Origin of the sequence: Anabaena sp. AL09, assembly GCF_001672255.1 — a bacterium.
GTDB lineage: Bacteria > Cyanobacteriota > Cyanobacteriia > Cyanobacteriales > Nostocaceae > Dolichospermum > Dolichospermum lemmermannii.
Map to the genome: position 1 here is coordinate 32,476 of NZ_LJOQ01000006.1, position 57,671 is coordinate 90,146.

The following is a 57,671-nucleotide window of genomic DNA, read 5'->3' on the forward strand; positions in this document are numbered from 1 at the left end:
GTTCCTGTTACCAAATCCCAGATTTTGATAGTGTTGTCAGATGAACCAGAAATCACCGTTTTTCCATCGGGTGTGAGTGCGATCGCATTTACCCAGCCACTATGACCTTTTAAAGTGTGAATTAATCCACCGCCACCAGGAGGTGTGAGGCTACCTATTAAACTATATAAACCTATATTTTTATCTGTGGCGATTTGTGCTAATAAATTTTTAATTTCTGGTAGATCGAAATATGTTAGTCGTGCTGATAGCTGTCCCTTGAGTTGTTTTGGATCTTTAAATATTATGTGTGTTAAGCTAAACAAAGCCCTTTGGATTAATTTTAATGCTTTGACGGTTTCCGCATATTCTGAATTATTCCTGATTTCGGAATTATCTAATAAATCATAATCTTCAATCAGTTCTTGCACTCCAAATAAAGGATGATTAATTTTCGCTTCAATAAAGTAGTAGTTCGATAATAATTGACACAGTTCTGTATATTTGTTACCCTCTAATAATAACCGGGGATATTTACCTAAAAACAGTTCTTGTGCTTCCTCTGACTGTTCATTAAACCAAGTGCGAAAGTTACTCATAGTATTAATCCCTCAGCCATATTTTGAGCAACTTCCGCGCTGATTTCTGGTAAACTCACCCCCGCAGCTTCCACAATATCTTGACGTTGTAAAAAATCTCGGAAACTTTCATGATAAAAGCGATAACGGGGCGGTTGATAAGTTTTTTGTTCCTGTAAAAACTGTGTCCAACTTTTAATAACTTCCTGCACCGTGAGATCATCTTCCTGGGAATATTTCACAATCATCTCACGGGACACGGCACTTTTTAAAGCACACATCACATAAATAATTTTAATTTTATCCTTGGGTAAGGGTTTAGTTGTCATACCCATAATGCGCCAATGACTCTCATAATATCCCTGTAAACCTGCGGGTAATTGTTCTAGTTTTTCATCTTGATAAAATCCTTCTGCAATTGCTTCTAACACATAGCGTAAATACATGAAATTGTTTTCACTTTTAGCAGCGATAGTATCTACAAATTTTGGCTTACTTAAATCATTTTGTTGATTAATCCAATTTTCTAAACCTGCTTTATATTTTTCTAAACTGAGAAATTCTAAAATATAGGCTTTTACATCATCATTACTTTTATCCTGATATTCCCTCAAATCTAATTCTTGATATTTAGTATCGGGGGAAAAAGTTAATCTTTTATCTTCTGAATTATAAGGTCTTCTGGTGAGAATCAAGTAAACCTTTTCCGGTAAATACATCGGTAAATTTAATAGATTTCCGTTGTCTTCTTGATCAACTTCATCTAAAGCATCAATGACAATTACTAAATTTTCAGAATCAGATAATTTTTGACTAGCTTTAATTAATAAAGTTGATAAATCATCATTTTCTACATTCTGTAAATCAAATCTTTGGGTTAATTGTTGACGAATTAATTTCAGAAATACATCGGGACGATTTCTACCTTCAGCGCGAATATTAAAAAAGCAAATTGTTCCCGGATGATCTACTATATATTTGGCAGCGATCGCACTTTTACCCATTCCCGCATCACCAAGGATGGTAAAATATCCGCTTTTGTGATCTTTAATAAATTGGTTAATCGCATTAAATACAAATTGGCGACCGCAAAATATTTGTGTTTTATCTTCAATTAAGGTTTTAAATTCCGTGGGAATAGTGACAGGATACCAGTTATCAACAATATCTGAGGGTTGAAGATTTAAAATTTTAGCAATTTTTTCTACTGCGGATCTTTCAACACTTGCTCTTTCACCATTTTTAACATCTTTTGCTCCTCTCAGACGTTTAATAGTGTCTATATGCACTCCCGTTTGTTCTGCAACTTCCTCCCAACTTCTAAATTTTAAATCTTTGTATGCTTTTTCTAGTTTTTCTATTCCCTTATCACTAGCTTTTACAGTATCTCGTCCCCGATTCATAGATCAAACTCCCCAATAAGTTAAGTTTTTTTAATAGATTTAGATATTCATTAAATATAACAAACTTTAATTTTATTGTACAGGGCAGTTTAGTGAAATTATATGCCCTATCTGCCCTGAAATATGGGGCAGTAAAAATAATTTATCTGCTCTGGAAATTTGATTTTTATACCCATAGGATATGAACAAGATCGAAAAATCAGGAGCTAAAAACTATGAAATTCACATTATTCAATAAACCCCAAAACTCAAAACTAACCCTAGAACAACAAAAGCAAGCTTTCAATACGTACATTTGGCAAATTCAGTTAGGATATAAAGTTAAAATTGCCATCGGTACAGTATCAGCAGTTTTTACTTTTGGTAGTGTTGCTTTATTTTACACTAGTCAAATCGAACAAAGCCATCTTAACATCGGTATTGGTGTAATTTCTAGTGTGGTTGGTTTTAAATCTGCCAGTAATAGCAAGAATGAATTAAAAGAACTGTTAGAAAGCTGTGAAATCGTCAACGGTGGTAAATAAGGTTATTAGTTTGAGATCATAGCTGTAAGGGTTTAGCAATGCTAAACCCCTACCCAATTTTACAATTTTCTATTCTTTAGTCATCTTTAGATGACTTTTGCTATTAGACTGGGAATTAATTCCCAGTTGGGTTATCGGTTTTACTAATAATTATTAACCATTTTCCTAATTACGAATTACCCGATGTTTTTGCAAATCTGCTAGATTACAAACTTCTAACGCCCTAGCATGAGTAGCTTCTAAAACGACTGGAGGTGCTACACCATCTTCTAGGGCTTCTTGCCACCTTGCAGCGCATAAACACCAACAATCACCGGGTTTTAAACCAGGAAAGCTAAAATAAGGTGCAGGTGTACTCAAATCATTGCCTTGGGATTTAGTATATTGCAAAAATTCCTCTGTCACTTGAGCGCAAACCACGTGCATTCCCGTATCTTGTCCACCTGTGGTACAAAACCCGTCACGATAAAATCCAGTCATGGGAGACGTACAGCAAATTTCTAATTTTGTACCCAGTACGTTTTTAGCTTCTGTCATGATTAATTCCTCACAATTTTAATTTATTAGGGAAAACGAACCGCAGAGGCGCAGAGGACGCAGAGAAAAGAGGGTTTGAGAGATATTTTGTGTAATACCATTTCTTTGTAAAGTTGCATATAATTTACCCCCCGGCTTCGCCGTCCCCCCTTAGCAAGGGGGGACTACAGGGGGGTCTGATTATGTGCATCTTCATAGAAAATTGGTATAAGTCCTGATTTTCTAAGTTTGTGGGAGTTTATCAAATTCAATTTTACCATAGTTTAATTTAATAATTCTATCGGCTAAATGAAAATAATGATCATCATGACTAATTACTAAAATTGTTTTTCCCTGGGCTTTTAATTCTGGCAGTAATTGAGTATAGAATATATCTTTGAACAATGGATCTTGATCAGCAGCCCATTCATCAAATAGATAAATTTGCCGATTTTCTAAATATGCTGTTAGTAATGCGAGGCGTTTTCGTTGTCCTTGAGAAAGGGCTGTAGTGGAAAGTTGTCCATTTTCGATTTTGACTTTATGATCAAGTTGCAATTTCTCTAAATATTTTTGCGCTTGGATATCTAAGTTATTATTTTCTAATCCTAGTAGTTCTTCAAATAAATAAAAATCAGAAAAAACTACAGAGAAATGTTGACGATACCATTCACGGTTATTTTCTGTAATCAAATTTTCATCTAAAATAATTTCGCCATTTTCAGGAATGTATAATCCTGTAATTAATTTGGCTAAAGATGATTTACCGCTACCATTGCCACCAACAATAAAAACTAATTCTTGGGGATAAAGGGTAAGATTAATTGGACCAAGAATAAAACTACTATCTTCTTTATCTGTGTAATAAGTGTGAGTAATATTTTGAAGTTGTAAACTGTGCCAATTTGTGGGAGAATCGGGCGGTGCAGTGGCAACTTCGGCACGACTGGCTAAAGATAAACCCAAAGATTCGATCTTTTGTAAAGCAACACTGGCTTTACTAATTAATGGTAAATTATTGGAAATATTATCCATGGGCAACATTAAATAAGTAAATGTGAGAATATAACCTGATAAAGTTTCGGCATCAATGGCGAATAAATGCGGTAAAATAAAGAGGACAAAACCAATGGCAAAGAAAAATATTAATTTACCCCAACTGGTAGTTGTGGCAAACAAAGTTAAACCTTGGACATTATGATTTCTAAATCTGCTGGCTGTGGCTTCTAGACGATTGCTGAGGAAAAATTGTCGGCGTTGATAGTGGAGTTTAAGTTCTTTGATTCCGGCTGTAATAGTGCTAAAGTTATTAAATAAAGCATCTTGATCTTCACGGGCTAAAGCTAATAATTTTTCTCCTCTATCTAATAACCATTTACAACTAGCAATAGCGACTAGCATTAAAACCACAACCATGATAAATACTAACCAAGATAGCCAAGTTATATATAGTAAACATCCCAAAGCCATGGACATATCAATACATAAAAAGGGAATGACATAGACAGCATTGGCTACAGCTTGGACATCTTCTGTTAAAGTTGCTAATAAGCGGGGATTTCCTAATTGTTCTAAATGACTTAATTCCGAGGCTAATATTTGCCGACTTAACCGCATTCTTAATTGCAAAACCGCATTTTGAGATAAGCGAATTAACATGATTTGGGACATTACGCCGGTAATTAAGGCCACGGTGACTAAACCGACGAAACCCCAGGCTATAGTTGTCAGAGGTGCAGCATTGCTTTTACTCGCAGCACTACTAATGAGGGCAATTAATCCCGCGCTACTACCACCACTCAAAAAACCTGTAATAATGGCTATTGCTACCATTGTCCAAGAAGAACGCAAAAGAAAGTAAATTAGATTCATTATGTCAATTGTCAGTTGTCAGTTGTCAGTTGTCAGTTGTTTTACTCCCTGATTTCCTATTCCTGATGTTAATTTTTTGTTTATCAGCCGTTTTATTTTACACCTATGGGGTTTATACAGCGATAGCTTTTTTGCGTGACTCCCCTCCCATAAACCCGAAATTTCATCCCCCTGTCACTATCCTGAAACCGCTGTGTGGTTTTGATAAGGGGACTTACACCAACTTAGCTTCATTTTGTCAACAAAATTATCCCCAATATCAAATTATTTTTAGTGTCCGCAGTTCTACAGACCCTAGTATAGAAGTAGTTGAGAAACTAATTCAACAATTCCCAGAAATAGATATTAGTTTGGTGGTGAAAGATCATATTATCGGTGCAAATTTGAAAATTAGTAACTTAGCTAATGCTGTCACCGCTGCCAAACATGATATTTTAGTAATTGCTGATAGTGATATTCTCGTCGGTTCAGACTATTTGCAAACAGTTATTCAACCGCTAAAAGATGAAAAAGTTGGTGTTGTTACCTGTTTATATCGTTCCACAGCCCAAGGAATAGCTACTATTTTAGAAGCTATTTGTACAGCCACAGATTTTCAACCCGGTATTTTGGTTAGTAAACAATTAGAAGGGATAAAATTTGCTTTGGGTTCAACCATTGTCATTCGCAAAACCACATTAGCAAAAATTGGCGGTTTTGCTGCTGTAGCTGATTATTTAGCAGACGACTATCAACTCGGTTATTTACCAACTCAAGCCGGGGATAAAGTAGTTTTATCTAACTATATAGTAGAACACGGATTAGGACATAGTAGTTTATTAGATTCTATCAATCGCCAAATTCGTTGGGCGCGTTGTATTCGCGTTTCTCGTCCTGGGGGTTATGCAGGATTAATATTTACTTTTGGCACAGTTTCTAGTTTACTATTATTAATAACTAGTGGTGGTTCTATTCTCTCTTTGTTGGTTGTATCCATAACTTTACTCATGCGATTAATTATGGCTTGGGTAATAGGGGTAAAAGTTCTTAATGATGCAGTTACTAAAAAGTATTTTTGGTTAATTCCTGTTGCTGATATAGTTAGATTTATAATTTGGTGTTGTGGCTTTTTTGGTAATACTATTGAATGGCGAGGGACAAAATTTAAATTGGTGAAAGATGGTAAATTGGGAATGATAGAAAAAGAGAAGTCAGAAGTTCAGTAGGAGGAAGGAACAAGAAAGACGGAAATTTCTCCCCTGTACCCCTCCTAACTTTTTGACTACGGTTTCAACACATTAGCGGGAAACTGCCCTTGGACGTTACCAGCGGGTGCATAATGGCAGACGACATAGAAAGCTTTGTATTTAGTACCGTTCATGGTTTTAGTGCCTTGTGCTGCACCACAACCTAATTGGGTACTACTTTTCCACACAACCTGGGTAAAATGCCCAGTAGCCGAGGAAAACCCTGGACTATTATAGTTATATAATTTGACTTCATCGTACCATGACTTAACTGCTGTATCAGCTAGAGTATTTGCGGCTATTGAAGGACCAGTAGTGTAGTAAACATACAAGTTTTCTCCAGCATTGTTCCGTTGTCCAGAGGTGCTGTGTTGAAACAATCCATTGGTTGCTAGGTATTGCGCCCAGGCTTGAGCAGTGTTGTTAGCAGAACTACTAATAGTCATGTTAGGACTACGGTGAGTAGCTCGATAACTGTTATGTTTAGATAAAGAAGTGCTACGCAAAGTCGTTAGATCAATAGATGTTTGTGCTAAAACTGGTTCGCTACTCATGGGAATTATACTGGCAAATTGAGAGGGAGCTATTCCCATTAATATGAGAGTTAAAGCTGTACCTGTTGTTAAAGTGAGAGTTGAAAAGAATTTATTCATGTTTTTATCTGTCCTGTGACTAGAATGAATTTTTGACAAGTTAGGTTATCGGCAAGAAGTTTATGTCAACAAAATAAAACACATAAAACGCCTAACAATATGATACTTTTTTAAAGCCATATTTTTTAACAAAATGATTCAACCCCGTAAACAGTTTGCTCAACATTGGTTAAAAAGTGATAAAGCTCTCAACTCAATTGTCCAAGCGGCTAATTGCCAGGAAACTGATAAAGTTTTAGAAATTGGCCCCGGTACAGGAATTCTCACTCGGCGTTTATTACCGCTAGTAAAATCTTTACTGGCAGTGGAAATTGACCGGGATTTGTGCAAATTACTAGCTAAACAATTGGGGGAAAAAGAAAATTTCTTACTTCTGCAAGGCGATTTTCTGACTCTTGATTTACTATCCCAATTAACAGCATTTCCTAGTTTCCAAAAGCAAAATAAAGTTGTTGCTAATATTCCCTATAATATTACTGGGCCAATTATTGAAAAGTTACTGGGGACTATTTCTCATCCCAATCCAGAACCTTTTGATTCTATCGTTTTATTAGTACAAAAAGAAGTAGCAGAAAGATTATATGCTAAACCCGGTTCGAGAACTTTTGGGGCGTTATCGGTGCGGGTACAATATTTAGCAGATTGTGAGTTAATTTGTACAGTTCCCGCTGCGGCATTTGTGCCACCACCAAAGGTAGATTCCGCTGTGGTACGGTTACTTCCTAAACAAATAGAAATTCCAGCCCATGACCCCAAGAAGCTGGAAACTCTAGTTAAATTGGGATTTGGGTCAAAGCGAAAAATGTTAAGAAATAATTTACAATCGGTAATTGACCGTGATCAATTGACGCAATTACTGGAACAATTAGAAATAAATCCCCAAGTCCGCGCTGAAGACCTCGGAGTTGCCCAATGGGTATCACTGGTAAATATGATAGGAAATGCTGAATAGTTGTCTTTACTGTTCCCTGTTCCCTGTTCCCTGTTCCCTGCTTTTATAACCGTTATGCGTTCTTACAGTTTAATTACACCTGCCAAAATCAATTTGTATTTGGAAATTATTGGTAGTCGTCCCGACGGCTATCATGAATTAGCAATGATTCTCCAAAGTATAGATTTATCTGATCAAATTGATATTCACCCTGCCAGTACAAATAATATCCGCGTCTACTGTGATCATCCCCAAGTACCCACAGATAAAACTAACCTAGTTTATAAAGCTGCGGAATTAATGGCTAAGGAATTTCCCAATGCTTTTAGTAATTTTGGGGGTGTTGATATTACCATTAAAAAGCATATTCCTGTTGCTGCTGGTTTAGCGGGAGGTTCTACCAATGCCGCAGCGGTGTTAGTAGGAATAGATTTACTTTGGAACTTGGGATTAACTCAATCAGAACTAGAAGAATTAGGCGCAAATCTCGGTTCAGATGTGCCATTTTGTATTGCTGGAGGAACGGCAATTGCTACGGGTAGAGGTGAAAAACTCGCTCCTTTACAAAGTTTGGATAATTTACATATCGTATTAGCCAAATATCGCAGTTTAGAAGTTTCCACACCTTGGGCATATAAAACCTATCGAGAACAATTTGGGATTAATTATATTCAAGATTCAGAAGGTTTAGCGGCTCGTGCTAGTGCTTTTCATTCAGAAGGCATGGTAAAAGCTATCTTGAATAAAAATACCGAAAAAATTGTCCAAGAACTACATAATGATTTGGAGAAGGTTGTCTTACCAGCTTATCCCCAAGTATTGCAACTGCGGGAATTATTCGCCAGTCAACCAGGGGTTTTAGGGACAATGATGTCAGGTTCTGGCCCTTCAGTCTTTGCCATTGTTGAATCTCAAACTCAAGCAGAAATAGTCAAGCAGCGAATACGTGAAGCTATTCCTAATGAGGATTTAGAATTGTTTGTAACGCGGACAATTAAACATGGAATTAAAATCGCCTAATTTATTATGAATCAACCAAAAGAAACGTCATCAGCAGATAGTTCTACTCAAGTACAAGCAACTCCATTACGCTGTATAACTGGAGCTACAATTTCGGGTGGATTTGCCTTTATTACCTATTCTCTCATGATAGCGATCGCTACTACCTTTGCCAATAAACCCACCCATTCTGATAACCAAACCGTCATCAATATCGCTGCCGCCGTCCGTACCCTAGTAGTAGGTATAGTAGCCTTGGGTGCGGGCATATTTGGATTAGTTGCATTAGGTTTATTAGCCTTATCAGTACAACTTTTTATCCAAAAATTAAGCAATCCTAAAAGTAGTTAGTTTTAGCTAATAGGGAATAGGAAGTTATTTTCTTCTTCCTGCTTTCTTCTCTAACTCCTCACTTAATTCCTCCCGACAGCTACAGGTTTAACTAATTGTGAGCGATTTTTGATAAATTGCAAGTTAGTATTTTTCAAACCTGAATTTAACTGATTTTTTTTGCGCCAATCTGTGGGAGATGTATGATTATATTGGCGAAACTGTCGGGAGAAATGACAAGCACTTTGATAACCAAGATTTGTAGAAATTTCCTCAATTGTTTGATTAGTATTTTTCAGTAAAGGTAAGGCTGCTACCATTCGTCTTTTGATAATCCAAACATTTATGGGATATCCTGTTTGTTTAGCAACTTGATTAGTTAAATATGCAGAAGAATAACCAACAGCTTCAGCAACATCCGATAAAGTAATTCCTTCTTGATAATTAGCTTCAATATAATCAAAAACCTTTTTCAAATGGGGAATATTCGGAAAAATTGACTGAGAATTTACTGGTGTATTCGGTAATTCTGCTAATGTGACTTGAGGAAAATTAGTAGCATACCAATATCTAAAAAGATCCTGTTTTTGTAATCTAATTGCGATTGCTCGCAATAACTCATCAGTTGTTGCAGGTTTAGTTAAATAATCATCTGCTCCGAATTCCATTGCTTTTCGCAAAGATGCCTTTGTATTAATAGCAGTTAGAAAAATAAAAGGAATAATTGCCGTTAATCTATCCTCCCGTAGATTCCTTAATACAGTATAACCATCCATGTCTGGCATTACCATCTCACAAATTACCAAGTCAGGTAAATATTCTTTGATTAATTGCAGTCCAATAATACCATTTTCTGCACCTATCCCATGATAGCCCTTAGCCTGAAGATAATCTAAAACAAAATTGCGATTCACAACTTCATTGTCAATGACGATAATTTTTTTTGTTGCGTACATAATTATTCCAATCACTAGATTTTGGTGTTTTTAGCCATTACTAAAATCTGTACCGATTCACGAACAAATTTTATATATAAACTGAGCAATAGGAAAGATAAAATTATAGCGAAGAGTTAATACAATCTTGATAATTGCTATTATCTCAATTAGTAATTAATCTTGGGCAGATTCGCATTTAATATTGAATAATTTTAATTTTATCAATAAAAATTAAATACTTTCAACTTAGTTGCATAAAACAAATAATTGTTGTTTATATTGCTTTTTAATTGAGCCACCCTGAAATTTGAACGTAGAAACATAAAATTGCGCTATTGTCAATTAATATTTGTGTATATTTGGAGGTTGTGAGATTTGATAAATAGGTAAATTATGAGTTATTTACCTGATTTTACGAAATTTAGTCTCTTTTGCATTCAACTACGAAAGGATATACAAAGTCATCTGCCCCCAGGAATATATTTTTGTCTCAAATTAGCTAATAATCATTTAGCATCCTCCCTAGGGAAGAGAAATGAATGAAATAAATACAGCACTTTCCGGTGTTATGTTGGGATATATATATAGCGTATATAGCGGGCAAGATGCCCGCACTACAAGAGTTTCGGTAATAATCCTTTATTTATAGGTGTTTCAGGAGTTTTCTGCACGACCAAGCTGTGGCTATAACCTTAAGTATTGAAGTAGAGTCAAATTCAAGATTTGCTTGCAAGCTAACCAGATAAAAGCTGGGATAGTTGTCATATATCTTTTAAATAGTCTGGATGGTTCTTGAGTCAGACGATATAACCACTCCCCACCTAAATGACGAATCCAATAGGGCGCTCTTTTCTGACTCTGAGCAAAAACAGGAAATGCTCCCCCTAAACCAATCATTACAGCCTGAATTTTATCTTTATGTTGATTCATCCACAACTCTTGTTTTGGACATCCTAAAGCCAATAAAACTATGGCTGCACCACTATCATGAATTCTTTTGATCATAGCTTCATCCTCTGTAGATGTGAGTGGACGAAATGGTAAAGGCTCCATACCAGCAATTTTCAGGTTCGGAAAAAGATCCATTAAGTTCTTTCGCATCTTCTCTAGAGTTACTGTATCAGCACCTAGGAAAAAAAGAGGAATGTCTCTGAGTGGGGCTAATTTGCATAAAGATAACAGAATGTCCAAACCAGCAACGCGGTTTTGAGTACCTGCACCCATTAGTTTTAGCATCCATACCAGCGGCATACCATCGGGAGTAACAATATCTGCATTCTTTAAAACAGAGGAAAATTCAGAATGCCAATAAGATTCTACTAGCATATGAGTATTAGCTACGCAAATAACTTTGCTGACTTTGCTCATAGCCCATTCTAAAATGATGTTTATTTGTACCTCAAAAGGTAACGCAGTCACAGGAGAGCCAATTATATCAATTGTTGGAGTTTCCAGGTTGAGATATGGACTGACATCTTGAATTTGACTTTGTTTGTTTACGGTTAGCATATATTTTTGATATTCTTGTGTTCACAAAAATCTGCACAGAATGTTTAAAAAATCAAGGCTATTAGACAATTATGCGAGTTATTCTCTAGTAATAGAAATTTCGCATTTTATGCTTATGAATCAATAGTAATTGCTCCCAAAATAGGAGTAAAAGAGAAATTTAATTGTTCTAATACTTTGCTTAAAATAGAACATTTTGTTTCACCTATTTTTATGGCTAAAATACTTACATCTGTATGCTTCATCAGGATACTAGTATCTGCAAAACCTAATAGATGTGATGTATCATAGATAATTAAGTCAAAATTTTGCTTAAATTGTTCTGTCAAATCTTGGATCTGAGGTGATGAAAGTAAAATTGTCGGATTTGTGGTAATTTGACCAGTAGTTAAGATAGACAAATTATGCTCTAAAGATAATTTTCCTGTATTTTTTACAGTTCTTTTCTTAGGGTCATAATTTTTTTCTCTGATACCGCTAATGTTTTTATGGATAACATTTTCAAAATTCAAACCTTCAGCAATAATGTTGCTTAATCCTTCTTTATTCGGTAAGTCCAACATTTTATGAATACTAGGATTACGCAGATTTGCATCCACCAGTAACACCCGTTTACCCATAGCTGCTGCTGTCTGAGCTAAGTAAAAAGCAATTGTTGATTTGCCATCTCCAGCATCCCCTGAAATAATTGCTAGAGAGCGGATATTATTATCACCATTGAGCAGAGAAATATTTGTGTAAACAGAGCGAAAAGATTCCCAAAAGTGGGAGGTATTATGGTTTTGAAAAGGCTGACCACTTTTAGCAAACTTAATATGAGGAATGTTCCCTAATATTGGTAGTTTAGTTTTGTCTTTAACCTCTTCAATATTATAAAAGACGTTATTAAGCTTGTCTATAAATAAGGCAAATCCCGTACTTAATAATGACCCCAAAGCTATTCCTAAAATTAAATTTCGGATGGTACTCGGTGCAAGATTCTCCGGCTGACTAGGAGGAGTAAGTATCTGCCAAGGTATCTGCTTTTGGGCTGAATCTATACGTAATCTTTCCCGTTCAGTTAAAAAGTGATTGAGGTTATCAACAGCAATTTTTAATTGTCGTTCTAAATCATCTTTTTCACGAATAATAGCCGGAAACTGTCTAACCTGCTCTTGTAAAGAACTTTCAATTTGACTAAGAAATTGGATTTGGGTTTTTAATAATTGAATTTGCTTAGTTGCATCGAGGAATTTTTGAATTTCTCGCAAACGAGCCGAATTTGGTGGGGCTGAATACAAAGAATTCATAGTTGTATTGGCAAATTTCATTCCCAAAATCTGCAATTTTTCCCTGATAATTAAATCCAATAAATTTTGTTTTTGAATGAGCAGGGTTTGAATATTTGGGCTATTTTCTGTATATTGAGATGATTTTATGGCGATTGTAGCTTCTATATCTTGAAGTTGGCTCAATAACTTCTGATAATCAGGAGACTCACTCAAGGCTGAAATAGCCTCTGCTTCATGACTTTTTAATTGCAACTGTTCTTGGAGACTATTATAAAGTGCTTGAGTTCTAGCCAATTGTATTTCATTATCTACCCGTTTTTGGACAATTTGATCAAATTGATTAGCAAGTTGCTGTCCTTGAATTTCAGCATTAATAATACCATATTTTTGACGGAAGTTTTGTAGTTTTAATTGGAGAGTTTCCACATTCCGTAATAGTTGCGGCAATTGCTTCTCCACAAAATTAATTGCTAATTTAGTTTCTGTTTGGCGTTCATCTAAACTATATTTTAAGTATGATTCAGATGCTTGATTTAATACAAACAAAACTTTTTTAGGGTTGGTATCTTGATAACTAACTTCTAAAATTTTAGTATTGGGTAGGAGTTTGATATTAAGTTGAGGTGCGCTGCTACCTGGGTAATACTTTTGCACTTTTTCAGTGAGAGGAGACATCAATTTAGGACTTTGTAAAATCTTCAACTTAGTTTCATCAATTTTATTAGCAGTCTCATCTATTTTTGATCTATCGTCTCGTGCAACTTTATCTTCAGCGGTTATCGGCTCAGTTAAAAGTTCAAATTTACCGACATAAGTGGGAGTGCTAGTCAAAGCCAATCCTATCGCCGCAGCCGCAATGGTAGTTGTGCCAATTATAATTATCGGTATTCTGCGACGAATAACTGCTAATACTTCACCTAAGTTCAATCCACCTTCATTACCTTCTTCAGATGGAGTTGTGTAAATCAAAGGCTTAGATTGACGTTGCTGTCCATTTATTTGAGCTAGATTTTGCTGAGAATAGCGTTTTTTTATCATCTCAAACCTTAGATAATTTCTAATTTAATTCAATATCTTTGCTAAATTCAAAAAAGCCTTAATTTATTGGTTGAGCAAAGCAACACCTAACCCACAAAAAAATGGCGCAGGTATTGATAAAATAATCAGAATATTTGGACATGATTTGACTTCAACAACTTAAACAGTTAATTAAGTTGTAATGTAACACTGTTTCATGGGTTAAAGTGGACAATTTGGCAAATATCTTGAAGCTTTCAATTTGGCAAATATATTATTTATCACTTTGTCAATAAATAAGTTATATCTTTTTGAAATATTTATAATTCAACCGTAATCATCATGGTTTGAGTCAAAAACTGCAAAGATTGTGTAAAGTTAATGTAAAACTGGAAATTAGATATTGACTTTTAAAGTTAAGTATCGTTTAATTTTTTTAATCCTGAGTTTTTCAATTCAGATACATCACTCCATGAGAATAAAGTTGCCACAAAAATGAGAACTTGAATTATAAGATGTATCTACTGAATTCTAAGAATGTGAATTTTAATGATATAAAGGTAGACAAAAATGGCTATACATGACAATGTGAGAATAGGTGAAGGTGTTCAGATTTTTCATCCTCATCTTGTCAACCTTTATGGTTGTGAAGTTGGTGATGAAACCAAAATTGGCAGCTTTGTTGAAATCCAGAAAAATGCCATAGTTGGAGCTAAATGTAAAGTTTCATCACACAGTTTTATTTGTGAAGGCGTGATCATTGAAGATGAAGTGTTTATTGGTCACGGAGTCATGTTTACCAATGATATTTACCCTCGCGCTACGAATGAAGATAGTAGTCTAAAAACTGAAGCCGATTGGTCTGTAATTAAGACATTGGTGAGGAGCCGTGCTTCTATTGGTAGCAATGCTACAATTCTCGCAGGAATCACAATTGGCAAAAATGCCATAATTGGCGCTGGAGCAGTAGTCACTCGTGATGTTCCTGATTATGCAACTGTGGTTGGAGTCCCTGCTAGGGTCATAGGTAGTGTTCCTATTATGGGTGAATCTGTCAATAGTAGCTTGTTAAGCTCAATTAGGTAATATTTCAGGTTTTTAAGATATTCAAACCGGGTTTTTCAGCAATATCTTGACCAAATTGATCACCTACATAAGTTTTGCCAATTTGTCTACAATAAGCCATACAACAATGTTACTTTACAACATATTGCATCTGGAAAGTCTCATTTAACTTCCTGGTTTTTTCAAAGATAAATTATCACAGGAAATCACGTTTTAACGGTGATTACTTTAGTCATTAAAACTGGCGAAGGTATTGTTGAAAAAATTGCTTTTAGTAATCTTTAGAAATTGTTGGTCAACTATTCTGTCATCTCCATTGTTCTCTACAAATCAAGTTTTCTAAAATTCACTACTTGTATACTGGCAATTCCATGACAAATACTCATGCTCATTCCCCTCAGACTTTTGAGAAAAAAATTTATTCAGATAGTGTAAACATCTCTATTAATAAGCAAACCCAGGCAATTAATACCATCAAAATTGGTGTTATCGGTTATGGTTACTGGGGTCCAAATTTAGTCCGCAGCTTTGCCGATTTACCAGGGGCGGAAGTCATTGCAGTTAGTGATTTTCAAGTAGATAGATTGGCAAAGGTGCAATCTCGATATCCAGCCATCAAACTCACCACAAATAGCCAAGATATATTTGCCGATTCAGCAATTGATGCGATCGCCATTGCTACACCAGTTTCTACTCATTACGACTTAGCTCTAGCAGCTTTGCAAGCCGGGAAACACGTATTAGTCGAAAAACCAATGACTGTTTCCTCCCAACAGGCAATCAGACTAATAGATGAGGCTCAAAAGCGTAATTTAGTGCTGATGGTAGATCACACCTTTGTGTACACAGGTGCAGTGCGAAAAATGCAGGAACTGGTAGCAACAAAGGCTATAGGTGATATCTATTATTATGATTCTGTCCGTGTTAACTTGGGATTATTCCAGCATGATGTCAATGTGATCTGGGATTTGGCAGTTCATGACCTCTCAATCATGGATTATGTGTTGCCATCAAAGCCTTATGCTGTATCTGCTACAGGGATGAGTCACATTTCTAGTGAACCAGAAAACATTGCCTACTTAACCTTATTTTTTGAGAATAACTTAATTGCACATATTCATGTCAATTGGCTCGCACCAGTAAAAGTACGGCGGACAATACTGGGTGGTAGTCAAAAGATGGTTTGTTATGACGATTTAGAACCCAGTGAAAAAATTAAGGTGTACGACAAAGGAATTACTGTGAATGGCAGTCCTGAGAACGTTTACCAAATGCTCGTCGGCTATCGCACCGGTGATATGTGGTCTCCTAAGTTGGATATGACGGAAGCATTGCAAACAGAGGCATTACATTTTATTGATTGTATTCGCCAAGGTAATCGTCCCATCACAGATGGAGAAGCAGGATTACGGGTAGTAAGAATTCTCGAAGCTGCTACCCAATCCATCAAGGAGCAGGGACGATTAATTGAACTGAACTTAGCAGAGGTAGCAGGATGATTCCATTTATAGACCTGAAATCACAGTATTTGAGTATTAAAGACGAAATCCATACCGCTATCTCTCAAGTCCTGGAGAGTACACAATTTATCTTAGGGAATGAGGTAGCAGCATTAGAACAGGAGTTTGCTAATTATTGTAGTGCCGATTATGGCATTGCCGTAAACACAGGTACGAGTGCTTTGCACCTAGCCCTACTGGCAGCGGGTATTGGTCCTGGTGATGAAGTAATTACCACACCTTTCACCTTTGTAGCTACCGTAGCCGCCATTGACTATACAGGAGCTAAGGCGGTTTTTGTAGATATTGACCCTGTTTCCTTGACTATAGATGTCACCCAAATTGAAGCAGCCATCACCGAACGCACGAAAGCAATTTTGCCAGTGCATCTCTATGGTCAACCAGCAGATATGGAGCCAATTTTAGACATTGCTCGTCGTTATGGTCTGACTGTAATTGAGGATGCCGCCCAGGCACACAGGGCTGAGTATAAGGGGCAACGAGTTGGTAGTATTGGCGATTTAGGTTGTTTTAGCTTTTATCCAGGAAAGAACTTGGGAGCGTATGGTGAGGGCGGCATGGTAGTCACCAATAACCCCAAATACGCCCTCACTATGCAAACGCTGCGTGACTGGGGACAAGAACGCAAGTATCATCATGTTCTCAAGGGTTATAACTATCGCATGGATGGCTTGCAAGGAGCAATCTTGCGGGTTAAATTACGCCATTTAGATGATTGGACAGAGGCTAGGAGAGCGATCGCCGCCCAGTATGATCAACTACTAGCAAAGGCAGACGTGATCACTCCTACTGTTATGCCATACAGCCATCACGTTTACCATATTTATGCCGTGCGATTGGCTGAAAGAGACTTACTACAACAGCGGTTACATGAGCAGCAAATTCAGACAGGCATTCACTACCCGATTCCCGTGCATTTGCAACCAGCTTACGCAGATTTAGGATATAAGGCAGGTGATTTTCCCCACTCAGAATTAGCAGCTAAGGAAGTGCTTTCACTGCCTATGTTTGCAGAACTATCTCCAGTCCAAATAGAAACTGTTAGTGCAGTCGTGAGAGGATACCGTGATTGAACTAGTGAAAAGTAGGATAGTCCAAGCTGTACATGGTTCTCAAGACTTAAAACTAGATCCAGAATTTGAACTAGAAATGGCAGCGTCTTTCCGCCATCAATATAGCCATCAGGATTTAATGGAATTGTACACTCGTTTTACTTTAGGCGAGAGTGATTTTAATTTCTTGATGCGGCGAATTATTTGCCGGGCAATAGCCTGTAAATTTGGACATGGTGTGCATATTGGCAGTAGCGTAGGTTTTAAGCATTTAGAAACTTTTGAGATTGGCAATCAGGTATTTATTGGTTCACAAACCTACCTCCAGGGGCGGTTTGATGGTAAGTGCATCATCGGTAATTATGTTTGGATTGGACCACAGAGTTATTTTGATGCTCGGAACTTGATTATTGAAGATTACGTAGGATGGGGTCCTGGTGCAAAAGTATTGGGTTCAACTCATACTGGCTTACCAATTGATCTTCCCATTATTAAAACAGACTTGGAAATCAAATCAGTAAAAGTGGAAACAGGCGCAGATATTGGCATGAATGCGGTGATTCTGCCTGGAGTCACAATTGGTAAAGGCAGCATTGTTGGTGCTGGAGCAGTTGTGACTAAGGATGTACCACCCTTTGCCATTGTCGCTGGTGTTCCTGCTCAGTTTTTACGCTGGCGAGAAGGATATGAACCATCGGAGAACATAGAATATGCAAAATAAACGAATTTTAATTACAGGTGGTGCTGGTTTAGTTGGCTCTCATATTGCCGATTTACTGGTAAAAGAGGGAGTATCGGAAATTATTGTCCTCGATAACTTTACCCGCGGATGTCGTGATAACTTAGCTTGGACACAGGCAAATGGTCCGTTAGTGATTGTTGACGGAGATATCCGCGATCGCCAACTCCTTACTGATATCATGCAAGGTGTGGATATAGTCTTTCATCAAGCTGCTATTCGGATTACCCAATGTGCGGAAGAACCCCGTCTAGCATTGGAAGTTCTCGCAGATGGTACTTTCAATGTTCTCGAAGCAGCAGTTACAGCCGGAGTAAAAAAGGTAGTCGCAGCTTCTTCAGCGTCAGTATATGGCATGGCAGATAATTTCCCCACAACTGAATCTGATCATCCCTACAATAACCGCACCATCTACGGTGCAGCGAAAACCTTTAATGAGGGTTTATTCCGCAGCTTTAATGAAATGTATGGACTGAATTATGTAGGATTACGCTACTTCAATGTTTATGGACCCCGCATGGATATTTACGGTGTTTACACTGAAGTATTGATTCGCTGGATGGAGCGAATTATTGCCGGACAACCACCACTAATTTTTGGTAATGGTGAGCAAACAATGGATTTTGTGTATATCGAAGATATAGCTAGAGCTAACATCTTGGCTGCTAAAGCTAATATCACAGATGAAGTGTTCAATATTGCCAGTGGTGTAGAAACTAGTTTAAATGATTTAGCCCATAGTTTACTGAAAGTGATGGGTTCTGATCTCCAACCAGAATATAAACCAGAACGTAAAGTTAACGCCGTGCAGCGCCGACTGGCAGATGTGAGCAAAGCCAAGCAGTTATTGAACTTTGAGTCCCAGGTATCTCTAGAAGCAGGGTTATCTCGCTTGGTTACTTGGTGGCATAAACAAAAGCTGACAAAGGAAACGAGCCATGTCTAATAGCGATAGCGTGATGCAAGCCATAAAAATGCAGAATATCCCCATTGCTAAACCTTGGATTGGCGAACCAGAAGCGGAAGCAGCCAGACGCGCTATCATGTCCGGTTGGGTGACTCAAGGACCGGAAGTTGCCGGATTTGAACAGGAATTTGCGGCTTATGTAGGGGCAAAATATGCTTGTGCTGTTTCTAATTGCACTACAGCATTGCACTTAGCACTTTTAGCAGTAAGTGTCCAGCCAGAAGATGAAGTGATTACCGTCAGTCACTCTTATATTGCCACTGCTAATAGTATTCGTTATTGTGGCGCGATTCCAGTCTTTGTGGATATTGAACCACAGACATATAACATCAACCCGGTGTTAATTGAAGATACGATTAATGAACGCACCCGTGCTATTCTCATCGTTCACCAAATGGGAATGCCTTGCGACCTCAAAGCTATCTTAGATATTGCCCAGCGTTACAATTTACCAGTGATTGAAGATGCAGCTTGTGCCATTGGTAGTGAGATTCTCTGGGATGGACAATGGGAGAAAATCGGTAGACCTCACGGAGATATTGCTTGCTTTTCCTTTCATCCTCGCAAAGTAATTACCACAGGTGACGGGGGGATGATTACCACTAATAATCCCGAATGGGATCAACAATTTCGCCTCTGGCGACAACATGGCATGAGTGTCCCTGATACTGTGCGTCACGGGGCTAAACAGGTGATTTTCGAGTCCTATCCCATGTTGGGTTACAACTACCGCATGACTGATATTCAGGCAGCAGTCGGACGGGAACAACTCAAACGCCTACCGGAAATTCTAGAACGCCGTCGTTATTTAGCACAACGATATTATCATCAGTTGGCAGATATACCAGGATTAAAATTACCAACAGAGCCAACCTGGGCGAAAAGCAATTGGCAAAGTTACTGCGTTCGCTTATCTCCACAGTATGACCAACGCCAAATAATGCAAACAATGCTAGATGCTGGAATTGGCACACGACGGGGAATTATGTGCGCTCACCGTGAACCTGCATACCAGATTGAAGCTTGGTCTTGTGGAGTTGCTGAAGAAAAGAATATGCGTGAAATAGGAAGTTGCGATTCCTACGGAGCGCTTCGCTATCAATTGCGTGAGAGTGAATTAGCACAAGATCAATCTATTCTATTGCCCTTATTTCATCAGATGAACGAGCAAGAACAAGATGCTGTGGTCAATGAGCTAAAAGCAGCTTGTCAAATGCAGATATAGAAATTCAAAGTCGGTATTGCTGAATTGGACTTTTCAACTTTAATTCTTTGCGACTTTGCGTCTTTGCGTGAGCCATATTCATACTCTTAATCCCACCTTCCGCACCCCCTGGTGTCACAATCGGTAATTTCGGATTTTTGAATACCTTGGAGTCCAGTTTTTATACAAAATTTGGGAAATTCTAGATAGCGAACTGCTTGCAGCAGCGCTTCGCTATCGCCAATACCAAATCCCCAAACGACCAATTTTCGTTGTGTGACAGTTTAGGGTGCAGAATGTGGGCTTAATCAGCAACGCCTTCAACCCTGTAAATATACGTGCATAGGAAATAGATAAAACAAATGTTGTTTACAGAAACTGAATCGTCATTGCCATTAAATTCAAACTTATTTATACAATATCGAGATCCCTTACAGGAATCGGCGGTAACAACCATTGCCTTTGTTGATTCAAGAGTTGCTGATGCCATGACTCTCATGGCAGGACTGCAAGCAGATGTTAAAGTTTTTCTCGATCCGACGCGAGACGGTATTGCTCAAATTACCGAAACCTTGGGACATTATCAAAATTTGACAGGTATTGATATTATCTCCCATGGAAATGTCGCTCAAGTACAATTGGGCAACAGTTTTCTGAGTGCAAACTCTCTCCAGCAATACACCCACGAACTAAAACAGTGGGAAGCATCCCTGACTCCAGATGCGGATATTCTGTTTTACGGTTGTAATATTGCGGCAGGAGACTTGGGACAAGCCTTCGTCAAAGAGATCAGTACCTTGACAGGAGGCGATGTTGCGGCTTCTACAGATTTAACGGGTAATTCTGCCTTGGGCGGCAACTGGACCCTGGAGTATGCTACAGGCACTATTGAGACTCAGACACCCTTTACAGATTCCCAGATCAACTCCTACCAGGGGTTATTGGCAAGTGTTTTTACCACGCAAACACCAGCACAATTTAAGACAGATGGAACTGGCAGTGCCGGAGATTATGAGTTGGGGATGGAATTCCGCAGTGGGAAATCTGGACAGATTTCAGCTATTCGCTACTACAAAGCTCCCAGTGAAACAGGTACCCATACTGGTAGAATTTGGTCTTCTACAGGCACCCTGCTGGCAAGCGTAACATTTACCAATGAAACTGCTTCGGGTTGGCAACAGCAAACATTGGCAACTCCATTGAATATTCAAGCCAATACGACTTATGTTGTTTCAGTTAATAGCAACACCTATTACGCCTTTACCAGCAATGGATTGGGGACTACCCTTACCAATGGCGACCTGAGCGCAGTAGCCGATGGCAGTAATGGTGTATATGACGTTACCCCAGGTAGTTTTCCTGCCCAATCCTATCAAAATTCCAACTATTTTCGGGATATTGTCTTTGCTCCCACTGCCCCAAATCCCAATAACAAACCTGGTACAGTCAGCATCGGTGGCACGGCAACGCAAAACCAAACCCTGACAGCAAATGTTGCCGATGCCGATGGATTAACGGGTGTAACCATTAACTATCAGTGGCAACAGAGCAGCAACGGTACTACCTGGACAAATATTACCGGAGCTACTAGCCAAAACAGCCACCTCTGCCATAGGTAATGTTAATGACCCCGGTACGGTTGCTATCAGTGGAGTTACAGCCCAGGGTAACACTCTGACAGCCAATATTGCTGATCCTGATGGGTTAACTGGAGTATCTATCACTTATACGTGGCAGCAAAGCAGCAACGGTACTACCTGGCAGAATATTACCGGAGCTACCAATCAAACATTGACATTAGACAGTAGCCTGATAGGTCAACAGGTTAGAGTAAATGCAACCTATACAGATGCCCTCGGTGGCAGTGAAAATATCTTGAGTTTGGCGAGTAGCCCGATTTCGGCTCTCCTAGAGAGCATTTTTGCCTCGACGACAACGCCAAGCCAACCCAACTTTACAGATGGACCGGGGGTGGACTATGAATTGGGAATGAAATTTACTAGTGCCAAAGCCGGACAGATTCAAGCCATTCGTTACTACAAATCTCCCAGTGAAACCGGCACTCACGTAGGTCGCATTTGGTCAAGTACCGGCACTCTGCTGGCCAACGTGACCTTTACGAATGAAACGGCTTCCGGTTGGCAACAACAGGCTTTGTCAACGCCTGTGACGATTCCAGCCAATACGACCTATGTAGTTTCAGTTAACACCAACGGCTATTATGCCGATACGCCAAACGGATTTGCTACTGCAATTACCAATGGCGACCTTACGGCACCAGTCAGGGCGGGAGTATATAATGAAACTATAAGCGCATTCCCTACTCAGGTCTATCAGAACGAAAATTACTTCCGCGATGTTGTCTTTGCTCCCACTGTCTCCAACCCCAATAACAAACCTGGTACAGTCAGCATCGGTGGCACGGCAACGCAAAACCAAACCCTGACAGCAAATGTTGCCGATGCTGATGGATTAACGGGTGTAACCATTAACTATCAGTGGCAACAGAGCAGCAACGGTACTACCTGGACAAATATTACCGGAGCTACTAGCCAAATGCTCTCGGTAGCAGTGAAAATCCCCTCAGCACAGCTACCTCTGCTGTGGTTAACGTCAACGATCTAGGTACTGTGATCCTGAAGGGTAGTGCAACAATTGGTTATACTCTAGACGAAACGGTTTTTGATAACGATGGGCTAATAGGAGTAAATATCAACTATCAGTGGCAGAAGTTGACAAACAGCATCTGGACGAATATTGCTGGATCAATAGCAAAGTCTCTGACGCTAACAACTGCTCTTTTAGGACAGCAAGTCCGGGTGTTGGCAAGTTACATTGATAACCTGGGCAGTAGTGAAAATGTTGCCAGTGCAGGGGTAACTGTTGCTGCTCAAAATGCGATCGTTGTAGAAAACCAAAAAACAGGAACAACCGCTTGGCAAATTCCTAGCACTAGTCAAGCAACAACTGAGATTGTTGGTTATGGTGACGCAACAAGCATCAATAAAGGACAAGCCATTAATTTTAAAGTCTCCCTTGCCCAAGCTGGACAGTACCGGATTGATGTCTATCGGTTGGGCTACTATGGTGGTACAGGAGGTCGGCTCATTACTAGTATTACCGGGCTTAATGGTGTCGTGCAAGCAGGTCCAACGATTGATTCAAATACCAGATTAGTTGAGTACAAATGGAATACCTCCTATACTTTGCAAACTGGTAATGACTGGACCAGTGGGCTTTACTTTGCTAAGTTGACTGATAGTAGAACGGGTAGGCAGAATTACATCCAGTTTGTGTTGCGGGATGATAATCGTCCGGCTGATATTGGTTTCCAGGATGCTATTGCCACAGCGGCAGCCTATAACAACTATGGTGGTTACAGCCTTTATGGCTTCAATAGTTCCGGTGGACAACGCGCCTATCAGGTCTCCTTTGACCGACCATTCCAGTACAATACCTCTTCTGCCTCAGAACAGTTCAACAATACATTGACCTGGGAGTACAACATGACACGCTGGCTGGAATCTCAGGGCTATGATGTCACCTACTACACTAACCTGGACGCGAGTACCAATCCCTTGCAGCTATATTCTCAGAAAACATTCCTCTCAGTGGGTCACGATGAGTATTGGTCAATGGAACAACGCAATAATGTTGAACAAGCGCGAGATAATGGCACTAACTTGGCATTTTTCTCGGCTAATACTGCTTATTGGCAAGTCCGGTTTGAGCCTTCCACTAGCGGACAAGCTAACCGGGTAATGACTGTCTATAAGGATACGTCGGGGATTGGTACAGGTGCGGCACTCGACCCCATTGCCCAAACTAACCCTGCTGCGGCAACCACGCTGTTCCGTAGTGCTGAAGTCAATCGCCCTGAGAATGCTTTACTGGGGGTTGCATACACTGGGGATATTGGTTCCGGAGGTGTTTACCAAGGTTTTGACTATGTTGTGAGTAATGCCTCCGATCCTTACTATGCCAACACCGGACTTCAGAATGGGGATAAACTTACAGGTTTGGTAGGTTACGAGTGGGATGCCGTATTGAACAACGGCTTTACCCCAGCGGGACTAGTTGTGTTATCACAATCACCAGTTCAACCCCAAGGTGCACTTCCACCTCTTCCTCCAGGAACTAATACAACGATCGCAAATGCGGTGCGTTATACAGCAGCCAGTGGGGCAAAAGTCTTTTCGACAGGCTCTATTCAGTGGATATGGGGCTTAGATAGCGCAGGTGTCACGAATCCTCGGGTTGATTCCCGCGCACAACAAATTGCAGTTAATGTTTTTCTTGATATGGGGGTTAAACCTAAAACTCCATCTGCTGGTATTGTCGTTTGATCATCATTTTCACCTAAGCTGAGTCGAATTTAGTCAAAGAATGATAAAGATATGGGCAATACGTTAACTAATGATCTATTAAGCTGCTGGAGAGAAGAGGGAAATCGCCTGATTCCACAAAACTTTGAGGTATTCCAGAGTCTGATTGCACAGGCAAAAGACTTTGAGCAGTGTGGTAAATATGACATGGCAGCTATTTATGGAGATATGGCAGCCGAATACGCGTCGTTCATGAAACATTGCGGTATTTTTGCCAGTCTAGAACTGGAACATCTTTTCCTGACAATAGGACTAAAGGCTTTAAAAAGTAGTCGTTATCCCATTAAGAGCAGCCCGTTAAATGGAATGCCAAAGAACATACTTCATGTTGTTTCTGGTGTATGGAGTATTGGTGGACATGGCAGGTTGCTTTGGCGCTGGATTCAGCAGGATGATGAGCGATCGCACTCGGTTGTGTTAATCCAACAAGCAGTAGCTGATACCCCTAAAGTGTTGCAAGATGCCGTATTTAACAGTCATGGCAAAATGTATGCACTCAACGAAACAATCGGCAGTTTTATTGCCCGATCTCAGCAACTACGTGAAATTGCTGCATCGTTTGATATGGTTGTTTTACATACAATATTTGACGCTAGTATCCCTACTATTGCATTTGCAAACAAAGAGCAATCTCCACCAATTATTTATGTGAATCATGCTGATGAGCGTTTTTGGGTGGGAGTCGGCATCAGTGATGTAGTGGCTAATCTTCGTGAATCTGGGATGCGCCTATCACAAGAGCGTAGAGGCATTGAAGAGAAACGAAATGAAATTCTGCCGATAGTTTTGAGTCCAACTTTAAGAACGCTTTCTCGAACAGAGGCCAAGAGAGAACTTGGCTTTGCTGAAGACAGCATTATAGTTCTTTCCATTGCCAGGGCAGTTAAGTATAAAAATTCCCATGGTATCAGCTTTGCCGATGCCCATGTTCCATTTCTCAAACAACACAATATGGCGACTTTAATTGTCATTGGACCAGGTGATAGTGAAGACTGGTCATCGGCAATTGCACAAACACAGGGAAGGATTAAAGTGCTTGGACACACACAACACACGTCCGTCTTCTACCAAGCCGCTGATATTTACGTTGACTCCTTTCCCTTTGTCTCAAACACATCTCTATTGGAAGCTGGAAGTTATGGTATTCCTTTAGTCAGTCGCTACCCATACTCCTCCGATGGCTGTGCAATCTTTGGCGCTGATATGCCCGGACTGACTGATAACTTGATTCGTGTGCAGGATCTTGAAGAGTACACAATCGTTTTGTCGCGTTTGGCTGAAGATAAGGAATTCAGGCTATGTCTTGGTGAAAAGACTAGAAAGAAGATTGAGGAGACACATTTAGGAATCAACTGGAAGCGATCCTTAGAAAACTTATATCTCCGGACTACTAATCTTCCTCGTGTAACTTTAACCTCAGAATTAAAAGATCAAATATTCCTTGATGAACCTGATATTTTCTTAGAAAAAGTATTTCCCTTCACCTTTGATCATGACAAATTGATTCTGGATCGAGTGAGATCGATGCCATTCTCAGAAAGGTTTTCTATTTGGTTAAAACAGATAAAAAAGGGAAACTTTGGTCGAATAGGTAATGTTGGCTTCTTATTGCCCGAATGGCTCTATAGATATTTACTGAAATTGGCAAAATTACTCCCTAATTTCAGCTGATGGGCAATTATTGATTAGAGATTCTTCTACTAGGGGCAAACACATAATTCTGCATCATCAAGGTGTCCGATACATAAACTGTTCAGATTACATTCCCAAATAACAAACTAATTAATTTTGTCTGACTACTTCTTTATGCATTTACCGCCAATTTATTTTTACATCCCCGCTGACAAGTTACCTACTTGTGGTTTACCCCAAAACGCTAGTTCTTTCTGGGAGTGGTTGTCTTCCCACCCTTCTATCTCTCCCATGCAAGGTGGTGGCTGTATTTGGACATTACAAACCTATCTTTACCTCAATGACTATGGCTTTCCTTGCAAGCTAGTAGAAACGATGCCTGATGAAGGTATTGTTTTATCTCACCGTGATTTTCTGGATGATTCTATAAAGCCAGGTTCAAAGTTACTGTTGGTGTGTCTGCGGGCAGATGTAGACAGGCATCCCTACGCACAACTTCATGTTGTTCAAAATCCCTATCAAGCAATTCCTAGCCGGTTTATGACACTGTGGGAAAGTCACTTTATCCCCCATTGGCCACAGCCTTCTATTATTCCTCGGAATCCACAACGGGTCAATACCTTTGAAAATGTGACTTTTTTAGGGAATGAAGTCAACTTAGTCTCTGAATTTTACGATCGCTCTTGGTATGATCATCTTCAAGATTTAGGGTTGAAATTTCAGAAGAAGTTGAATCATCATGAATGGCATGATTACAGTGACATTGATGTAATTCTAGCCATAAGAAGTTTTGGTGACCAAAACGATTGGCGCGGAAAACCTGCCTCAAAACTTTATAACGCATGGCACGCAGGTGTACCAGCAATTCTAAGTTATGAATCTGCTTTTCAATCGGAGCGAAAAAGCGATTTAGATTATCTGGAGGCGACTTCACTCAAGGAGGTTATTTCATCTCTCAAACAGCTTCAGGATAATCAGGAACTGCGCCGGGCAATGATTGAAAATGGCTGGCTTCGTGCCAAGGAAACAGACCCAGATAATATGGTCAAAAAGTGGCAATATTTTCTGACTAAGGTTGCAACACCAGCCTATAAAAAGTGGTGTTCAATGCCTCATTGGCAACAGCAGGTTTTCTTTGATGCACGACGATCATTTATGGAATTACGTCCAGCTTATTACCATTTTAAGAGCCAACTATCTAATTCGGCAAAAAAACATTAATAATAGACTTAGTTTATGTGTTGCAAAGCTAAAAAAATTAGAGTTACTCTTACATCTTCGTAAATTTAATTCATTTGAAATTAAACACCCATGACTCATTTTCTCACCAAGCTTTTATATATTACAAAAGGCAATCACAAGTCGCTTATAGCGATGCTTTTTCTATTCATCCTTGTTTCTGGCTTAGAAGTTTTTGGAACTGGAATGATTGCGCCATTTATGGCGATCGCTGTCAGTCCAGACTCAATCAAAAATATTTATTGGTTAGATTTTATTTACAAACAGTTGCATTTTAACTCAGAACAGAAATTTTTGATCATTCTAGGATCTGTAGTTATTATTGCTTTTTATCTAAAAGCATTCTTGGCTTTTAATGCTCAAAAAGCAGTGTTCAAATTTAGCTCTAGTTTAAAAAGAGAACTATCTTGTAAACTCCTAAAATCATATATCGAAGCTCCTTATAGCTACCACCTACGGATTAATTCAGCAACACTTATTCAGAATATCACTAACACAACAGATGCCGTTTCTATTGGTGTAGTATCTACATTTTTGACATTTATCTCTAATACTGTAATCGTCCTGGCATTAATGCTGCTTTTAATCAAAACTAATGCGATCGCCTTAATTCTTATTGCGGTGCTGCTACTTATTTCTTTTGGATTGTTGCATCCAATGAAAGACCGTTTAGCTCGTTGGAGTAAAGAGGGGTTTCATGCTTATGGGGAGATGATTCGGATTACAAATCATGGATTAGGGGGATTGAAAGAAACTCGTATTATTGGTTGCGAATCCTATTTTGAGGATCAGATGGAGGAGCAGTCAAAAATTTATGCCAAAAGTAACACTTTAGCTTCATCCTATGGTAATCTTCCCCGCTTTGTACTTGAGCCGTTAATGATGAGTTTCTTAATAGGCTTTACATTTTTATTTATCACCTTAAATCAAGATAAAACGCAAAATCTGACTGGGGTTTTAGGAATTTTTGCACTCGCCTCAGTTCGTCTACTACCGGCTGTTGGAAATTTAATATCTGGCATTAATGTAATTAGAAGTAGCAGTTATTCTCTAGATAGACTATTTTTCGATTTTAAAGAATTGGAAACAGAAAAGCTGATAACTAACTTTGATTCTGCTAGAGTTTCTAACAAATTATTGCCAAAAGGGCAGCAAACATTTCGATTTGCTGATAAAGTTATTTTAGATAAGATCACTTTTCACTATCCAAACACTACAAGAAATGTACTAGAAGATATTTCCCTATCTATTCGCAAGGGAGAGTCTATTGGACTAATTGGTAAGTCTGGTGCTGGTAAAACCACTTTGGTTGATGTTATTCTCGGTCTTTTTCTCCCTCAATTTGGAGATATCAAAGTTGACGGAGTTTCAGTTTATAGCGATTTACGCTCATGGCAGAATATGCTTGGCTATGTTCCCCAATCTATATTTTTGATTGACGATACCCTTGAACGAAATATTGCTTATGGAGTTGCTGATCATTTAATTGACCAAAATAAATTAAAGAAAGCGATTGCAATGGCTCAACTCAGTGAAGTAGTCAAGCAACTTCCAGAAGGGGTGAAAACTCTTATTGGTGAACGGGGAGTTCTCTTATCAGGAGGACAACGCCAAAGAGTGGGAATTGCGCGGGTACTTTATCACGAGAGAGAAATACTAGTTTTTGATGAAGCCACCGCCGCTTTAGATAGTGAAACAGAACATCTGATTACTGAAGCCACAAAAGCTTTAACTGGTAGTAAGACAATCATTATTATTGCTCACCGTCTTTCCACAATTGAGCATTGCGATTGTATTTATCAACTTGAACAGGGTCGAATTCTCAAATCAGGCAGTTACCAGGAAGTGATTGTAGGCAGATAAGGAATTATGTCATTTTTCATCCAATTTTAAAATTATCTCACTGCTTTAATGACTCCTGACCAGAGGCAGGAACCAAAAAAGTTTTTAAACCTTAGATTTCCTCTGATATTTATGCAGAAAGGATTGAAATATCAATGAGAATAGCCTACGTTACTCCTTTCAATGCAACAACTTTAGCGGTTCGAGACAATTGGTCAGGAATCGGTTATTATATGGCTCAGGCTCTTAAACAACAATCTATACCTCTTGAGTATATTGGTCCTTTAGAAGATAGATTAGCCCTACAAGTTATGCGTAAATTTAAGAATCGTTACCATAAGTTTTTGGGAAATAACTATATAAAAGATTCAGAACTGTTGATTTATAAAGACTATGCCAGACAAATTTCTGCAAAGTTGTCTAACACTAAAGTTGATGTTGTATTTAGTGCAGCAAGTAATCCAATTACCTATCTTGAATGTAATCAGCCGATAGTTTTTTGGGCAGATGCTACTTTTGCCAACCTGATAGATTTTTACCCTTTGTACAGTAATCTTTGTCAGGAATCTTTCCAGAATGCACATTTGATGGAAACTATGAGTTTAAAAAAATCTAAATTAGCAATTTATTCCTCTGAATGGGCAGCCCAAACAGCTATTGATTATTATCAAGCCGAGCCAGATAAAGTCAAAGTAGTAACTTTTGGAGCTAATGTTGAAAGTAATCTAAATATTGCTGAAATTAAAAATCTGATTGCATCTAGACCTACAAATCAATGTAAATTGCTGTTTCTAGGGATTGATTGGTTTCGCAAAGGAGGAAATGTGGCTCTAGAAGTAGCTAAAAAGTTGAATAATTCAGGTTTGAATACAGAATTAACAGTTGTTGGTTGCCAACCTATTGTAGAAGGTTCTCTCCCTGATTTTGTTAAGCCTCTGGGTTTTATTCAAAAATCTACTCCTGAAGGTAAAAATAAAATTTATCAGCTAATTGCTAATTCACACTTCTTAATTCTGCCTTCAATTGCTGATTGTACACCTATAGTTTTTTGTGAAGCAAATTCATTAGGTGTCCCTTGTATTTCTCGAAAAGTTGGGGGAATTCCCAGCATCATTAAAGATGATTTGAACGGTAAATTATTTGATAAAGATAGCGATTCTACTGAATATTGCGAATATATTTATAACTTATTTATGAATTATTCAGAGTATCAGAATCTAGCTCTTTCTGCTTTCCATGAGTATGAGTCACGCCTCAATTGGAAAGTGGCAGGAGAGAAGATCAAAGAGTTACTTACGACAATTATTTGAGTTATTTTGTAAAAAATTGCCAAAATTTAAACAATAATAGGACTTTATCATGAATAATTTTGACAAAAAAATAGAATTTGACTTTAAAGTATCAGTTTGTATTTGTACCAGAAATCGTCCTCAAGAACTGAGTAAAGCTTTACATTCTGTTGAACGTTCCACCTATCCTGCCTTTGAAGTAATTGTGTCCGATGATAGTACAAATGATGAGACGAAAAGCCTCATTATTTCCCATTTTCCCACAGTGAAATATCTAGATGGTCCACGTAAAGGCTTAGGTGCAAACAGAAATAATATATTGAAAGCGGTAACAGGCTCACAGGTACTTTTTATTGATGATGACGTAATTTTAAATGATAATTTCTTAGAACTAGTGTGCAATAAATTAGCAAAAATTGCTGAACAAGAAAATCTTGATAAACTTATTATCAGTGGCATTGAAAATAAAAATGGTCAACTTGTCTTTCCCGGAGAACAAAGTTTTGTAGGATGGCAGAATGTTAGTTATAAAGAAGGTGATACCATCAAAACAGTTGTGATTAATAGTGCAGTTTTCCCTGCCTCTTTATTCACAAATACTTTATTTGATGAGAAATTAGTCTACGGAAATGATGAAGTTGATTTAACAACTAGAGCAATTGAGAAAGGATTTAAAATTATTCTTTTACCAGAAGCAATTAATTTTCATTTTCCCTCAGAAATTAATCGTAAATACTATGAACCTTATCATGATGCCAGCCGTATTTATGTGACATTTAAGCGATATTTTGCTACGGAGAATAGTAAATTAAAAGCCCTGGTTTATCTTCCTTATGCCATTATTCATGCAGCAGCTTTTAATTTAAGGTATCGGGGTATAGAAGGTCTTATTGGTACTCTTAGACATACTTTTCCCAAATCCTTTACGTTCATAATGGAATTTCTGACTGTTGATAGTATTTGAAATTTAGGATTTATAAAATTTAAGGAAATTTAGTTATTGTTTTTATGATGGAAAGACTTGGAAAAATTAGCCTGATCTAAGCATTGAGGATTTAATATGAACGATAATCTGACTGTTAGTATTATTATCAACAATTACAACTACGATCGCTTTCTCCCAGAGGCAATCAATAGCGCCATTAACCAAACCTATCCTCATACAGAAATTATTGTTGTTGATGATGGTTCAACTGACAATTCTCGTGATATTATTGCCGGATATGGCGATCGCATCATTCCCATCTTCCAACCCAATAGCAAACAAGCTGCGGCTTTCAATAGCGGGTTTGCCAAAAGTAAGGGCGATATCATTATTTTTCTAGATGCGGACGATTATTTATTCCCTTATGCAGTTGAAGAAATCGTTGCTATCTGGAAACCAGAACTTTCTAAAGTTCACTATCGCTTAACAGTTGTTGATAAGATTGGAAAATCTCTTGGTTACTCTTCTCCCCAAGGATCTGCCCCTCTTTCCAATGGAGAGGTGTCAAAAATCCTCTTAGATCAAGGTGGATATGTCAGCACTCCCACTAGCGGTAATGCCCTAAATCCGCAGGTTCTGGAAAAGCTTTTTCCCATTCCTGATGAATATAAACTTACCGCAGATGACTATTTATCTTTCCAAGTTCCTTTTTATGGTGATGTTGCTGCCATAGAAAAACCACTGGGTGCTTACAGAATTCATGATACAAATCAGTGGGCATTGGCAACAGTAACGGCTGCTCGATTTCAACGCTTTGTGCGCCATGATTTACAGAACTTTGCTTTGTTAACCCAGAAAGCCAAAGCATTGGGCTATGAAGTTCCTACTGATTTAGAACAACGCTCACTCGGACGCTTATGGTCGCGGATTATTTCTTTACGCCTAGATCCTCACAAGCATCCAGTTCCGAGCGATCGCCCACTAAATTTAATTTACTCCGGAATTCGTTGTCTCTGGAAATACTCAGACTTTAATTGGCAAAAGCGACTTTTCTACAGCCTCTGGTTTATCTGGGTGGGATTGATGCCATTACCTCTAGCTGAACCGGCAATTACATGGTTGTATGCACCACAACACCGACCCAAGTTAGTTGATTGGACTGTGACTAAAATTCGGGCGCTGATTGCCTAAACAAATCGTTTTTTGAATACTAACCAACTAAAATAAATGAGGCTAAAACAAAAACACCGTGACAATTTGCCCACAGCCCAAATTAATATAACAGCCAAAGTTTTAAAAGTTCTTTTTGTCAGTCATGCCTATGTTGTCGGTGTTAACCAGGGCAAATTGAATGCCATCGCACAGCAGGAAAATATTGAAGTCGCTCTTCTAGCTCCCAGTAACTGGAAAGCCTTGGAATGGGATCGTCTCATCCCACTAGAACGCCCTTATTCTCATCTGCATCTCTATTCGGCTCCCGTGATGTTTTCGGGACGGGTGGGAGCGCATTTATATGCCCCTTGGGTCATCTGGAAAGTATTGCAAGATTTTCAACCCGATCTGATCCAAATCGAGGAAGAAGTCTTTTCCATCTGCGCTTTCGAGGTCGCCATTTTAGCTCGCATCACCAACAAACCGATTATCATCTTTGGCTGGGAAAATCAATTGCGCCAGTTACCATTAGCTCGTTGGCAGATATGCAAATTTGTCTTGAATAGTTCCAGTGCAATTATCTCCGGTAATCAAGACGGAGCTAATGTGATGGAAAAGTGGAACTATCGTGGCTTATTAGAAGTAATGCCGCAAATGGGAGTTGATCCAGAGTTTTTTGCCCCATCCATAAAATCACCCACAGCCAATACATCTACTTTTAAGATCGGCTTTCTCGGTCGTTTAGCTCACAGCAAAGGAATTGACCTAATTTTTAGAGCAGTTGCTCAATTACGCGATAGCGGCATCAATAGTCAAATTATTCTCTGTGGTTCTGGCTCTGAAGAAACAGCACTGCGAAAACTAGCCGAAAATCTGCAAATTAGCGATCGCATCGTCTGGCGAGGCGCAGTTCCTCATCAGCAAGCCCCCGCAGAACTGAGCCAATTTGATGTCTTAGTATTACCTTCTCGCTCAACCCCAACGTGGAAGGAACAATTCGGTCATGTTCTCATAGAAGCTATGTCTATGGGAATTCCCGTCATCGGCTCAAATTCAGGTGAGATTCCCAATGTCATTGGTCGTGCTGATTTGATATTTCCAGAAGAAGATCACAAAGCATTGGCTGATATCCTCGCCAGACTAATCAACGATGCTGAATGGAGACAAGAAATTGCCCGCTATGGTATGGCGCGAGTACACCAACTTTACACCCATGAACAAATTGCCCATAGATTAATCTCTTTATGGCAAACTATTCTCCTTCAACCCTGTTAATAAGGATATATATGTTCAATTTTAGCCCTAATCCTAAGAATCGCCTTTATACAAATCTCAACAGCTACCTCACATTTTTGAACTACATCCTAGTTGGAAGATTATGGCCAGACAGCAAAAAAATTGACTTGTTTGAGCAGGTACTTTGCGAGAGATTTAAAACTGATTACGCAGTTTGTGTTTATCAATGTCGCCTGGGGATATATTTAGCTATCAAAGCCTTAATCAAGCCTGGACAAGAAGTAATTTTGTCGCCCTATACAATTGTTGATGTAATCAACATGGTAATTTTTGCGGGAGGTCGTCCCGTATTTGCTGATATTGAAATAGAGACTTGTAATATTTCTGCGGCTGAAGTAAAGCGTTTAATTAATCCTAATACTGGGGCAGTCTTGATTACTCATTTACATGGGCTTGCGGCTGAAGCACATCACATTAAAGAAATTTGCGATCGCTACAATATCCCGATAATTGAAGATGCCGCTCAATCATTTGGCGTACAAGAACAAGAAAAACCAGTTGGTACTATTGGTGATGTTGGTGTATTTAGTTTGGAAATGCACAAAAATCTACCTACGTTTCTTGGAGGAGTTGTAGTTTCTCATCGCCAAGATGTGATTGAGAAAATTCGTTCGGAATTAAAGGAATTTTCCCATCCTCCCCTGCCTGGTATTACCCAAAAAGTTAAAAAAGGGTTGATACATGATATTGCTAGTTCGCCTATTCTTTTTCAACTTTTAACCTACCCAATTCTGCGGTTCAGTTATCTCAATAATATTGAATTTGTTAACAGTAAAGTTAGGAGAAAACCTCAAGAAAGTAAACCAGCAAAAGAACTTCCTGATATTTACAAATCTCAATTTACCTCATTACAAGCTAGTCTTGGTTTGTCACAGATTAAAAATGTTGATCGGAATATCAAAACCAGAATCGAATATGCCCATATTTATTATGAAGGGCTAAAAGATATTCATGGTTTAATCTTACCTCCCCTCCGTAATGATGGCTCTCATACCTACCTTTGGTTTCCAGTTCTCTATTCTCACAGAGATGATCTACTCAAGTTTATGTTTGAGCAAGGTCGAGATATCGCCGCAGGTCATTTTACCAGTACCGCAGATTCACCTCGATTTGAGGAGTTTTATCGGGATTGCCCCAACGCCAAACAAGTTGAGAAAGAGTTATTGTACTTGCCAACCTATCCTAGCTACTCCCTCCGTGAAGTGGAAAAAAATATTGAGGTCATCCTCAAGTATTTTGCTGCCAAAGCAACCCCCACTATTGAAAACAAGCCCCGACGATTAGAAATCGCTGCTATACAAACTAAGTCCGCCTGCGCGGACTAAGACTACATTGAGGATTTGTCTATGTAGTTGTGACTTCCAATCGCTTGGATCATCAGGAACTTTCAATGTATGCACTCTCTCAAACAATCGGTTCGTCTGCATTCCCTAGATACTTTTCGCGGCATCACAATTGCCGGGATGCTTTTTGTCAATATAGCTAGTCTTGCCCCTGGGATTCATCCGTGGTTATCCCATTCATATTGGCAAGTTAAGGCTAATAATAAGTAATTGGTGATAAAAGCCTTATTTTCATCCTGTTCATCCTTTAATCCTGGATATCCTGATTCTGACAATGTGGCAACTTACGTTATTAAACTAAAGGTATAATCATAAAAATGTTTATTGATGCAGAAAATCTTGAAAATGAAACTACTTTCAGAGCAGATATTGCAATAGTTGGCTCAGGTCCGGCTGGTATTGTTTTAGCCTTAGAGTTAGCTAAGGCAGGATACGAAGTTGCTCTCATCGAGAGTGGACGTTTACATTTCTCCGAGGAGATTCAAAATCTTGGTGAAGCCAGTCATTTTGATCCCACTTTGCATGCACCCATGTCAGAATGTACTCGCAGACAATTGGGAGGAACATCCATCATTTGGGGTGGGCGTTGTTTGCCTTACGACCCTGTGGATTTTGATCAGCGACCTTATATTCAGAATTCAGATTGGCCTATCACTTATCAAGAAATTGCAGGTTACTTTCAAAGGGCGTGTGACTATTTCTTTTGTGGTCAGTCAGAGTTTAATATCAAAAATATCTCCAACATCCAGCAGAAATCCATTGTTCCAGGATTACCTGATGCAGAGGTACTTAACTCAACCCTAGAAAGATGGTCTCTCCCTACCAACTTTGGTAAAGAATATTTTCATGATTTGCAGCAGTCCCAAAAGATCAAACTACTTTATGGCTTAACTTGCACTGAAATTGAAACTAATGAACAAGGCACTCAGGTTGAGTTACTTCATGCCAAAACCTTGGGAGGTAAGAATATTTGGGTGAAATGTCAAAAGTATGTACTGGCAGGTGGTGCATTAAACACTACTCGTCTACTACTTGCCTCTGATCGGCAGCATCCAGGTGGCATCGGCAACCATAGTGGACTTTTAGGAAAGTTCTACATGGGGCATCTTTCGGGAGATATTGCCCTTATACATTTCACCAGACCACCCAAGGATACTGTTTTTGGATTTGATCGAGATCCAGACAAAATTTATGTGCGTCGTCGTTTCTCCTTCACTCGTGAGTTCTTACATGAAAAACAACTTCCCAATATTGTAGCTTGGCTAGGATCTCCCAAATTTGGTGATCCATCTCATCAAAATGGCGTTTTATCTTCTGCCTATTTAGCCTTAAATATGCCCGTGTTGAGAAATTATTTAACCTCAACAGCAATGCGAAAAGCTGCGATAGGAAAAGAGAATCAGGGGGTCTATCGAGCGCATATTATGAATGTTTTGAAAGACTTTAAACAGGCTATCGCTTTTGTTCCTCGTTTTGGCTATGGGCGATATATTGCCAAAAGAAAAATTCCGGCCTTGTTTGTCTACAGTGCTGCTAATGAATATCCTTTGCACTATCACAGTGAGCAGATACCCAACCCCAATAGCGCTGTCACCCTATCAGATGAAAGGGATGCAATAGGAATGCGAAGACTGAATATCAATCTTCAGTTCACACAGCAAGATATAGACGGTGTGGTTCAAGCTCATAAATATTGGGATCAGTACCTCAGAGAGCATAACTGTGGTTATTTAAAGTATGTAACTGATGATCCTGAATCTAGCGTCTGGGAACAGGCTGGAGATGGATTTCATCAAGTTGGGACAACGCGAATGTCAGAACATCCCCAAGATGGTGTTGTCGGAACTAACTGCAACGTTCATGGCGTAGATAATTTATTTGTTGCCAGTAGTTCTATTTTCGTAACTTCTGGTCAAGCCAATTCCACATTTATGATCGTGGCATTTGCTTTGAGATTAGCAGACCATTTGAAGAAGATTAAGAAAAAAGTTTGATCGGTAAATATCTTTTTGGCTATTTTTAAAGGAGGAGATAGAGATGCGTAACAATTTAGAACTAATGCTAATTGAATCGGCTAAATTCTCAAAAAATGATATCTGCGTTATTACAGGTAATGCACCTAGTCTGTTTCCAAAGATTAAGAATATTTTGCTGCAAAAAGTTTTTAAAGTAATCACATTAGTCATCATGCATATTGATTTAGGGATAAAAATCAATATGCATAAAGATAAAGATGCAGTGATCATATATGCTTTCTCAACAGAATTTCTGTTTTTATCTTTCTTAGTTTCTTTTTGGACTCAAAATGTTTATCTAGTAAACAATCACAATGTTCAACAAGCTTATGAAAACCCATTCATGAATTTCATGCTCAAGATGTATCACAATCTAAAATACAAATTTATTATCCTGGAAACTTCTTCTATTTTAATGGATTTAGGTTATAAAAAACAAGAATTAGAAAGACATATATCATTACCTCATTCTGTTGTTAATAGTGGAACAATTGCCAATGAATATGAGTTATCTGATGATCAGGAAATGAGCAAGAAAAAAGTTGGCATTATTGGAGAATCAAGGAAAGGAAAAAATTTTTCTAATACCCTGAATTTAATGTTAAAGATTGCTAAGAATTCAGATATTTTACTTATTATTGGTACTGATGATTTTTCATGTTTTAACGGGATGGATTTAGAGGGAATTAAGTTGATTGATACATCTACTAATGATGCCTATATGGCTGCTTTATCAGCCTGTGATATTATTGTATTGAATTATGAAAAATCAAAGTATTTTTACAGATGTAGTGGTGTTGCTGGGGATGCAATTAATGTAGGAACTTATGTCGTCTGTCCAGATTTTCCTTTGATGAGTAGTCAAGTTAACTATCCAACAAAAGTTGGAGTAGTTTATCAAGACGAGACAGATTTAGAACTAGCTATACAGCAAGCTTTAGCATTAACTTTTAACTCTGATAATTCTACATTTGAAAGTCATTATATGCAGCGTTCTCTAGCTAAGACTGCCGCTATTCTAGATCAGGCTATTCAAGCTAATTCTCAACTAGAAATAGTCATGATTTAAGTAGTATTGGAAATATCAAATCAATTTATTTGGAGATATGTAATGCGAATAATGATTGTGCGACGAGTACCAGGATCTACGTTTAGTCTAGAGGTCTATGCTGACAACCTAGTAGCAGGATTAAAGACAGTGCGACCAAATTGGGAAATTGCCGAAATTGCTCCCATTCCTTGGAATAGCTCTGACAAACTCTATCTATCAGGCTTAGGTATTAAAAAATATTATGAAACTTTTTGGCGACATCCCCGCGCTGTCTCTCAATTAGAGGCAGATATTTTTCATGTAATTGACCAAAGCGATGCTCATATCGTCTATGGACTACATCGAGCTAATAAGCCTGTAGTTGTCACCTGTCATGACTTGGTGCATTTCATCTATCCAGAAATTTTGCGAGATCAATCACGGATTCCCGCATTGAGTACGGCTATGTGGAAATATTCAGTAAGTGGGATGGAAAAAGCAAATCATGTAATTGCAGTTTCTAGCAATACGGCTGAAGATGTCACCCGGATGTTAGAGATTAAGCCAAGCAAAATCACTGTTGCTCTCAATGGCATAAGTTCAGAATTTCAAGTGCTTCCTAATCCAGAAGTGGCCGAGATTCGTAAGCAGTATACGCAATCACCTGAAACTTTTTGCTTGCTGAATGTTGGTAGCACCCATCAACGCAAAAACATTTTGACAGTCCTGCGAGTATTAAAAGATTTAAAAGAACAGGGATTTCCAATATGTCTATGGAAAACAGGAGATAGATTTACGCAGGAGCAACAAGCCTTTATTCAAGCGCACGATCTGGAATCATATATTTTCAATTTAGGTAATCCAGACAAAGCCCGTCTAGTGCAAATTTACAATGCCGCTGATGTGCTTTTAGCTCCCTCTTTATATGAAGGATTTGGATTAACAATTGTGGAAGCAATGGCTTGTGGTACTCCTGTGATTACTTCTAATGTTTCATCTTTGCCAGAAGTAGTAGGAGATGCGGGGATAATGATAGATCCCAATTGTCCGCAAGCGATCGCAGATGCAGTGATTGAGCTTTATAAAAACCCCGTTCTCTATGCAAACTTAATTGAGAAAGGACTATCTAGGTCACAGTTTTTTAACTGGCAAAATACAGCAGAACAGGTAGCGACGATTTATGAGAAAACTTTTGTAACCTATAGGAATCTTCAATAATTTATAAAAAAATCAACTGTAAATTTTGCCAATTTGTCTACAATAACCCATACATTAGTGTTAATTTACAACTAGATAATTATTTAAAAGAGATTAGTAATATTTATCTTTTGAAATTAGATATTGAGGGGGTATGAAAAATATGATTTTGACTACTTTGCGTGCATTCACAAAGCATTATCCATTTCAGCAACCACGGGCAAGTTTATTGAGCAAACTACCAGATGTACCAAATAACTTTGGGGAATTTGAAGCCAAATATGGTATAAAATATGCTGCTTACCCATGCGGACAAGATTATATTGTTAAGAACTTATTCTGGTTTGGAGACTTTGAAACCTGGATTACTGTTGTAATTGGTCGTCTCATTCAGTCTGGGGATATTGTGTGTGACATAGGTGCAAATATTGGCGACACATCTCTCCAAATTTTGCCATATGTGGGTTCATCAGGTCATATTTATTGTTTTGAACCTGTTCCTCGACTGCAAGAATGTCTGATGGAAAATTTGAAGGCAAATTGCATTTCTTGCGTCACCTTAATTCCAAAAGCTCTGTCAAATTACTCTGGACAAATAACAATGACAGTGGAATCGGTGCAACCTGGATGGTCACATATTAAAAAAGACGATGAAGATACTACTCTTCCACACTTCGCTATCAAGAGATCAACTCGCGAAAATATCAAGGTAGATGTTACTACTTTTGATGCCTGGTTAGAGGAAAATAATATATCTCAGGTAGCTCTTTGCAAGATAGATGTTGAAGGACATGAGCTTGAGGTATTTGAGGGGATGAAAAAAGCCCTTCATGAACATAAAATCGGAAGCATTGTTTTTGAACGACATGAGAATTGTAATGCTACAGATCCAGTTGTTCAGCTTCTTCATAGTTATGATTATAAACTTTTCAGAATATACAAAAGCTTTCTTAAAACGGAGGTTGTAGACTTGCTAAGTGATCGAACTTATTTACGGGGAACATCTGATTATGTTGCAGTTCTAAAAGGCAGCGTATTCGAGGAACGTTTAAGTTATCTAATTAGGCATTAATGAATTTTGAAGGCACTATCACAGGGAGCATCCACTTTTGGCGGATAGCCTTTTTTAGATGAACCATATAGTAGGGTTTTTGGAGTGCGAGAATTATGTTTCTTCCAAAAGTGGATGCTCCCCTACCACATCTCATTGAGAATCAGTATAAATTACATATATTACTCTATCTCCTGTTTTGACTCTATCAAGGTTTATTTATTGCATCAAATGGAAAAATTCTATATACATTCTCCAGTCATACAGTAGGCAAATTATGTATTTGCATCCACCCACAACTAAGAAACCAAAAAAGAAAGGATGGATTGATAATACAAGCTTAATTATCCTTGCCTTTTCCGTAGTTTTCTACTCCCGTATTTTTTGTGCCATTACTCACGCTCCTTCAATTTTTAACCTTGCTCACTTCGCAGTTGTTCCCTTTGTTTTAGGAGTTGTATTATTTACCAGTCGGGCAAAAGATCGCAAACAAATTAATATTGCCTATTCTTTTGTATTAGGACTTTTGATTTTTCTAGTTGCAGTTTTAGCTAGTGCATTATGGAATAACACAGGCTTAATTAATGCCGTCGTCTCTTTCATGATGCTGGCAGAACCTTTCATGTTTCTGCTGGCTATAGTCTGTATTCCCATGTCTTTTGAATCCATTACCCGCATCAAGAAGTGGCTGATGTGGTCTGTTTTGATTAACTTTGTCCTCGCTGCTGTCCAAAAACCTCTAATTGATGCAGGAAAACTCTATGCGAAGGGACTCAATGGAACAGACGGATGTGGCGGAGTTTTTTTCCCTACCGGGGCTGGTAATTATGTATCCGCTTCGGTATCAATTGCCTTTGCTTTATACTTCTTCACTAATGAAAAGAGTTTTCCGCTATGGATGAGAATCGGGGCAGTTATCGCTGGTTTTTGGCAGATTCTCTTTTCCGATTCCAAACAACTTTTACTTGCTTATTTAGTTGCCTGGATTCTTCTAATCTTAGTGAATTCAAAGGATTTTGGTAAAACGATCAAATTTCTGAGTGCGATCACTTTCTTCGGATACGGATTTCTTTGGTGCGTACAAAATTTAGAAGCATTTGCTGGATTTACGGCCTGGGCGCGACCGGAACTTTACGGATCAGACGGTCAAGCTTGGTATGCCAAATTCTACTCGGTGCATTCTATTTTATCTCATTATCAATCCTATCTGAATTGGTTGTTTGGTCTAGGTCCTGGACATACTGTCAGCCGTCTAGGAGTATGGTTTCTTAGAGATTATTGGTCTATACTCGGACCACTAGGTGCTACCACCAATCCAATTAGTCAGGAAGCAATGGATTTTGTCAATAGTTTTTGGCTTTGTTATAGTTCCAGTCTCTTCAGCCCCATTTTTGGTTGGGCTGGAATATGGGGAGATTTAGGGCTTTTGGGTGTAGGAGCATACCTATTTCTATGGTATTTAACTTGGCAACATTTTGGTCTAGATGATTCCTTAAAAGTTACTTTACTAACTGTTCTCGTGATGGGTTTTATTTTTACTCAAATGGAAGAACCAGGCTTCATGCTTTCTATTGCTTTTATTCTAGGACTAGCATGGCAAGAACAACGACTGAAGAAACAGACGCGGCAGAGGCACAGTACAGAGCAGGGGGGATATTTCTTGTCTCTTACCTGGACAGAAGAGTGTTAATTACTCAATACAAGTATAAATATGAAGATTTTAATGTCTGCTTACTCCTGCGAACCAGGTATAGGTTCAGAACCTGGTGTGGGTTGGAATATTGTCCGAGAAGCTGCTAAATACCATGAAGTCTGGGTACTCACTCGACCCGATGAGAGTCAGGATATCATCAACGCAGAATTAGCACGTCACCCTGTTCCCAATCTTCACTTTGTTTACTTTACCCTCCCCTTTTGGCAAGATAGTAGACGCTGGGGACAGTCTGGGGGAATGCAGCTTCACTATTACCTCTGGCAAATTCAAGCCTATTTTGTCGCCCGTGACTTACATCAGGAAATTGGCTTTGACTTGAGCCACCATGTCACCTTTGTTAAGTATTCCAGTCCTTGTTTCCTCTCACTCCTACCGATTCCCCTTGTTTGGGGTCCTGTAGGTGGTGGAGAATCTGCACCAGCAAGTTTTTGGCAGGATTTTAGCTGGAAAGGTAAAATTTACGAAATTGCTCGTAGCAGCGCTGGCTGGCTAGGAGAGCAAGACCCGTTCGTCCGTCTTACTGCCAAAAGAAGTGCTGTAGTCCGAGCTACAACTAAAGATACAGCCCAACGACTCTATGAAATAGGCGCAAATTATGTGGAAATTCAGTCTCAATTAGGGTTATCTGTGGAAGAGATAGAGCATCTAAATCAATATGAAATCCTGAATGAGCCAATAATAAAATTTATCAGCATGGGTAGACTTTTGCACTGGAAAGGCTTTCATTTAGGACTGCGTGCTTTTGCTCAAGCAAATCTACCGAATACAGAATACTGGATTGTGGGAGATGGACCGGAATGGCATCACCTGCAAACTTTGGCATCAGATTTAGGAATTGCTAAAAAAGTTAAATTTTGGGGTAGGTTGCCCCGTGAAAAGGCTTTAGATTTATTAAAAGATTGTCATGTGCTAGTTCATCCCAGCTTACATGATTCTGGAGGGGGGGTGTGCATGGAAGCAATGGCAGCAGGTCGTCCTGTTATCTGTCTAGATTTAGGTGGACCGGCTGTTCAAGTTACAGAGGAAACTGGCTTGAAAATTGCTGCTGACGAACCATATCAAGCTGTACGAGACCTAGCGGCCGCAATGATTCATTTAGTTCAAAATCCAGAACTAATAGTGAGTATGGGTCAGGCAGGTCGGAAACTAGTCAATGAAAACTACAGTTGGCAAGTTGTGGGAGAGAGTTTGCATAAACTTTATTTAGAGGTTGTTAGCAAGAAAGTTTCGGAGACTGATGCTTTAACTCGGTAGGAATTTAGTCCATCACCTCAATTTTTAGAAAGGTTAAGCTAGTGAAAGTTCTACTGCTACATAACCGCTATCAATATGCTGGAGGAGAAGATTCAGTCGTACAGGCTGAAAAAGCTTTACTGGAGGAAAAAGGTCATCAGGTTGTATTAAATGAAGTTGGCAATGATGAAATAGTTAGCATTGAAGATAGAATTAATGCAGCTTTCTCTGCCATATATTCATCTGCGTCCAAGCACTATGTGAGTAAGATAATAGATCACTTTTGTCCTGATGTAGTACACATTCATAACTTTTTTCCACTGCTCTCTCCATCTGTGTACGATGCTTGTGAAAACGCTAATGTGCCTGTTGTACAAACACTGCATAATTATAGACTTGGTTGTCCCAATGCAATGCTATTTCGGAACAACACTGCTTGTGAAGATTGCTTGGGCAAAAGGATAGCATGGTCTGGTATTTTACACGCTTGCTATCGTGGTTCGCACCTTCAAAGTGCTGTCGTTGCTGCAATGTTAGCTGTTCACGGGCAGCGCGGTACTTGGCAAAAATCAGTTGATGCTTACATTTCACTGACAGCTTTTCAAAAAGCAAAGATGGTTCAGGCTGGGCTACCGAGGGAAAAAATCTACATTAAGCCTAATTACATCTTCGATCCACAATCATTAAATATCACCAGAAGCAATGGTGAATATGCACTCTTTGTGGGACGAATTTCGCCGGAAAAAGGTATTTCAACTCTCCTAGATGCATATTTACAAAATAGTTTGCATATACCGCTGAAAATAGCTGGAATTGGTCCGCAGCTTGAGAACTTACGGGCAAGTATTCAATCTGCTGGGCTTGATAATGTTATCCAATTTCTAGGTCAACAGGATAAGTTGGCAGTCATGCAGCTAATGCATAATGCAAAATTTCTGATTTTCCCTTCAATTTGGTATGAAACTTTTGGTTTAACTATGGTTGAAGCCTTTGCTTGTAGCCTACCTGTATTAGCATCAGGTTGGGGTAGTATGGCGGAAATTGTCGAGAATAATGTTACTGGTCTACATTTCCAATCTGGCAATTCAACAGATTTAGCAAATAAAATAAAATGGGCATTTGAGCATCCTGAAGAAATGATTTGTATGGGTAAAAATGCTCGCTCTGCTTATGAAGCACGTTATACCCCTGAAAATAATTACCAGCAACTAATAGCAATTTACCAAGCAGTAATTGATAAAAAACGACGTTTTTTCTTTCCTGAATAAAATTCCTGTTGTTTTCTTTTTGGACGTTCAATAGGCGTTTCAGTTACAACAGTACGTATATTTAGGTAGGAGTCCTTTGATTTGGCATCATAAGTACCAAGTAGCCAAAATGTTTGAAGAAGAACATTAGGTAATAAAAATATAGATGAAAGTTAAGAAAAATATAAAAGGGGGTGATAATTTTACGGATAATCAATTACAAACCAGTGCATTGGATTAAATAACTTGTAATTTGATTACACAAAAAAATTAACATAAAAATGGAGAAAAATATTATATGATTGTCGCTGCTTAAATTACACTTAAAAAACGAGATTATTATAATTAATTAAATGTAAAAAAATAAGAGCGAAAAAATCATCAAGTTAATCAAAAAATAATTCATGTATTAGGAGGGTAACTTTAGGTAGTCTTAAAAAGAAGCCTTTGCTGACAAGTATCAGGAAAGTCTTCAAAAAAATTGGATGATTGTTGTTACCAACAGGAGTGCAGATTATGAGTCAAAATTTTAACGATTATAATTCATCTGTTCATAAAAAAATCAAGACTGAACAAATAGAGCAAATAATCAAAGCGATTATATCTGGTAAATATTCTTGGGCTTGTGTTCTAGTTTTACAATTTGCTGGTTACAACCCTATGGACTATATCCCCTATCGTACTTATATCAGATTACTTAAAACTAACTGCTTGCTTGGTAATTCTCAGCAAAATTAACCACCTATCAGAAAAGTTGACAGGTTTGATTTGAAATTAAAGTAGTTGCGTTTTAAACATGGATTTGTGAGAATTTTTTCTGAAAAATAAGAAGGAAAGGTGAAGATTCATCAATAAAAATTTATCACTATCATGCCGATTTTATGATCTACCCAACCACAAGTTATAATCATCAAATGCAAGCAATTATTAAAGAAATTGTATGGCAGAAAACACTAGAAGTTGCACAAATACAAAAAGATATGTCTTGGGCTTCCTTGCAACGTCAGTTAACTGCTGCTCCTACTGTCCGGGACTTTTCTACGGCTTTGCAGTTGAGTATTTATAAACCTAGTTTAATTGCAGAAGTGAAAAAAGCATCACTTTATCATAGTGTAATTAGACCAGATTTTGATCCAGTTACTATTGCTCAGGCTTATAAAAAAGGAGGAGCATCTTGTGTATCTGTTATCACTGATCAAAAGTTTTTTCATGGTGGGTTTGATCATCTTCGTGCTATCAGATATCGCGTAGGAATACCTCTACTTTGCAAAGATTTTATCATTGATCCTTGCCAAATTTATTTAGCCCGTTCCGCTGGTGCAGATGCAATATTATTAATTGCTGCTATTCTGACAGATAAGCAATTACAAAACTTTTTACAAGTGATTCACTACTTAGGGATGAATGCTATCATCCAAGTTCATAACTTAAATGATTTGGATAGGGTTCTCGCATTAGAAGATGTCAGAATAGTTTCCATTGATAACCAGAGTTTAAGTGATTTTAATATCAATATTAACACTACTCAGGAATTATTGGCAGCTAGGCGATCGCAACTTCAAAAGCTAGGAATTTTAGTCATCAGTGAATCAGGTATAGAAACCCCCGATGATTTATCATTTGTTGCTGAAATTGGTGTACAAACAGTGATCATCGGAGAATCTTTGCTTAAAGAAAATGATTTAGAAGTAGCTGTCAGAAATTTACTCCAATCCAAATTTCCTATTCATTATTAAGAAGAATTAAGGATTGGCTAGTAATTGATAATTACGAATTTCTCATAACAAAGGTTTCCACCAATCATGATTATTCAGATACCATTCTACAGTTAAACGTAACCCTTCATTAATTGTCACGGATGGAGTCCAACCAAATTCTGTTTTTAGCTTATTGGCATTAATAGCATATCTTCGATCATGTCCAGGTCTATCCTTCACAAAAGTAATTAATTTTTCCGCTGGATATACTGGTAAATCTGGTGCTAATTCATTCATGATTTTACATAAACTTTGTACCAGACTGATATTTTCAACTTCGTTATTACCACCAATATTATAATTTTCTCCTGGTTTTCCTTGATGGATTACCACATCTAAAGCCCGACAGTGATCAACTACATATAACCAATCTCGAACATTTTTTCCATCACCATAAATAGGTAATTCTTTACCATTTAAAATGTTAATACACATCAAAGGAATTAGCTTTTCGGGAAATTGAAAAGCACCATAATTATTAGAGCAATTAGTGATAATTGTCGGTAATTTATAAGTATGATAATAAGCCCGAACTAAATGATCACTCCCAGCTTTTGAGGCTGAATAGGGACTATTGGGACTATAAGCTGTAGTTTCTGAAAACGCTGGTTCATCTGAAGTGAGACTACCATAAACTTCATCTGTAGAAACATGAAGAAATAGGTAATTATCAGGTTGTGTTTTTGCTTCCCAATGTTGACGAAAAGCTTCTAAAAGAGTAAAAGTTCCTACTACATTAGTTTGGACAAATGCAGCAGGTCCAGTAATTGACCGATCAACGTGAGATTCGGCAGCAAAATGGGCTATAGTATCTATATTTTCTGCTAAGAGTAATTTATCAACTAAAGAGCGATCGCATATGTCCCCTTGGACAAACCGGAAATTCTCTCTTTCTGCAACTGATGCTAAATTGTAGCGATTTCCAGCATAGGTAAGAGCATCCAATACCACTAATTTATCATTTGGATAAGCTTGACACCAATGATGGACAAAATTCGCTCCAATAAACCCAGCCCCCCCTGTCACCAATAATCGTCTATTCATGATTCCTTAATTACTTTGTAAATATTTCTTCTTAATTTTACCAAAAATTCTCTGTATAAACAATTTTGCTAACCGGATTTTTGTCAAATTGGCAATTGGATTTGAGTAATTATTTTCATGAGTAAAGAAATCATTAATTTCTGTTAAAATTACCCGCAAGCGTTGGATAATATTCTCAGTTCTATACTCTGCTAATACATTTTCAGATAAAGTCAATGATGTAGAAGATGCTAAAACTTTCAAAATTCTATCTACGTCATATTCCAAAGCATAACCAGCGATTTTATAACAATTAAATCCTGGATCTAAATAATCAGATAATCCCCCATTGACACTAGAAAACACCTGACAACCACAAGCTAATGCTTCCATTGGTTGTAAACCAAATCCTTCGCTAACTCCTTGTAATTGCCAATATTCCGCCGAATCATAAAGATAAACTTTCGTGCGATTAAATAAAGCTGGTAAATCTTCTACATAACTATCAATAACCAACACCTTACATTTTTTTTCTAAAGCTGGAATTAATGACTTAATTAAATATTCTGAAGATTTCCGCGTTTGAACTAAAACATCAATATCTCGATTTTGATGTAAATTAGTAAATTCCTGACTAATTTGATTAGGTAAATAATAAATTAGAGAATTTGGTGCTTGTTGTCCCCAATAACCTAGAGAATTTCTGCTAACTGTAATTATGGGAATACTCGATGGTAAATTAATCTTATAACCTGCACTGTGAGCATGATAAATTACATGATATTTTGGCAATTTAGATGCAAGTTTACCAACATCAAATCCCCAACTAATCACAAAAATTACATCATTTAAATTGTCCTCTTGCAATAAATCGTCTAAAAACAATTTACCTGATTCCCGCTGACGATAAGTAACTACTTCAGCAGCACAAATCTGTTGAGCTAAAGTAACCGTTTTCAACTCCGCCCAAAGACCACCACAAGCAAATTTATCATCTGTCCCCGGAACTAAAAAGTAAAGCTTTTTCATAATACTAAATATTAAATTTTCTTCCTTCTTTCTTCTTCCTTCGTGTTCTTCGTTCCTTTGTGGTTTATTAATTCTTAATTGATTAACTCCTGATTGATTAACTCCTAATTTTCCCAAGATACCTTAACAAAATGACTTTCCTTTCCCCAAAAATCACGAGCAATAGTAATATTTTCAACAGCCAAATTAAAAGGGATAGAAGTTGTAATATAACGCTGAGTGAGCATTCCTAAATCCGGTGCAATTCCCGCTGCGGCCGTTGCTGCTAAACCTAAGCCAATAAGTTGTTCAATTGGTCGAAACGGCAATAAAAAAGGTACAGTTACCGATAGTCCAGCAGTTAATAACATAGCCACAGATACATTTGTGCCACAACGGGGATGTATAGCTAAATCCCATTCTCCACTGGTAAGACGATGTTTAGCTAATGTTACCGCGCGGCGCAAATCATTAATATTCACATCACCATATAGAAAAAATCCCTGTTCGGTAGACAAACCACCTAATAATTCATCATCTAATTGCGTATTAGTGCTTGTTCCTGGTGGTGAATAGGGTTTTTTATTGTCCCCTAATACCCAAACCGTAGCGTGTTCTAGAGCGTGAACTTGACGTAACATGAGAATTTCTTTCAACCCAGGAATAAAAGATAGCTGTTGGAGTAAATCAGCATCTTGGCTGGGGTGAGGTGCAAGAAAGTCAAAGCTAAAGGAAGATGATTCGTCCAAATAAGCAGTATTCATATCACACTCAATGTAATATATGTTTTTTAACCAGGACTATGGCGGGTTAGAAGCCGACCCCACAATAAATATATAACTTTTGTGGGGTGGGCATCCTGTCCGCCAATCTTATATTTAATTGTGTCTATCTACCTATTTAATGCCTAACAATTCCACATCAAAAATTAAAGTAGAGTAGGGGGGAATCACACCACCAGCACCACGCGCACCATAGCCTAATTGTTCAGGGATAATTAATTGGCGACGGCCACCTACTTTCATAGTGATTACGCCTTCGTCCCAACCTTTAATTACTTGTCCTACACCAATTTTAAAGCTAAAGGGTTTACCGCGATCGCGCGAACTATCAAATTTAGTCCCATCTTCTAAAGTACCGATATAGTGAACCTCAACGGTTTGGCCAGTTTGGGGAATTGCGCCCGTTCCCTCGACTAGTTCCACATATTTTAATCCAGAGTCGGTAGTAACAACTTTAGCTTCAGACATGGTATTGCTCTTTATTAGAGTATTGTTTTCTTGAGTGACAGTGGTGGTTGGTTGTGTTGGGGAAGAATTACCGATTGCAGTATCTTTTTGACCACTAATTTGGGTAAATACTAAAACGCCAACACATACCAGCATTAACACCACGCTGAGGAAAATCCCTTTCAAAATCAGCCCTCTCTGTTTTAATTACTGATGATCAGATTACCGATAGAACACAAATTAGTTTAAATCAGAAATGACCTTTTAGCGCCACAGCTTATTTTCCAAATCCCGAACCTGACGCTCTAAACGGTCAATTCTTCCCCGTAATTCATCTACTTCTGACTGACGGGCAACTCCCAAGTCCTGCATCATATTCCGCATTTGTCGGTGCATTTGCTCATCCCAATTACCTTGTTCAGACTGTAATTGGGTAACAAGATCATCCATTACCGCCTTAGCTTGCTCAGGATTGAGTTTACCGTCTTTAACGAGTTCGTCACTGACTTCTTTCAGTTTGTCTGCAACTAAAGAAGTTGTGCCAATACCCAACATCATTAACTGTTGCAACCAATTGTTACTATCCATACTCCCTTCCTCTGACTAAAAGCTTCGTAATTCTAGCCTACACATTTATTTTGTCAGTTGTCAGTTGTCAGTTGTCAGTGGAAAAAATCTTATTCCTACCTCCCCTACCTCCTCCTCTACCTCCTCTACCTCCTCTACCTCCTCTACCTCCCCTACCTCCCCTACCTCCTCTACCTCCTCTACCTCCCCTACCTCCTCTACCTCCCCTACCTCCTCTACCTCCTCCCCCCTACATCCCCTTGCTCTACTAAACCTCCATCCAACCGTGCATTGGTGCTATGGCTTGAGTGACTGATTCAATGATGTCTGGAGGTGCTTCTGAAAGCATGACACTGGGATAAACAGCAGTTCCCCATTGAGGATGCACAAGAACATGGCATTTATTTTCAATTGCGGGATACTTGAGTAAGGCTTGGGCTACTGCTGTATCATCGTGGGGAACTAAGCCAGAATGAGACAGTAATGGATAACCTGTCCGGGGATCTATCAAGTCTGTTAAATACCCGCGGTCGCGCAAATTAAATGCCAAATCGCAACCAAAACGCATAAATTTTTCCCGCAGCTTTTCCTTTTCTATTTCTGTTTCTGTGGTCATTTCTTCTAGAGAATATTGTGATTGCTGTAAAACAACCACTACCCACAAAAACTGCTGCTGTTTCCAATCTGGTAATATCTGTTCGCAATTGGCACAGATATATGGACTGGGAGTATGAATAGAAATCTCTACAGCTTGTCCTGTTTTGCCAACTAAATGAATAGGACAGCTAGGCTGTGAAATACAAACTTGGGGATAAGACACCACATTAATTCGGTTTATGAAAGTTTTTAAATTTATCTTTGCTAAAAATAATAACTCTTAAATCTCCAAATAAATCATCAAATTTTGCGAATAATTAGATGAGGACAATTATTTACTCTAATCAATATCTTGTCCATTTTTTGTAGGTCGGGTTAAGCGACAGCGCAACCCGACGCATTTGTTGGGTTATGGCTATGGCTCCTACGTCGCCACGCAAGCTATCGCCACACTTCGTGAACGTACCTCACCCAACCTACAAATCAAGACTTTTTTCGATTTGGACAAGGTATTGCTAATGGAAGCACCCAAGCAAGTTGAGAAAGTTTAAAGAGAGAAAATAAAAAACCCGTCCCTGACACAGCAGCAACGGTTGAGGGATTTTGTTGATCAACTAATTGAAGACTTGGACAAACAGTAATATATGGATAGTTATGGGTAGAAATTATCAAGCTGTTTCTACCCCCCAAAGAAGGGGGATTGTAGGTTATTCGAGTGGAGTGAACAACGCCAGTAATAAATACCTAGAGTAAATACAGTAATCCGAACAAAATAATCCAAATTACATCTACAAAATGCCAGTAAATTTCCGCTGCTTCAATCCCGAATCGTTTTTCATTGCTGTAGTGTCCGGGGGTAAGCGATCGCCACAACACTGCTAAAATCGCTAAAACACCGATAGTAACGTGCAAACCGTGAAAACCAGTCAACACATAAAACGTACTAGCGAATAAATTGGTAGTCAGACTAAACTCTAAATGAGTATATTCATAAACCTGACCTGCCAAAAAAATAGCCCCCATAACTGCGGTAATTGCCAACCAAATCCGCATTCCCTTAGTATCATTCTTTTTAATAGCCGTATCAGCATTGTGCATCACAAAACTACTAGCTATCAAAATAGAAGTATTCACAGTAGGTAACAACAATTCTAAATCCGGTGTCCCTACTGGTGGCCAGACAGGAATAGTAGAACGGTAAGTCAGGTATGCACCAAACAAACCCATAAAAATCATTCCCTCAGCCACAAGGAACATAAATAAACCAGTCAAACGATGATCTGGATGTTCCTCATGATGAGAAACAGTTGTGTGGTGACTTAATTCAGTTTTCCCCGTGTCAATAATTTGACCTTGCATAAATTTTTAGTTGTCAGTTGTCAGTTGTCAGTTGTCAGTTGTCAGGAGGAAGAAAACAGAAAAATCTTCCCCCTACGCCCTGTGCCTTTTCTAAAGTGCTGATTCAGTTTGGGGAGTTAATACAGGTTCAGTTTCAATTCTTTCCTCACTCACCCCATAATCGTATGGACCAGTAGTCAAAACAGGGAGAGTTTCAAAATTCTCAATACTGGGAGGAGAAGAAGTCATCCATTCCAAAGTTAACGCCTGCCAAGGATTATTACCGGCTTTTTCCCCATAGAACCAAGACCAAACGGCATTGATGATAAATGGTAACGTCGAAACCGCCAATATATAAGATCCGTAGGTACAGATTTCATTTAAAGCCGTGAACTTAGGATCATATTCAGCAATCCGGCGGTTCATACCCATCAATCCCAGCTTGTGCATGGGTAAGAAAGTCATATTTAAACCAATCATGGTTAAGGCAAAATGCACCTGACCCCAAAATTCGTTCATTTTCCGTCCCGTCATTTTCGGGAACCAGTGATAAATAGCCGCAAAAATTCCTAACACACTACCACCAAACAAAACATAGTGGAGATGTGCCACCACAAAGTAAGTATCGTGAACGTGAATATCAAAAGGAACAGCAGCCAACATTACGCCACTAATGCCACCAATCACAAAAGTTGCTAAAAAGCCGATAGCAAATAACATGGCACTAGTGAAGCGGATTTTGCCACCCCAGAGAGTTGCTAACCAACCGAAAATTTTAATCCCAGTGGGGACAGCGATGATCATGGTAGTGATCATGAAAAACATCCGCAACCAACCAGGGACACCACTGGTAAACATATGGTGCGCCCAGACGATTAAGCCTAAGAAGCTGATAGCTAGGGATGAAAAAGCGATCGCTTTATAGCCAAAAATCGGTTTGCGGGCATGAATTGGCAGAATTTCCGAAATTGCCCCAAAGAAAGGCAAAATCATAATATAAACCGCTGGGTGAGAATAAAACCAGAACATATGCTGATAAACAACAGGATCTCCGCCCCCAGAGGGATTAAAAAAGTTTGTTCCTGCCAACAAATCAAAACCCAACAAAATCAAAGCCGCAGCTAATACTGGTGTAGATACCAACACTAAAGCCGAAGTTGCTATCATCGCCCAACAAAACAACGGCATTTGAAAGATGCCCATACTAGGAACACGCATCTTCCAAATGGTGACGAGAAAATTCATCGCCCCCAAAATCGAAGAAGTTCCCAATAGCAAGATACTCATAATCCAAATCCCCTCACCCACCTGGCCTGTCACCAAACTCAGCGGCGGGTAAGAAGTCCAACCAGCATCCGGGGCATCACCTACCGCCAAACTGGCAACCAGTAATACACCTGCTGGGGGAACCATCCAAAAAGCTACCGCATTCAGGCGCGGAAATGCCATATCTCTCGCCCCAATCATCAGCGGGATTAAATAGTTAGCAAATCCCGCCCCTGTTGGCACAATCCACAAAAAAATCATGATTGTGGCATGGAGGGTAAACAGGCTGTTATAGACTTCTGGCGTGACAAAATCTACCTCTGGAGTCCGTAATTCTGTCCGCACTAAATCAGCCATTACGCCGCCAATGCAGTAAAAAATAAACGATGTTACCAGATATTGAATTCCAATCACCTTATGGTCGGTACTAAAACCAAAAAAGTCTCGCCAATGCCTTTCCTGGTGTTCTTCCGTTGGTTTGGGGCTATTATCCGTTTCTTGTAACTGTGTTTGTGTCATATTTTAAAAAGGAGTCAGGAGTCAGGAGTCAGGAGTCAGGAGTCAGGAGTCAGGAGTCAGGAGTCAGGAGTCAGGAGTCAGGAGTCAGGAGTCAGGAGTCGAGTCAGGAGTTCAGAAGGAAGGAAGAAAGAAGACAGAAAGAAGACAGAAATTTCTCCCCCTACCTCCCCTACCTCCCCTACCTCCCCTACCTCCCCTACCTCCCCTACCTCCCCTACCTCCCCTGCGTGAATGTATAACTTAAAGGTTCAAAATCTTTTTTTGTAACTGCTGCAACTCTTGTAATTCTTAAACTACTTAATTTGATGCAGAATTTCTGAGTGAATGCCCATATCCTGAGTGTAAGGAGAGAGAAATTCATCGGCAGTCATGGCCATGGAATTCATTGCTACCGCTTGATTGGGAATATCTTTACCAGCAAGTAGCTGTTCTTGCATCCAACTATCAAAAGCTGCTTGTGTCTCTACCACAACTTGGCTTTTCATCACCCCGTGGTAAGGGCCACACAATTCAGCACAAATAAGTTGATAATCACCCGCTTTTCTGGGAGTAAAACGCAAATTGGTTTGTCTACCAGGAATGGCATCCTGTTTCACCCGAAATTCTGGAATCCAAAAGGCGTGGATAACATCACTGGCTGTCATATTGATTTCCACCGTTTTGCCAATAGGTAAATGCAGTTCACCAGTTGTCACGTCGGTATCTGCATAGGTAAATAACCAGGCATATTGCATTCCAGTCACATTAATGATTAATTCTGCTGGTTTACTAACTGCATCAGAGTTACTATCTAACTGTGATTCTTGTACAGACGCATCTGCATTAATTAGAGTGGCAGCCATTGCCGTTCCGGGCATATTCATAGCCTCTTTCATCATTGGTGCAGCATGAGCCGAATGGGGATCAAAGCCGCCAATGTTGTTGTATACATCAAAACTGTAGACAGAAATACCGATGACGATAATTGCGGGGATCGCCGTCCAGAGTATCTCTAGTGGTACATTACCTTCAATTGGTAGACCATCTTCATTGTCACCAGCCCGACGACGATATCTAATAACAGCGTAAATTAAAACACCTTCAACAATCAAAAATATGCCTGTAGAAACAGTCATCATGGTGTTGAATAGACCATCTATCAAGGGGGCTTCATCGGTGGCCGCTACAGGTAACAGACCGTGATTTTGACCGTACCAGAGACTGGCGAGGGTGAGGACAATGCCAATGAGTAATGTCCAGATTGCATTTGGAATTTTCACGGCTGATTTGGTGATGAATTGACTACTTTATCTACAAGTTACTGCATTTACTAAAGTAACTCCACTTACTAATGTAGTGCAGGCTATGAGATATAGTATGCGTTGGGCTGAAATCTTTATTAATTTTTTTGATTAAGATCACAATTTTCAGGACAAGGGAGATAAATTGTATTACTCAAGTTAGATGGCAATTACAGGACTTAGGCAACTGGCACATTGGTAGGGTGTGGTTCGACAAGCTCACCAACCACGTCAGATATCAACAATCTGTTTATTTGCAGGATTTATGCAGTCTGACGCACCCTACAACAGATTTTTAGTGTGACACTTGCGTAAGTCCTAAATTAGGAAAAATTCTCGCAAATTCTCATTAATTGTCATTGTTTAATTATTCCTATCTTCAAAACAGCACGAAATCTTACAGCGAAAACTAGCTACAGTGATCCAAAGTATAAGGGAAAGCTGATTTCTACATTTTGACCTATAGGTTAGGGTGAGTAGAAGTCGGGACTAAATCAAAATAGAAAATTTTCAATTTCTAGCACAAGCGGTTTGAAGGTATTGTTAATGAATGAATTTGTCCTAGAACAACAAAATAAAGCGGCCACAGTAGCACAACAGCCCCAGGAGATGATTCGTCGCTTGGTGTGGAAAATATGCGTAGCCACCTTAATTTTGATGGCTATAGGCAGTGCCACCCGCGTCATGAATGCTGGACTTGCTTGCCCTGACTGGCCTTTGTGCTATGGGGAATTAGTTCCAGCCAAGCAAATGAATCTCCAAGTGTTTTTGGAGTGGTTTCATCGCCTCGATGCAGCTTTAATTGGCTTTAGTGCGATCGCCCTTTGTGCTTTATCCTGGTGGCATCGTCTTTCCTTACCCAAGTGGCTACCTTGGGCATCCACATTTGCCCTGTTTTTAATTGTCTTCCAAGGGATTTTGGGAGGACTGACTGTAACTCAATTATTGCGGTTTGATATCGTTACCGCCCATTTAGGAACAGCGTTACTATTTTTCACTACGTTGTTAATTATCGGTACAAGTTTGATTCCCTATCAAGGCACGGGAACAGTAGGAAAGTTGCCTTGGGTGGGTTTAACTGCTGCTGTTTGCGTCTACTTACAAAGTTTATTGGGTGCAATAGTAGGTTCTCGTTGGGCTTTGCACCAATGTTTGGCAGGGGAACAACTTTGTGATGTCATGTACAGCCATATTTTTGGGTTAGTACCGCCAACCATCGCTACTTTAGCAGTTGTTTTAATTTCTTGGCGGACACCAGCACTGCATCCTACTTTGCGAAAACTGGCAAATATGGCGGGTGGCTTGTTGATTTTACAACTCCTTTTGGGTATGGCTACTTTCCGGTTACATTTACAAGTTGAACCTCTTACTGTTTCTCACCAAGCTATCGGTGCGACTTTACTGGGTACGTTGGTAGTATTTACAGTTTTATCACTACGGGATGGTTTGCTTCCTCCCTCACCAACACAGTAACTCCTTCTTCCTCTTTCTTCCTCCTTCTTCCTCCTTCTTCCTCCTTCTTCCTCCTTCTTCCTCCTTCTTCCTCCTGACTCCTGACTCCTGACTCCTGACTCCTGCTTACAGCGGTTTGCTGACCAGTTCTTGAAAAATAAGGAAAAAGACCTAACATGATTGAGACTAATGTCTCTCGTCGTCACCACGACACATTTCTCCAAGTCGTTCAAAGTTACTACCAGCTAACCAAACCCCGGATTATTCCCCTGCTGTTAATTACCACTGCTGGGAGTATGTGGATAGCCGCTAAGGGTGAGGTAAATCCCTGGTTGTTAATTATTACAATGATTGGTGGAACTTTAGCAGCAGCCAGCGCCCAAACCATTAACTGTATCTATGATCGAGATATAGATTATGACATGGAGCGTACACGCCACCGTCCCATCCCTTCCGGGAAGATCCAACCCCGTGATGCTTTAATTTTTGCGATCGCTCTGGCTGTACTTTCTTTTACCCTCCTCACCGTTTTTGCCAATCTCCTGGCAGCATTTTTAGCCTTTTCTGGCATCATTTTCTATGTTTTAGTCTATACTCACTGGCTCAAACGCCATACCACTCAAAATATCGTCATTGGTGGTGCAGCAGGGGCAATTCCCGCTTTAGTCGGTTGGGCAGCAGTAACAGACACTTTAAGCTGGTCTGCGTGGCTAATTTTTGCCATTGTCTTTTTGTGGACACCTCCCCATTTT

Annotated in this window: 54 protein-coding genes (1 of these 54 running past the window's edge); 36 read left to right on the top strand and 18 right to left on the bottom strand. The window is 38.9% G+C overall.

Going from position 1 to position 57,671, the window contains the following annotated elements:
* On the bottom strand, nucleotides 1–578 hold a 578-nt coding region (locus AN490_RS00805), incomplete at its 3' end, for a WD40 repeat domain-containing protein (RefSeq protein ID WP_299999021.1).
* Nucleotides 575–1,960, bottom strand: a complete 1,386-nt coding sequence (locus AN490_RS00810; protein ID WP_299999023.1) for a hypothetical protein — start codon at nucleotides 1,958–1,960, stop codon at nucleotides 575–577. The genes AN490_RS00810 and AN490_RS00805, both read right to left, overlap by 4 nt.
* Before the next feature lie 215 nt (nucleotides 1,961–2,175).
* On the opposite strand from AN490_RS00810, the gene AN490_RS00815 reads away from it, so the two are divergent.
* The gene (locus AN490_RS00815) at nucleotides 2,176–2,484 is read left to right on the top strand and encodes a hypothetical protein (RefSeq protein WP_299999025.1); all 309 of its coding nucleotides are present in this window, start codon (nucleotides 2,176–2,178) and stop codon (nucleotides 2,482–2,484) included.
* 165 nt (nucleotides 2,485–2,649) lie between these two features.
* Here the strand turns inward: AN490_RS00815 and AN490_RS00820 are convergent, their stop codons facing one another.
* Both AN490_RS00820 and AN490_RS00825 read right to left on the bottom strand, forming a co-directional pair.
* Entirely contained in the window at nucleotides 2,650–3,021 is a 372-nt protein-coding gene (locus AN490_RS00820; protein ID WP_168636947.1) for a DUF2237 domain-containing protein, read from the bottom strand.
* Between the two features lie 222 nt (nucleotides 3,022–3,243).
* Nucleotides 3,244–4,872, bottom strand: coding sequence for a cyclic peptide export ABC transporter (locus AN490_RS00825; RefSeq protein ID WP_299999028.1), 1,629 nt, complete (start codon nucleotides 4,870–4,872; stop codon nucleotides 3,244–3,246).
* 8 nt (nucleotides 4,873–4,880) lie between these two features.
* On the opposite strand from AN490_RS00825, the gene hpnI reads away from it, so the two are divergent.
* On the top strand, nucleotides 4,881–6,077 hold the full coding sequence (gene hpnI, locus AN490_RS00830) for a bacteriohopanetetrol glucosamine biosynthesis glycosyltransferase HpnI (protein WP_366925004.1): 1,197 nt from the start codon (nucleotides 4,881–4,883) through the stop codon (nucleotides 6,075–6,077).
* A 56-nt stretch (nucleotides 6,078–6,133) separates the two neighbouring features.
* Here hpnI and AN490_RS00835 read toward each other — a convergent pair whose 3' ends face one another.
* A complete protein-coding gene (locus tag AN490_RS00835; protein ID WP_299999030.1) occupies nucleotides 6,134–6,751 on the bottom strand; it encodes a CAP family protein in 618 nt (205 codons plus the stop codon).
* A 133-nt stretch (nucleotides 6,752–6,884) separates the two neighbouring features.
* On the opposite strand from AN490_RS00835, the gene rsmA reads away from it, so the two are divergent.
* Genes rsmA through AN490_RS00850 form a run of 3 tightly spaced genes read left to right on the top strand, consistent with a single transcriptional unit; the run spans nucleotide 6,885 to nucleotide 9,032 of the window.
* Complete coding sequence (gene rsmA / locus AN490_RS00840) at nucleotides 6,885–7,703, top strand: 16S rRNA (adenine(1518)-N(6)/adenine(1519)-N(6))-dimethyltransferase RsmA (protein ID WP_299999032.1); 819 nt, start codon at nucleotides 6,885–6,887, stop codon at nucleotides 7,701–7,703.
* 54 nt (nucleotides 7,704–7,757) lie between these two features.
* Nucleotides 7,758–8,702, top strand: coding sequence for a 4-(cytidine 5'-diphospho)-2-C-methyl-D-erythritol kinase (gene ispE / locus AN490_RS00845; RefSeq protein ID WP_148765015.1), 945 nt, complete (start codon nucleotides 7,758–7,760; stop codon nucleotides 8,700–8,702).
* Between the two features lie 6 nt (nucleotides 8,703–8,708).
* Nucleotides 8,709–9,032: a DUF3082 domain-containing protein gene (locus AN490_RS00850; RefSeq protein ID WP_213711548.1), complete on the top strand. Its 324-nt coding sequence runs from the start codon at nucleotides 8,709–8,711 to the stop codon at nucleotides 9,030–9,032.
* 62 nt (nucleotides 9,033–9,094) lie between these two features.
* Here AN490_RS00850 and AN490_RS00855 read toward each other — a convergent pair whose 3' ends face one another.
* The 3 genes from AN490_RS00855 to AN490_RS00865 all read right to left on the bottom strand — a co-directional run bounded on the left by AN490_RS00855 (nucleotide 9,095) and on the right by AN490_RS00865 (nucleotide 13,767).
* Complete coding sequence (locus AN490_RS00855; RefSeq protein WP_299999037.1) at nucleotides 9,095–9,967, bottom strand: DNA-binding response regulator; 873 nt, start codon at nucleotides 9,965–9,967, stop codon at nucleotides 9,095–9,097.
* Nucleotides 9,968–10,633: 666 nt separating this feature from the next.
* The gene (locus AN490_RS00860; protein WP_271821205.1) at nucleotides 10,634–11,458 is read right to left on the bottom strand and encodes a WecB/TagA/CpsF family glycosyltransferase; all 825 of its coding nucleotides are present in this window, start codon (nucleotides 11,456–11,458) and stop codon (nucleotides 10,634–10,636) included.
* A 113-nt stretch (nucleotides 11,459–11,571) separates the two neighbouring features.
* Nucleotides 11,572–13,767: a tyrosine-protein kinase domain-containing protein gene (locus AN490_RS00865; protein WP_299999040.1), complete on the bottom strand. Its 2,196-nt coding sequence runs from the start codon at nucleotides 13,765–13,767 to the stop codon at nucleotides 11,572–11,574.
* A gap of 549 nt (nucleotides 13,768–14,316) precedes the next feature.
* Between AN490_RS00865 and AN490_RS00870 the strand changes: the two genes are divergently transcribed.
* From AN490_RS00870 to AN490_RS01000, 27 genes are all read left to right on the top strand, one after another.
* On the top strand, nucleotides 14,317–14,832 hold the full coding sequence (locus tag AN490_RS00870) for an acyltransferase (RefSeq protein ID WP_299999042.1): 516 nt from the start codon (nucleotides 14,317–14,319) through the stop codon (nucleotides 14,830–14,832).
* Between the two features lie 350 nt (nucleotides 14,833–15,182).
* On the top strand, nucleotides 15,183–16,310 hold the full coding sequence (locus AN490_RS00875) for a Gfo/Idh/MocA family oxidoreductase (RefSeq protein WP_299999044.1): 1,128 nt from the start codon (nucleotides 15,183–15,185) through the stop codon (nucleotides 16,308–16,310).
* Nucleotides 16,307–17,404 (top strand): DegT/DnrJ/EryC1/StrS aminotransferase family protein, encoded by a 1,098-nt coding sequence (locus tag AN490_RS00880; RefSeq protein ID WP_299999047.1) that lies wholly within the window; start codon nucleotides 16,307–16,309, stop codon nucleotides 17,402–17,404. The genes AN490_RS00875 and AN490_RS00880 overlap by 4 nt, the downstream gene beginning before the upstream one ends.
* Nucleotides 17,397–18,104 (top strand): N-acetyltransferase, encoded by a 708-nt coding sequence (locus AN490_RS00885; RefSeq protein WP_299999049.1) that lies wholly within the window; start codon nucleotides 17,397–17,399, stop codon nucleotides 18,102–18,104. The genes AN490_RS00880 and AN490_RS00885 overlap by 8 nt, the downstream gene beginning before the upstream one ends.
* A complete protein-coding gene (locus AN490_RS00890; protein ID WP_299999051.1) occupies nucleotides 18,094–19,068 on the top strand; it encodes an SDR family NAD(P)-dependent oxidoreductase in 975 nt (324 codons plus the stop codon). Before AN490_RS00885 ends, AN490_RS00890 begins: the two co-directional genes overlap by 11 nt.
* Nucleotides 19,061–20,314, top strand: a complete 1,254-nt coding sequence (locus tag AN490_RS00895; protein ID WP_299999053.1) for a DegT/DnrJ/EryC1/StrS aminotransferase family protein — start codon at nucleotides 19,061–19,063, stop codon at nucleotides 20,312–20,314. The genes AN490_RS00890 and AN490_RS00895 overlap by 8 nt, the downstream gene beginning before the upstream one ends.
* Before the next feature lie 341 nt (nucleotides 20,315–20,655).
* Complete coding sequence (locus AN490_RS00900; RefSeq protein WP_299999056.1) at nucleotides 20,656–21,912, top strand: DUF4347 domain-containing protein; 1,257 nt, start codon at nucleotides 20,656–20,658, stop codon at nucleotides 21,910–21,912.
* A 172-nt stretch (nucleotides 21,913–22,084) separates the two neighbouring features.
* Nucleotides 22,085–22,918 (top strand): DUF4082 domain-containing protein, encoded by an 834-nt coding sequence (locus AN490_RS00905; protein ID WP_299999059.1) that lies wholly within the window; start codon nucleotides 22,085–22,087, stop codon nucleotides 22,916–22,918.
* Nucleotides 22,897–24,639, top strand: a complete 1,743-nt coding sequence (locus AN490_RS00910; RefSeq protein ID WP_299999061.1) for a N,N-dimethylformamidase beta subunit family domain-containing protein — start codon at nucleotides 22,897–22,899, stop codon at nucleotides 24,637–24,639. Before AN490_RS00905 ends, AN490_RS00910 begins: the two co-directional genes overlap by 22 nt.
* A gap of 51 nt (nucleotides 24,640–24,690) precedes the next feature.
* Nucleotides 24,691–26,349, top strand: coding sequence for a glycosyltransferase (locus tag AN490_RS00915; RefSeq protein WP_299999063.1), 1,659 nt, complete (start codon nucleotides 24,691–24,693; stop codon nucleotides 26,347–26,349).
* A 117-nt stretch (nucleotides 26,350–26,466) separates the two neighbouring features.
* Nucleotides 26,467–27,531, top strand: a complete 1,065-nt coding sequence (locus tag AN490_RS00920; protein WP_299999065.1) for a hypothetical protein — start codon at nucleotides 26,467–26,469, stop codon at nucleotides 27,529–27,531.
* A gap of 90 nt (nucleotides 27,532–27,621) precedes the next feature.
* Nucleotides 27,622–29,412, top strand: coding sequence for an ABC transporter ATP-binding protein (locus AN490_RS00925; RefSeq protein ID WP_299999067.1), 1,791 nt, complete (start codon nucleotides 27,622–27,624; stop codon nucleotides 29,410–29,412).
* Nucleotides 29,413–29,546: 134 nt separating this feature from the next.
* Nucleotides 29,547–30,701: a glycosyltransferase family 4 protein gene (locus AN490_RS00930; protein ID WP_299999069.1), complete on the top strand. Its 1,155-nt coding sequence runs from the start codon at nucleotides 29,547–29,549 to the stop codon at nucleotides 30,699–30,701.
* A gap of 49 nt (nucleotides 30,702–30,750) precedes the next feature.
* A complete protein-coding gene (locus AN490_RS00935) occupies nucleotides 30,751–31,644 on the top strand; it encodes a glycosyltransferase family 2 protein (RefSeq protein ID WP_299999072.1) in 894 nt (297 codons plus the stop codon).
* A 96-nt stretch (nucleotides 31,645–31,740) separates the two neighbouring features.
* Entirely contained in the window at nucleotides 31,741–32,796 is a 1,056-nt protein-coding gene (locus AN490_RS00940; protein ID WP_299999074.1) for a glycosyltransferase, read from the top strand.
* A 36-nt stretch (nucleotides 32,797–32,832) separates the two neighbouring features.
* Nucleotides 32,833–34,032, top strand: coding sequence for a glycosyltransferase (locus AN490_RS00945; protein ID WP_299999076.1), 1,200 nt, complete (start codon nucleotides 32,833–32,835; stop codon nucleotides 34,030–34,032).
* Between the two features lie 11 nt (nucleotides 34,033–34,043).
* Nucleotides 34,044–35,378 carry a DegT/DnrJ/EryC1/StrS aminotransferase family protein gene (locus tag AN490_RS00950; protein ID WP_299999077.1) on the top strand — a complete coding sequence of 445 codons (1,335 nt, stop codon included), beginning with the start codon at nucleotides 34,044–34,046 and terminating at the stop codon, nucleotides 35,376–35,378.
* Between the two features lie 69 nt (nucleotides 35,379–35,447).
* Nucleotides 35,448–35,606, top strand: coding sequence for a hypothetical protein (locus AN490_RS00955; protein WP_168632566.1), 159 nt, complete (start codon nucleotides 35,448–35,450; stop codon nucleotides 35,604–35,606).
* A 107-nt stretch (nucleotides 35,607–35,713) separates the two neighbouring features.
* A complete protein-coding gene (locus tag AN490_RS00960; protein WP_299999080.1) occupies nucleotides 35,714–37,390 on the top strand; it encodes a GMC family oxidoreductase in 1,677 nt (558 codons plus the stop codon).
* A 43-nt stretch (nucleotides 37,391–37,433) separates the two neighbouring features.
* Nucleotides 37,434–38,480, top strand: coding sequence for a hypothetical protein (locus AN490_RS00965; RefSeq protein WP_299999082.1), 1,047 nt, complete (start codon nucleotides 37,434–37,436; stop codon nucleotides 38,478–38,480).
* A 42-nt stretch (nucleotides 38,481–38,522) separates the two neighbouring features.
* Nucleotides 38,523–39,659: a glycosyltransferase family 1 protein gene (locus AN490_RS00970; protein ID WP_299999085.1), complete on the top strand. Its 1,137-nt coding sequence runs from the start codon at nucleotides 38,523–38,525 to the stop codon at nucleotides 39,657–39,659.
* A gap of 133 nt (nucleotides 39,660–39,792) precedes the next feature.
* Nucleotides 39,793–40,710 carry an FkbM family methyltransferase gene (locus AN490_RS00975; RefSeq protein ID WP_299999087.1) on the top strand — a complete coding sequence of 306 codons (918 nt, stop codon included), beginning with the start codon at nucleotides 39,793–39,795 and terminating at the stop codon, nucleotides 40,708–40,710.
* 256 nt (nucleotides 40,711–40,966) lie between these two features.
* Entirely contained in the window at nucleotides 40,967–42,379 is a 1,413-nt protein-coding gene (locus AN490_RS00980) for a hypothetical protein (protein WP_299999089.1), read from the top strand.
* A 21-nt stretch (nucleotides 42,380–42,400) separates the two neighbouring features.
* Nucleotides 42,401–43,657, top strand: coding sequence for a glycosyltransferase (locus AN490_RS00985; protein ID WP_299999091.1), 1,257 nt, complete (start codon nucleotides 42,401–42,403; stop codon nucleotides 43,655–43,657).
* Nucleotides 43,658–43,698: 41 nt separating this feature from the next.
* On the top strand, nucleotides 43,699–44,904 hold the full coding sequence (locus tag AN490_RS00990) for a glycosyltransferase family 4 protein (protein ID WP_299999093.1): 1,206 nt from the start codon (nucleotides 43,699–43,701) through the stop codon (nucleotides 44,902–44,904).
* Between the two features lie 495 nt (nucleotides 44,905–45,399).
* Nucleotides 45,400–45,621: a HetP family heterocyst commitment protein gene (locus tag AN490_RS00995; RefSeq protein ID WP_015081001.1), complete on the top strand. Its 222-nt coding sequence runs from the start codon at nucleotides 45,400–45,402 to the stop codon at nucleotides 45,619–45,621.
* A gap of 86 nt (nucleotides 45,622–45,707) precedes the next feature.
* A complete protein-coding gene (locus AN490_RS01000; protein WP_299999163.1) occupies nucleotides 45,708–46,619 on the top strand; it encodes an indole-3-glycerol phosphate synthase TrpC in 912 nt (303 codons plus the stop codon).
* A gap of 42 nt (nucleotides 46,620–46,661) precedes the next feature.
* Here AN490_RS01000 and rfbB read toward each other — a convergent pair whose 3' ends face one another.
* The 5 genes from rfbB to AN490_RS01025 all read right to left on the bottom strand — a co-directional run bounded on the left by rfbB (nucleotide 46,662) and on the right by AN490_RS01025 (nucleotide 50,488).
* Nucleotides 46,662–47,684: a dTDP-glucose 4,6-dehydratase gene (gene rfbB, locus AN490_RS01005; RefSeq protein ID WP_299999097.1), complete on the bottom strand. Its 1,023-nt coding sequence runs from the start codon at nucleotides 47,682–47,684 to the stop codon at nucleotides 46,662–46,664.
* A gap of 6 nt (nucleotides 47,685–47,690) precedes the next feature.
* On the bottom strand, nucleotides 47,691–48,692 hold the full coding sequence (locus AN490_RS01010; protein WP_299999165.1) for a glycosyltransferase: 1,002 nt from the start codon (nucleotides 48,690–48,692) through the stop codon (nucleotides 47,691–47,693).
* Nucleotides 48,693–48,796: 104 nt separating this feature from the next.
* On the bottom strand, nucleotides 48,797–49,435 hold the full coding sequence (locus tag AN490_RS01015) for a DUF6391 domain-containing protein (protein ID WP_299999099.1): 639 nt from the start codon (nucleotides 49,433–49,435) through the stop codon (nucleotides 48,797–48,799).
* Between the two features lie 132 nt (nucleotides 49,436–49,567).
* Nucleotides 49,568–50,086, bottom strand: coding sequence for an FKBP-type peptidyl-prolyl cis-trans isomerase (locus AN490_RS01020; protein ID WP_235081861.1), 519 nt, complete (start codon nucleotides 50,084–50,086; stop codon nucleotides 49,568–49,570).
* A gap of 78 nt (nucleotides 50,087–50,164) precedes the next feature.
* On the bottom strand, nucleotides 50,165–50,488 hold the full coding sequence (locus tag AN490_RS01025) for a phasin family protein (RefSeq protein ID WP_015081007.1): 324 nt from the start codon (nucleotides 50,486–50,488) through the stop codon (nucleotides 50,165–50,167).
* Between the two features lie 50 nt (nucleotides 50,489–50,538).
* Here AN490_RS01025 and AN490_RS01030 point away from each other — a divergent pair, with 50 nt between their 5' ends.
* Nucleotides 50,539–50,739 carry a hypothetical protein gene (locus AN490_RS01030; RefSeq protein ID WP_299999103.1) on the top strand — a complete coding sequence of 67 codons (201 nt, stop codon included), beginning with the start codon at nucleotides 50,539–50,541 and terminating at the stop codon, nucleotides 50,737–50,739.
* Here the strand turns inward: AN490_RS01030 and AN490_RS01035 are convergent.
* From AN490_RS01035 to ctaD, 3 genes are all read right to left on the bottom strand, one after another.
* Nucleotides 50,736–51,290: a methylmalonic aciduria and homocystinuria type D protein gene (locus AN490_RS01035; protein ID WP_299999105.1), complete on the bottom strand. Its 555-nt coding sequence runs from the start codon at nucleotides 51,288–51,290 to the stop codon at nucleotides 50,736–50,738. The two genes, AN490_RS01030 and AN490_RS01035, sit on opposite strands and share 4 nt — an antisense overlap.
* A 518-nt stretch (nucleotides 51,291–51,808) precedes the next feature.
* Complete coding sequence (locus AN490_RS01040; RefSeq protein WP_299999107.1) at nucleotides 51,809–52,423, bottom strand: heme-copper oxidase subunit III; 615 nt, start codon at nucleotides 52,421–52,423, stop codon at nucleotides 51,809–51,811.
* 90 nt (nucleotides 52,424–52,513) lie between these two features.
* Complete coding sequence (ctaD, locus tag AN490_RS01045; protein WP_299999109.1) at nucleotides 52,514–54,187, bottom strand: cytochrome c oxidase subunit I; 1,674 nt, start codon at nucleotides 54,185–54,187, stop codon at nucleotides 52,514–52,516.
* Here ctaD and AN490_RS01050 point away from each other — a divergent pair.
* Nucleotides 54,181–54,426: a hypothetical protein gene (locus AN490_RS01050; RefSeq protein WP_299999111.1), complete on the top strand. Its 246-nt coding sequence runs from the start codon at nucleotides 54,181–54,183 to the stop codon at nucleotides 54,424–54,426. The two genes, ctaD and AN490_RS01050, sit on opposite strands and share 7 nt — an antisense overlap.
* Before the next feature lie 54 nt (nucleotides 54,427–54,480).
* On the opposite strand, the gene AN490_RS01055 is transcribed toward AN490_RS01050, so the two are convergent.
* A complete protein-coding gene (locus AN490_RS01055; RefSeq protein ID WP_299999113.1) occupies nucleotides 54,481–55,446 on the bottom strand; it encodes a cytochrome c oxidase subunit II in 966 nt (321 codons plus the stop codon).
* A gap of 567 nt (nucleotides 55,447–56,013) precedes the next feature.
* Here AN490_RS01055 and AN490_RS01060 point away from each other — a divergent pair.
* Entirely contained in the window at nucleotides 56,014–56,940 is a 927-nt protein-coding gene (locus AN490_RS01060; RefSeq protein ID WP_299999115.1) for a heme A synthase, read from the top strand.
* On the opposite strand, the gene AN490_RS01065 is transcribed toward AN490_RS01060, so the two are convergent.
* Complete coding sequence (locus tag AN490_RS01065) at nucleotides 56,888–57,097, bottom strand: hypothetical protein (RefSeq protein ID WP_299999117.1); 210 nt, start codon at nucleotides 57,095–57,097, stop codon at nucleotides 56,888–56,890. The genes AN490_RS01060 and AN490_RS01065 overlap by 53 nt on opposite strands.
* Between AN490_RS01065 and AN490_RS01070 the strand changes: the two genes are divergently transcribed.
* Nucleotides 57,096–57,671, top strand: the 5' portion of a protein-coding gene (locus tag AN490_RS01070; protein WP_299999119.1) for a heme o synthase. The gene runs 363 nt beyond the window's last position; the window shows 576 of its 939 coding nt (coding positions 1–576); it begins with the start codon at nucleotides 57,096–57,098; its stop codon lies off the right edge, out of view. The genes AN490_RS01065 and AN490_RS01070 overlap by 2 nt on opposite strands.

Excerpts from the sequence above, each read along its gene's own strand:
- AN490_RS00810 (WP_299999023.1), bottom strand. The coding sequence starts at position 1,960 with ATGAATCGGGGACGAGATACTGTAAAAGCTAGTGATAAGGGAATAGAA.
- AN490_RS00815 (WP_299999025.1), top strand. The coding sequence starts at position 2,176 with ATGAAATTCACATTATTCAATAAACCCCAAAACTCAAAACTAACCCTA.
- AN490_RS00820 (WP_168636947.1), bottom strand. The coding sequence starts at position 3,021 with ATGACAGAAGCTAAAAACGTACTGGGTACAAAATTAGAAATTTGCTGT.
- AN490_RS00825 (WP_299999028.1), bottom strand. The coding sequence starts at position 4,872 with ATGAATCTAATTTACTTTCTTTTGCGTTCTTCTTGGACAATGGTAGCA.
- AN490_RS00835 (WP_299999030.1), bottom strand. The coding sequence starts at position 6,751 with ATGAATAAATTCTTTTCAACTCTCACTTTAACAACAGGTACAGCTTTA.
- rsmA (WP_299999032.1), top strand. The coding sequence starts at position 6,885 with ATGATTCAACCCCGTAAACAGTTTGCTCAACATTGGTTAAAAAGTGAT.
- ispE (WP_148765015.1), top strand. The coding sequence starts at position 7,758 with ATGCGTTCTTACAGTTTAATTACACCTGCCAAAATCAATTTGTATTTG.
- AN490_RS00850 (WP_213711548.1), top strand. The coding sequence starts at position 8,709 with ATGAATCAACCAAAAGAAACGTCATCAGCAGATAGTTCTACTCAAGTA.
- AN490_RS00855 (WP_299999037.1), bottom strand. The coding sequence starts at position 9,967 with ATGTACGCAACAAAAAAAATTATCGTCATTGACAATGAAGTTGTGAAT.
- AN490_RS00860 (WP_271821205.1), bottom strand. The coding sequence starts at position 11,458 with ATGCTAACCGTAAACAAACAAAGTCAAATTCAAGATGTCAGTCCATAT.
- AN490_RS00865 (WP_299999040.1), bottom strand. The coding sequence starts at position 13,767 with ATGATAAAAAAACGCTATTCTCAGCAAAATCTAGCTCAAATAAATGGA.
- AN490_RS00870 (WP_299999042.1), top strand. The coding sequence starts at position 14,317 with ATGGCTATACATGACAATGTGAGAATAGGTGAAGGTGTTCAGATTTTT.
- AN490_RS00875 (WP_299999044.1), top strand. The coding sequence starts at position 15,183 with ATGACAAATACTCATGCTCATTCCCCTCAGACTTTTGAGAAAAAAATT.
- AN490_RS00880 (WP_299999047.1), top strand. The coding sequence starts at position 16,307 with ATGATTCCATTTATAGACCTGAAATCACAGTATTTGAGTATTAAAGAC.
- AN490_RS00890 (WP_299999051.1), top strand. The coding sequence starts at position 18,094 with ATGCAAAATAAACGAATTTTAATTACAGGTGGTGCTGGTTTAGTTGGC.
- AN490_RS00895 (WP_299999053.1), top strand. The coding sequence starts at position 19,061 with ATGTCTAATAGCGATAGCGTGATGCAAGCCATAAAAATGCAGAATATC.
- AN490_RS00900 (WP_299999056.1), top strand. The coding sequence starts at position 20,656 with ATGTTGTTTACAGAAACTGAATCGTCATTGCCATTAAATTCAAACTTA.
- AN490_RS00915 (WP_299999063.1), top strand. The coding sequence starts at position 24,691 with ATGGGCAATACGTTAACTAATGATCTATTAAGCTGCTGGAGAGAAGAG.
- AN490_RS00925 (WP_299999067.1), top strand. The coding sequence starts at position 27,622 with ATGACTCATTTTCTCACCAAGCTTTTATATATTACAAAAGGCAATCAC.
- AN490_RS00930 (WP_299999069.1), top strand. The coding sequence starts at position 29,547 with ATGAGAATAGCCTACGTTACTCCTTTCAATGCAACAACTTTAGCGGTT.
- AN490_RS00935 (WP_299999072.1), top strand. The coding sequence starts at position 30,751 with ATGAATAATTTTGACAAAAAAATAGAATTTGACTTTAAAGTATCAGTT.
- AN490_RS00940 (WP_299999074.1), top strand. The coding sequence starts at position 31,741 with ATGAACGATAATCTGACTGTTAGTATTATTATCAACAATTACAACTAC.
- AN490_RS00945 (WP_299999076.1), top strand. The coding sequence starts at position 32,833 with ATGAGGCTAAAACAAAAACACCGTGACAATTTGCCCACAGCCCAAATT.
- AN490_RS00950 (WP_299999077.1), top strand. The coding sequence starts at position 34,044 with ATGTTCAATTTTAGCCCTAATCCTAAGAATCGCCTTTATACAAATCTC.
- AN490_RS00955 (WP_168632566.1), top strand. The coding sequence starts at position 35,448 with ATGCACTCTCTCAAACAATCGGTTCGTCTGCATTCCCTAGATACTTTT.
- AN490_RS00960 (WP_299999080.1), top strand. The coding sequence starts at position 35,714 with ATGTTTATTGATGCAGAAAATCTTGAAAATGAAACTACTTTCAGAGCA.
- AN490_RS00965 (WP_299999082.1), top strand. The coding sequence starts at position 37,434 with ATGCGTAACAATTTAGAACTAATGCTAATTGAATCGGCTAAATTCTCA.
- AN490_RS00970 (WP_299999085.1), top strand. The coding sequence starts at position 38,523 with ATGCGAATAATGATTGTGCGACGAGTACCAGGATCTACGTTTAGTCTA.
- AN490_RS00975 (WP_299999087.1), top strand. The coding sequence starts at position 39,793 with ATGAAAAATATGATTTTGACTACTTTGCGTGCATTCACAAAGCATTAT.
- AN490_RS00980 (WP_299999089.1), top strand. The coding sequence starts at position 40,967 with ATGTATTTGCATCCACCCACAACTAAGAAACCAAAAAAGAAAGGATGG.
- AN490_RS00985 (WP_299999091.1), top strand. The coding sequence starts at position 42,401 with ATGAAGATTTTAATGTCTGCTTACTCCTGCGAACCAGGTATAGGTTCA.
- AN490_RS00995 (WP_015081001.1), top strand. The coding sequence starts at position 45,400 with ATGAGTCAAAATTTTAACGATTATAATTCATCTGTTCATAAAAAAATC.
- rfbB (WP_299999097.1), bottom strand. The coding sequence starts at position 47,684 with ATGAATAGACGATTATTGGTGACAGGGGGGGCTGGGTTTATTGGAGCG.
- AN490_RS01010 (WP_299999165.1), bottom strand. The coding sequence starts at position 48,692 with ATGAAAAAGCTTTACTTTTTAGTTCCGGGGACAGATGATAAATTTGCT.
- AN490_RS01015 (WP_299999099.1), bottom strand. The coding sequence starts at position 49,435 with ATGAATACTGCTTATTTGGACGAATCATCTTCCTTTAGCTTTGACTTT.
- AN490_RS01025 (WP_015081007.1), bottom strand. The coding sequence starts at position 50,488 with ATGGATAGTAACAATTGGTTGCAACAGTTAATGATGTTGGGTATTGGC.
- AN490_RS01040 (WP_299999107.1), bottom strand. The coding sequence starts at position 52,423 with ATGCAAGGTCAAATTATTGACACGGGGAAAACTGAATTAAGTCACCAC.
- ctaD (WP_299999109.1), bottom strand. The coding sequence starts at position 54,187 with ATGACACAAACACAGTTACAAGAAACGGATAATAGCCCCAAACCAACG.
- AN490_RS01060 (WP_299999115.1), top strand. The coding sequence starts at position 56,014 with ATGAATGAATTTGTCCTAGAACAACAAAATAAAGCGGCCACAGTAGCA.
- AN490_RS01065 (WP_299999117.1), bottom strand. The coding sequence starts at position 57,097 with ATGTTAGGTCTTTTTCCTTATTTTTCAAGAACTGGTCAGCAAACCGCT.